The organism is Streptomyces klenkii (genome assembly GCF_003626645.1).
Lineage (GTDB): Bacteria > Actinomycetota > Actinomycetes > Streptomycetales > Streptomycetaceae > Streptomyces > Streptomyces klenkii.
Window position 1 is genome coordinate 517,101 of record NZ_RBAM01000005.1, and the last position, 57,671, is coordinate 574,771.

At 72.9% G+C, this 57,671-nt stretch carries 47 protein-coding genes (2 of these 47 cut by a window edge); 11 read left to right on the forward strand and 36 right to left on the reverse strand.

The genetic code is table 11. From position 1 onward, the window contains the following. On the forward strand, positions 1-25 hold the 3' end of the coding sequence (locus D7231_RS15330) for a sucrase ferredoxin (protein WP_120755961.1). It extends 947 nt beyond the left edge of the window; 25 of the gene's 972 nt are visible here — the last part of the coding sequence; its start codon lies beyond the left edge, outside the window; the stop codon is at positions 23-25. Here D7231_RS15330 and D7231_RS15335 read toward each other — a convergent pair. From D7231_RS15335 to D7231_RS15345, 3 genes are all read right to left on the reverse strand, one after another. Continuing rightward, the gene (locus D7231_RS15335) at positions 9-1,067 is read right to left on the reverse strand and encodes an ABC transporter substrate-binding protein (protein ID WP_120755962.1); all 1,059 of its coding nucleotides are present in this window, start codon (positions 1,065-1,067) and stop codon (positions 9-11) included. The two genes, D7231_RS15330 and D7231_RS15335, sit on opposite strands and share 17 nt — an antisense overlap. Positions 1,068-1,195: 128 nt before the next feature. Continuing rightward, on the reverse strand, positions 1,196-2,032 hold the full coding sequence (locus tag D7231_RS15340) for an ABC transporter permease (protein ID WP_120756058.1): 837 nt from the start codon (positions 2,030-2,032) through the stop codon (positions 1,196-1,198). A 37-nt stretch (positions 2,033-2,069) separates the two neighbouring features. Then, entirely contained in the window at positions 2,070-2,909 is an 840-nt protein-coding gene (locus tag D7231_RS15345) for an ABC transporter ATP-binding protein (protein WP_120755963.1), read from the reverse strand. Between the two features lie 242 nt (positions 2,910-3,151). On the opposite strand from D7231_RS15345, the gene D7231_RS15350 reads away from it, so the two are divergent. Then, positions 3,152-4,780 (forward strand): sensor histidine kinase, encoded by a 1,629-nt coding sequence (locus D7231_RS15350; protein WP_120755964.1) that lies wholly within the window; start codon positions 3,152-3,154, stop codon positions 4,778-4,780. Then, the gene (locus D7231_RS15355) at positions 4,777-5,454 is read left to right on the forward strand and encodes a response regulator (protein ID WP_120755965.1); all 678 of its coding nucleotides are present in this window, start codon (positions 4,777-4,779) and stop codon (positions 5,452-5,454) included. The genes D7231_RS15350 and D7231_RS15355 overlap by 4 nt, the downstream gene beginning before the upstream one ends. A gap of 23 nt (positions 5,455-5,477) precedes the next feature. Here D7231_RS15355 and D7231_RS15360 read toward each other — a convergent pair whose 3' ends face one another. The 4 genes from D7231_RS15360 to D7231_RS15375 form a co-directional block, all read right to left on the reverse strand. After that, the gene (locus tag D7231_RS15360) at positions 5,478-6,263 is read right to left on the reverse strand and encodes a response regulator transcription factor (RefSeq protein ID WP_120755966.1); all 786 of its coding nucleotides are present in this window, start codon (positions 6,261-6,263) and stop codon (positions 5,478-5,480) included. Further along, complete coding sequence (locus D7231_RS15365) at positions 6,260-7,417, reverse strand: sensor histidine kinase (protein ID WP_120755967.1); 1,158 nt, start codon at positions 7,415-7,417, stop codon at positions 6,260-6,262. The genes D7231_RS15360 and D7231_RS15365 overlap by 4 nt, the downstream gene beginning before the upstream one ends. A gap of 34 nt (positions 7,418-7,451) precedes the next feature. Continuing rightward, on the reverse strand, positions 7,452-7,940 hold the full coding sequence (locus D7231_RS15370; protein ID WP_120755968.1) for a DUF1453 family protein: 489 nt from the start codon (positions 7,938-7,940) through the stop codon (positions 7,452-7,454). Positions 7,941-8,146: 206 nt separating this feature from the next. Next, positions 8,147-10,267, reverse strand: a complete 2,121-nt coding sequence (locus D7231_RS15375; RefSeq protein WP_120755969.1) for a DNA gyrase/topoisomerase IV subunit B — start codon at positions 10,265-10,267, stop codon at positions 8,147-8,149. 443 nt (positions 10,268-10,710) lie between these two features. Between D7231_RS15375 and D7231_RS15380 the strand changes: the two genes are divergently transcribed. Beyond that, on the forward strand, positions 10,711-10,941 hold the full coding sequence (locus D7231_RS15380; protein WP_030368645.1) for a DUF7455 domain-containing protein: 231 nt from the start codon (positions 10,711-10,713) through the stop codon (positions 10,939-10,941). Here the strand turns inward: D7231_RS15380 and D7231_RS15385 are convergent. The 7 genes from D7231_RS15385 to D7231_RS15415 form a co-directional block, all read right to left on the reverse strand. Next, entirely contained in the window at positions 10,901-11,995 is a 1,095-nt protein-coding gene (locus tag D7231_RS15385; protein ID WP_120755970.1) for a S1 family peptidase, read from the reverse strand. The genes D7231_RS15380 and D7231_RS15385 overlap by 41 nt on opposite strands. 184 nt (positions 11,996-12,179) lie before the next feature. Further along, entirely contained in the window at positions 12,180-13,730 is a 1,551-nt protein-coding gene (locus tag D7231_RS15390) for an RNA polymerase sigma factor (RefSeq protein ID WP_277875591.1), read from the reverse strand. A gap of 433 nt (positions 13,731-14,163) precedes the next feature. Next, the gene (locus D7231_RS15395; RefSeq protein ID WP_120755972.1) at positions 14,164-15,102 is read right to left on the reverse strand and encodes a FadR/GntR family transcriptional regulator; all 939 of its coding nucleotides are present in this window, start codon (positions 15,100-15,102) and stop codon (positions 14,164-14,166) included. Positions 15,103-15,260: 158 nt separating this feature from the next. Continuing rightward, complete coding sequence (locus D7231_RS15400) at positions 15,261-17,069, reverse strand: ABC transporter ATP-binding protein (protein WP_120755973.1); 1,809 nt, start codon at positions 17,067-17,069, stop codon at positions 15,261-15,263. A gap of 262 nt (positions 17,070-17,331) precedes the next feature. Further along, a complete protein-coding gene (locus D7231_RS15405; RefSeq protein ID WP_120755974.1) occupies positions 17,332-18,093 on the reverse strand; it encodes an NUDIX hydrolase in 762 nt (253 codons plus the stop codon). An 89-nt stretch (positions 18,094-18,182) separates the two neighbouring features. Further along, positions 18,183-20,096, reverse strand: coding sequence for a glycogen debranching N-terminal domain-containing protein (locus D7231_RS15410; protein ID WP_120755975.1), 1,914 nt, complete (start codon positions 20,094-20,096; stop codon positions 18,183-18,185). 254 nt (positions 20,097-20,350) lie between these two features. Beyond that, positions 20,351-21,766: a DUF4192 domain-containing protein gene (locus tag D7231_RS15415; protein ID WP_120755976.1), complete on the reverse strand. Its 1,416-nt coding sequence runs from the start codon at positions 21,764-21,766 to the stop codon at positions 20,351-20,353. A 146-nt stretch (positions 21,767-21,912) separates the two neighbouring features. Between D7231_RS15415 and D7231_RS15420 the strand changes: the two genes are divergently transcribed. Both D7231_RS15420 and D7231_RS15425 read left to right on the forward strand, forming a co-directional pair. Further along, on the forward strand, positions 21,913-24,078 hold the full coding sequence (locus tag D7231_RS15420; protein ID WP_120755977.1) for a RecQ family ATP-dependent DNA helicase: 2,166 nt from the start codon (positions 21,913-21,915) through the stop codon (positions 24,076-24,078). A 218-nt stretch (positions 24,079-24,296) separates the two neighbouring features. After that, positions 24,297-24,878, forward strand: a complete 582-nt coding sequence (locus D7231_RS15425) for a hypothetical protein (RefSeq protein WP_120755978.1) — start codon at positions 24,297-24,299, stop codon at positions 24,876-24,878. A 124-nt stretch (positions 24,879-25,002) separates the two neighbouring features. On the opposite strand, the gene D7231_RS15430 is transcribed toward D7231_RS15425, so the two are convergent. The 7 genes from D7231_RS15430 to D7231_RS15460 all read right to left on the reverse strand — a co-directional run bounded on the left by D7231_RS15430 (position 25,003) and on the right by D7231_RS15460 (position 30,602). Further along, positions 25,003-25,596 (reverse strand): hypothetical protein, encoded by a 594-nt coding sequence (locus D7231_RS15430; RefSeq protein WP_120755979.1) that lies wholly within the window; start codon positions 25,594-25,596, stop codon positions 25,003-25,005. Between the two features lie 59 nt (positions 25,597-25,655). Next, the gene (locus tag D7231_RS15435; protein WP_120755980.1) at positions 25,656-26,357 is read right to left on the reverse strand and encodes a ribonuclease HII; all 702 of its coding nucleotides are present in this window, start codon (positions 26,355-26,357) and stop codon (positions 25,656-25,658) included. A 151-nt stretch (positions 26,358-26,508) separates the two neighbouring features. After that, complete coding sequence (locus tag D7231_RS15440; protein WP_120755981.1) at positions 26,509-27,408, reverse strand: ADP-ribosylglycohydrolase family protein; 900 nt, start codon at positions 27,406-27,408, stop codon at positions 26,509-26,511. A gap of 159 nt (positions 27,409-27,567) precedes the next feature. Continuing rightward, positions 27,568-28,227, reverse strand: coding sequence for a histidine phosphatase family protein (locus D7231_RS15445; protein ID WP_120755982.1), 660 nt, complete (start codon positions 28,225-28,227; stop codon positions 27,568-27,570). A gap of 253 nt (positions 28,228-28,480) precedes the next feature. Continuing rightward, positions 28,481-29,086 carry a YdbC family protein gene (locus D7231_RS15450; RefSeq protein WP_120755983.1) on the reverse strand — a complete coding sequence of 202 codons (606 nt, stop codon included), beginning with the start codon at positions 29,084-29,086 and terminating at the stop codon, positions 28,481-28,483. 34 nt (positions 29,087-29,120) lie between these two features. Continuing rightward, positions 29,121-29,960 carry an arylamine N-acetyltransferase family protein gene (locus D7231_RS15455; RefSeq protein WP_120755984.1) on the reverse strand — a complete coding sequence of 280 codons (840 nt, stop codon included), beginning with the start codon at positions 29,958-29,960 and terminating at the stop codon, positions 29,121-29,123. Positions 29,961-30,029: 69 nt separating this feature from the next. Then, positions 30,030-30,602, reverse strand: a complete 573-nt coding sequence (locus D7231_RS15460) for a TetR/AcrR family transcriptional regulator (protein ID WP_120755985.1) — start codon at positions 30,600-30,602, stop codon at positions 30,030-30,032. A 102-nt stretch (positions 30,603-30,704) separates the two neighbouring features. On the opposite strand from D7231_RS15460, the gene D7231_RS15465 reads away from it, so the two are divergent. Beyond that, positions 30,705-31,121, forward strand: a complete 417-nt coding sequence (locus D7231_RS15465; protein WP_120755986.1) for a nuclear transport factor 2 family protein — start codon at positions 30,705-30,707, stop codon at positions 31,119-31,121. 118 nt (positions 31,122-31,239) lie between these two features. Here the strand turns inward: D7231_RS15465 and D7231_RS15470 are convergent, their stop codons facing one another. Beyond that, positions 31,240-34,110, reverse strand: a complete 2,871-nt coding sequence (locus D7231_RS15470; RefSeq protein WP_120755987.1) for a vitamin B12-dependent ribonucleotide reductase — start codon at positions 34,108-34,110, stop codon at positions 31,240-31,242. Positions 34,111-34,223: 113 nt separating this feature from the next. Next, the gene (gene nrdR / locus D7231_RS15475) at positions 34,224-34,754 is read right to left on the reverse strand and encodes a transcriptional regulator NrdR (RefSeq protein WP_120755988.1); all 531 of its coding nucleotides are present in this window, start codon (positions 34,752-34,754) and stop codon (positions 34,224-34,226) included. A gap of 537 nt (positions 34,755-35,291) precedes the next feature. Between nrdR and lexA the strand changes: the two genes are divergently transcribed. After that, on the forward strand, positions 35,292-36,077 hold the full coding sequence (lexA, locus tag D7231_RS15480) for a transcriptional repressor LexA (protein ID WP_030368667.1): 786 nt from the start codon (positions 35,292-35,294) through the stop codon (positions 36,075-36,077). Positions 36,078-36,215: 138 nt separating this feature from the next. On the opposite strand, the gene D7231_RS15485 is transcribed toward lexA, so the two are convergent. The 5 genes from D7231_RS15485 to D7231_RS15505 form a co-directional block, all read right to left on the reverse strand. Beyond that, positions 36,216-38,195, reverse strand: a complete 1,980-nt coding sequence (locus D7231_RS15485) for an ATP-dependent DNA helicase (protein WP_120755989.1) — start codon at positions 38,193-38,195, stop codon at positions 36,216-36,218. Between the two features lie 43 nt (positions 38,196-38,238). Further along, the gene (locus D7231_RS15490) at positions 38,239-40,032 is read right to left on the reverse strand and encodes an IucA/IucC family protein (protein WP_120756059.1); all 1,794 of its coding nucleotides are present in this window, start codon (positions 40,030-40,032) and stop codon (positions 38,239-38,241) included. A gap of 307 nt (positions 40,033-40,339) precedes the next feature. Then, on the reverse strand, positions 40,340-41,197 hold the full coding sequence (locus D7231_RS15495; RefSeq protein WP_120755990.1) for a GNAT family N-acetyltransferase: 858 nt from the start codon (positions 41,195-41,197) through the stop codon (positions 40,340-40,342). A 108-nt stretch (positions 41,198-41,305) separates the two neighbouring features. Further along, positions 41,306-43,192 carry an IucA/IucC family protein gene (locus tag D7231_RS15500; protein ID WP_422396717.1) on the reverse strand — a complete coding sequence of 629 codons (1,887 nt, stop codon included), beginning with the start codon at positions 43,190-43,192 and terminating at the stop codon, positions 41,306-41,308. A gap of 216 nt (positions 43,193-43,408) precedes the next feature. Continuing rightward, the gene (locus tag D7231_RS15505) at positions 43,409-44,956 is read right to left on the reverse strand and encodes a diaminobutyrate--2-oxoglutarate transaminase family protein (protein ID WP_120755992.1); all 1,548 of its coding nucleotides are present in this window, start codon (positions 44,954-44,956) and stop codon (positions 43,409-43,411) included. Positions 44,957-45,220: 264 nt separating this feature from the next. On the opposite strand from D7231_RS15505, the gene D7231_RS15510 reads away from it, so the two are divergent. Further along, positions 45,221-46,408: a trypsin-like serine peptidase gene (locus D7231_RS15510; protein WP_120755993.1), complete on the forward strand. Its 1,188-nt coding sequence runs from the start codon at positions 45,221-45,223 to the stop codon at positions 46,406-46,408. Positions 46,409-46,509: 101 nt separating this feature from the next. Here the strand turns inward: D7231_RS15510 and hflX are convergent, their stop codons facing one another. The 6 genes from hflX to miaA all read right to left on the reverse strand — a co-directional run bounded on the left by hflX (position 46,510) and on the right by miaA (position 54,672). Further along, positions 46,510-47,997 (reverse strand): GTPase HflX, encoded by a 1,488-nt coding sequence (gene hflX, locus D7231_RS15515; protein WP_120755994.1) that lies wholly within the window; start codon positions 47,995-47,997, stop codon positions 46,510-46,512. Between the two features lie 137 nt (positions 47,998-48,134). Further along, positions 48,135-49,655 (reverse strand): M1 family metallopeptidase, encoded by a 1,521-nt coding sequence (locus D7231_RS15520; RefSeq protein WP_228774364.1) that lies wholly within the window; start codon positions 49,653-49,655, stop codon positions 48,135-48,137. 165 nt (positions 49,656-49,820) lie between these two features. Then, the gene (locus D7231_RS15525) at positions 49,821-51,947 is read right to left on the reverse strand and encodes a RelA/SpoT family protein (protein WP_120755995.1); all 2,127 of its coding nucleotides are present in this window, start codon (positions 51,945-51,947) and stop codon (positions 49,821-49,823) included. 181 nt (positions 51,948-52,128) lie between these two features. Next, positions 52,129-53,019 (reverse strand): diaminopimelate epimerase, encoded by an 891-nt coding sequence (gene dapF / locus D7231_RS15530; protein WP_241999724.1) that lies wholly within the window; start codon positions 53,017-53,019, stop codon positions 52,129-52,131. A gap of 122 nt (positions 53,020-53,141) precedes the next feature. After that, a complete protein-coding gene (locus tag D7231_RS15535) occupies positions 53,142-53,627 on the reverse strand; it encodes a hypothetical protein (RefSeq protein WP_120755997.1) in 486 nt (161 codons plus the stop codon). 106 nt (positions 53,628-53,733) lie between these two features. After that, entirely contained in the window at positions 53,734-54,672 is a 939-nt protein-coding gene (gene miaA / locus D7231_RS15540; protein WP_120755998.1) for a tRNA (adenosine(37)-N6)-dimethylallyltransferase MiaA, read from the reverse strand. Positions 54,673-54,877: 205 nt separating this feature from the next. Between miaA and D7231_RS15545 the strand changes: the two genes are divergently transcribed. Beyond that, entirely contained in the window at positions 54,878-55,117 is a 240-nt protein-coding gene (locus D7231_RS15545) for a hypothetical protein (protein ID WP_120755999.1), read from the forward strand. Between the two features lie 31 nt (positions 55,118-55,148). Then, positions 55,149-55,400, forward strand: a complete 252-nt coding sequence (locus tag D7231_RS15550) for an antitoxin (protein WP_120756000.1) — start codon at positions 55,149-55,151, stop codon at positions 55,398-55,400. Positions 55,401-55,635: 235 nt separating this feature from the next. Here D7231_RS15550 and D7231_RS15555 read toward each other — a convergent pair whose 3' ends face one another. After that, on the reverse strand, positions 55,636-56,346 hold the full coding sequence (locus tag D7231_RS15555; RefSeq protein ID WP_120756001.1) for a class III extradiol dioxygenase subunit B-like domain-containing protein: 711 nt from the start codon (positions 56,344-56,346) through the stop codon (positions 55,636-55,638). Between the two features lie 93 nt (positions 56,347-56,439). After that, positions 56,440-57,671, reverse strand: partial view of a tRNA (N6-isopentenyl adenosine(37)-C2)-methylthiotransferase MiaB gene (gene miaB / locus D7231_RS15560; RefSeq protein ID WP_194960201.1) — the 3' portion only. Its footprint extends 310 nt past the window's final position; 1,232 of the gene's 1,542 nt are visible here — the last part of the coding sequence; its start codon lies off the right edge, out of view — the gene reads right to left on this strand; its stop codon occupies positions 56,440-56,442.

A 57,671-nucleotide genomic window follows, 5' to 3' on the forward strand; every position in this document is an offset into this window, starting at 1 on the left:
GGGTGCCGTCAGCCGGCCTTCTTGACGAACTCCGTGGTGTAGGTCTTCTGGAGGTCCACCTTGGCGCCCTTGAGTTCGGGGTTGAAGGACTTCAGCACCTCGTGGACCGTCCTGGGCCCGTCCTCCGGCATCACGCCGTCCTTGGTGAACATCGGCAGGGTGTTCTTGATCGCCTGGGTGTAGAGCTCCCTGCCGCCCTTGGCGTAGTCGTCGGGCATCTTGGCCGCGATCTCCTCCGCGGTGTGCTGGGACATCCACGTGAGGGTCTTCACGAAGGCGTTGGCGAGCTTCTGCACCACGTCCTTGTGGTCGTTGACCCATCCGGTGTTCATGTAGAGGCTGGACGCCGGGTAGAGGCCGCCGAGCGCCGCCCGCGCCCCCTCGGGGGTGCGCATGTCGACGAGCACCTTGCCGGCGTCCTTGGCGAGGATCTGCGCGACCGTCGGGTCGGTGGTCATCCCGCCGTCGATGGAGCCCTGCTGGAGCGCGGAGATGAAGGTCTGCCCCGCGCCGACGGCCACCGGCGTGATGTCGCTGACCTTCACCCCGTTCTTCACCGCCAGGTACTTCGTCAGGAAGTCGGTGGAGGAGCCGAGCCCTGTGACGCCGAGCTTCTTCCCCTTGAAGTCCTTGGGCGAGGCCAGTTCGCCCGCGGCCTTCTTCGAGACGACCTCGACCTCCCCCGGCGTCTGGGCGAGCTGGACCACGGACTCCACCTGCTTGCCCTTCGCCTGGAGGTCGAGCGTGTGGTCGTAGAAGCCGACGACGCCCTGGACCTCGCCGGAGACGAGGGCGGTGGTGGCCTGCACGCCCGCGGGCTCGGTGAGCAGGTCGACGGTGACGCCCTCCTCCTGGAAGTAGCCGAGCCGCTGGGTGAGGACCGCCGGCAGGTAGATGACCTTGTCCAGGCCGCCGACCATGATCTTGACGATGTCGCCCTTCGCCGCCTCTAGCGCCGGGTTCGGCTTGTTCGTGGACGACTCGTCGGCACACCCGGCCAGGGTCAGGCACATCACGGCCGCGACGGCGCCCGCGCGGGCTCCGGCGGTCTTGCTGAACGTACGCATCGCTGTTCCTTACGGTCGGTGGTTCGCAGGGGACGAACAGGACGTGCGGGACGTGCGGGGGGTGTGGGAGCGCGGTGGGGGCGTGGTGGGGCGGGAGGCGTGATGGAGCGGGGGTGGCAGCGGGGCCGTCAGTCCCCTGCCCAGCTGCCCGCCCCGGAGCCGCCCGGCTTCCAGCGGAAGAGCCGCTTCTCGGCGAAGGTGAGCAGCCCCTCGGCGAGTAGCGCGACGACGGCGAGGATGACCATGGCGGCGTACACGCCCGCCGTGTTGAAGGTGCCTTGCGATATGGAGACCAGCAGCCCGATCCCCTTCGACGCACCGAGGTATTCGCCGACGATCGCGCCGATGAGCGCGAAGCCGAAGCTCACGTGCAGGCTGGTGAAGATCCAGGATGTCGCCGAGGGGATGACGACTTGCAGCGTCACCCGGCGGTTGCTCGCGCCCAGGATGCGGGCGTTGGCCACCAGGTTGCGGTCGACCTCGCGGGCGCCCTGGAAGGCGTTGAAGAACACGGGGAAGAAGACCAGGACGACCGCGGAGGCGACCTTGGAGGCGGGTCCCAGCCCGAAGATAATCAGGAAGATCGGTACGAGCGCGATCCTCGGCAGGGCGTTGAGGACTTTGATGTACGGACTGAAGACGTCGGCCAGGAAGCGCACCCGGCCGAGCCCGATCCCGAGCACCACGCCGCCCGCCACGCCGAACACCCAGCCGAGCAGGGCCTCGTAGAGCGTGTACCAGATCTGCTCGCCGAGCGAGCCCTGCGACGTTCCGTGGAGCGTCCACTGGACGATCTGGTCCCAGACCTTCGACGGCATCGAGAAGTAGAACGGATCGATGACGCCGTTGCGGGCCATCAGCTCCCACGCCGCCAGCACGACGACGAGCACCAGCACCCGCGCCGCGTACACGGTGAGCCTGCGCCGGCGGGCGGCCTTCGCTCGGGTCAGAGACCGGTGGTTCATGGTCAGGGCGGCGGGGGCGGCGGGGGATTCCACGGACTCAAGCGACACGGGACGCACCCCTCTCGCGCGTGATGCGGACCTCTTCGCCGAGGGAGGACCAGATCTCGCGGTAGATCTCCACGAACTCCGCCTCCAGCCGCACGGCTTCGACCTTGCGCGGCCGCGGCAGCCGTACGGGGAAGACCTGCTTGACGGTCGCCGGCCCGGCGGTCATCACGACGACCTTGTCGGCGAGGGCGATCGCCTCTTCCAGGTCGTGGGTGACGAAGACGACGGAGGCGGCCCGTCCGCCGTGGGAGCCGCCCCACAGCTCCAGCAGCTCGTCCGACATCAGGGCCCGTGTCTGTACGTCGAGCGCCGAGAAGGGCTCGTCCATCAGGAGGATCGCCGGGTCGCACACGAAGGTCTGGGCGAGCGCGACGCGCTTGCGCTGGCCGCCGGAGAGCTGGTGCGGATAGCGGTCGGCGAAGGACGCGAGCCCCACCCGGCCGAGCCAGTCGCGCGCCCGCTCCCGCGCCTCGGCCCTGGGCACGCCGCGGAAGCGCGGCCCGGCCATCACGTTGGACAGCACCGTCCGCCAGGGGAAGACCGCGTCCTGCTGGAAGACGAAGCCGACTTCCGGCCGGATTCCCGTCACCTGCTCGCCGCCGACCAGCACCTCGCCATCGGTGGGCTCCTCCAGGCCGCTGACCAGGGTGAGCGTGGTGGACTTCCCGCAGCCGGTCGGGCCGACGACCGCCACGAACTCGCCCTGCTCCACGGTCAGGTCGAGATCCCGTACGGCGGTGTGCGAGGCGCCCGACGGCGTACGGAACACCTTGCTCGCGCCGCGCAGCTCGATCGCCGGAGCGTGGCCCGGCGGGGTGCCACTGATCATGCTTGCCGCCTCCTCCTGTGCTGGTTTCCGGCCAAGGGGGTGGCCGGTGCTGGAGGCTAGATGTGGCACGTGGCGCACAGACAGCCTTGTGAGCGCTGTGCGGCTTGAGTGCACGAACCCTGTTCTGCTCGTTTTGCGCGCGGTAGAACAACAAAGAGCGACGAAGGCGCCACGGAAGATGACGCCGGCGGCGCGCACGAGGACCGCACACGAGGACGACGACCGGCAGGAGGGGGACCCGCATGCGCCCCCGCTGGCCCCGTCGCGTCTTCGCCCAGGTGCTCCTCGTCCAGCTGCTGATCATCACCGGAGTGGCCGGGCTCGCCGCCGGGTTCTTCCTGGCGCCCCTGGCCGCCCAGCTCGACGACCAGGCCGAGTACCGGGCCCTGGCCATCGCCCGGGCCACCGCCGCCCAGCCCGGCATCGCGCACAGCCTGCTGGCCGGGCCGCCCTCCCCCGACGGGCCCGTGCAGGCCGACGCCGAGCGCATCCGGCTGGCCACGGGCGCGAGTTACGTCGTGGTCGTCGACACCCGCGGCATCCGCTACTCCCACACCGTCCCGGAGCGGATCGGGGAGCGCGTCAGCACCGACCCGGGCAGCGTCCTCGGCGGCCGGGAGTGGAAGGGCATCGCGCGCGGCACCCTCGGCCGCTCCGCGCGCGGCAAGGTGCCCCTGCGCGACGGCGAGGGAGCCGTCGTCGGCGCCGTCTCCGTCGGCATCGCCTACGACGACGTGCACGCCCTGCTGCTGCGGTCCGTGCCGGACATCCTCATGTACGCCGGAGCGGCCCTCGGCGTGGGCGCGATCGCCGCAATCGCCGTCTCCCGCCGGCTGCGCAAGCGCACCCGCGGCATCGAACTCACCGAGATCTCCGCCCTCCTGGACGAGCGCGAGGCCATGCTGCACGGCATCCGCGAGGGCGTGGTCGCCCTCGACCGCAACGGCCGCGTCCGGCTCGTCAACGACGCGGCAGCGCGGCTGCTGGGCATCGGCCGGGACGCCATCGGCCACCCCCTGGACGGCGTGCTGCCGCCCGGCCGCACCACGGACGTGCTGGCCGGCCGGGTGACGGGCACCGACCTGCTGACCGTCCGCGACGGGCGGGTGCTGGTCGTCAACCGCAGGGACACCGCCGGCGGCGGCACCGTGGCGACGCTGCGCGACCGCACCGAGCTGGAGCAGCTCCGCCGCGAACTCGACGGCACCCGCGGCCTGACGGACGCCCTGCGCGCCCAGGACCACGAGCACGCCAACCGCCTGCACACCATCGCCGGGCTCCTGGAGCTCGGCCTGCACCACGAGGCCGCCGACTTCGTCGCCGAGGTCACGGGCGCGCACCGGGCGACGGCCGAAGAGGTCACCGAGCGGGTCCGCGACCCGCTGGTGAGCGCCCTGCTGGTCGGCAAGAGCGCGGTCGCGGCGGAGCGCGGCGTGGCCCTGCGGGTGAGCCCGGCGACCCGGCTGCCCGACCGGGTCGTGGACCCGCGCGACCTGGTCACCGTGCTCGGCAACCTCGTGGACAACGCCCTGGACGCGGCGGGATCCCGGCATGCGGCCGGGCCGCCGTTCGTGGAGGTGGAGCTGCGGGCCGTCGGGGAGACGCTCGTCGTCCGCGTGGCGGATAACGGCCCCGGGGTGCCGGCCGGGGTCCGCGAACTGGTCTTCACCGACGGCTGGTCCACCAAGGAGGCCGCCCCGCCCCGCCGCCGCGGGCTCGGCCTCTCGCTCGTACGGCGGCTGGCCGAGCGGTACGGGGGCTCCGTGCGGGTGGGTGAACGGGAGGGCGGCGGCGCGGTGTTCACCGTGGAGCTGCCCGAAGCGCTGCGCTCACCGCAGCCCAAGCAGCTCACTCGAAGGGGTGAACGATGATCGATGTCCTGGTCGTGGACGACGACTTCCGCGTCGCCGAGATCAATGCCGCGTACGTGGCGCGGGTCCCCGGCTTCCGCGTCGGCGCCAAGGCCCACAACGCGGCACAGGCCATGGCCGTGCTGGAGAAGGGCGGCATCGACCTGGTGCTGCTGGACCACTTCCTGCCGGACGAGACCGGCCTGTGGCTCGTCCGCCGCCTGCGGCAGCGCGGCGACCTCACCGACGTGATCATGGTGACGGCGTCGCGGGACATCGCGACCGTCCAGGCGGCCATGCGCTACGGGGCCCTGCAATACCTGGTCAAGCCGTTCACCTTCCCCGGGCTGCGGGTGAAGCTGGAGGCGTACGCCCAGTTGCGCCGCACCCTCGACGACGCGCAGGAGGCGGGGCAGGACCAGGTCGACCGGATCTTCGGCACGCTGCGCACGGCCGCCACCAGCACGCCGCTGCCGAAGGGGCATTCGGCCCCCACGGCGGAGCTGATACGGCAGGTGCTCTCCGACGCCGCCTCCCCGCTGTCCGCGCACGAGGTCGCCGCCCGCTCGGGACTGAGCCGCTCCACGGCGCAGCGCTACCTCAAGCGGCTGGAGGAGTCCGGGCGGCTGAGCCTGACCCTCAAGTACGGGGAGACGGGCCGCCCGGAGCACCGGTACGCGTGGATGGGACGCTAGCTCCGCCGCACGGCGGACCGTGGTCAGGTGGTGGACGAGCCGGGCGGCCGCGCGATGCCGTACTGGAAGGCGTAGCGCATGGCCTGGGCCCGGTCGCGCACGCCGGTCTTGGCGAAGAGGTTGTTGATGTGCGTCTTCACCGTCGCCGTGCTGACGTGCAGCCGCCGGGCGATCTCGGCGTTGGACAGGCCCTCGGCGACCAGCGACAGCACCTCCGCCTCCCGCGTGGTGAGCCCGTCGGGAAGCTCCCGGCGGACCGGGGACGCGGCGGCCGGGAACGGGGCCCCCGCCGCACCGGAGCCCGTACCAGGGGCCGCGCCGGAGGCCGTACCGGCGGACGCGGCGCTGCCGGCCGCGGCGGGGTCCGAGAGCCGCTCCAGGAGCCGCCGCTGCACGTTCGGCGACAGCCCGGCCTCCCCCGACATCACGTGCTGCACGGCCCGGACGATCTCCTCGCCGCCGGCGTCCTTGGTGAGATAGCCGCGCGCCCCCGCGCGGAGCGCCGGGAACAGCGAATCGTCGTCGGCGTAGGTGGTGAGGACGACGACGTGCGTGGCCGGGTGCTCGGCGCGGATGCGCCGCGTGGCCTCGACTCCGTCGCAGCGGGGCATCCGCAGGTCCATCAGCACCACGTCCGGAGCGTGCTCGGCGACGAGCCGCACCGCCTCCTCCCCGTCGGCCGCCGCACCGACGACCTCGATGCCGGGCAGCAGCCCCAGCAGCATCACGATGCCCTCGCGCACCACGGTCTGGTCGTCCGCGACAACGACCCTCGCGACCCCGCCGGCACCGCCCCCGCCACCCGTCATGCGGGCACCCGCAGATGCACCACGAACCCCTCCTCCCCGGACCCTGCCGGCCCGGCCTCCAGCGTGCCGCCCAGCAGTTCGGCCCGCTCCCTCATCCCCAGCAGACCGTACCCGGCACCGGCGGCCCCCAGCTCTCCCGACGCTCCGCGCGCCCCCCGGTCGCGGACCCACAGCTCGACCCACCCCTCCAGATAGGTGAACCGCATCTCCACCGGCGCACCCGGGGCGTGCTTGCGCACATTGGTCAGCGCCTCCTGCGCGACCCTGCGCACCGCCAGCCCGGCCTCGGCCGGCAGGCCGCGCGGCTCCCCCGTCACCTCCAGCCGCGCACCCTCCCCCGCCGCGGACTCCCGCAGGAACTCCTCCACGGGGGTCATCTCCCCGCGCAGCGCGGACAGGGCCTGCCGGGTCTCGGCCAGGCCCTCGCGGGCCATGCCCCGGGCCGCCACCACCCGCTCCAGCACCCGCTGCGGGTCCTCACCGCGCTCGATCAGCAGCCGGGCCGCCTCCAGGTGCACCATCTGCGCGGACAGGCTGTGCGCGAGCACGTCATGGATCTCCCGGGCGATCCGGGCCCGCTCGGCCAGCGCCGCCGACTCCGCCTCCGCGCGCCGCGCCGCCCGCTCCTGGGCCAGCAGCCGGAACCCGGCCCCCCGCGCCTCCTCGTCCAGCCGGAGCGCGTAGCCGATGAAGGGCAGTGCCACCACCGTGCCCATGAGCACCAGCGGCTGCTCGGTGCTGGCCAGGGCGTAGGCCCCCATGGCGACCGCCGAGACGCCCAGGGCGTGGAGGAGCGGCAGCCGCTCCACGGCGATCACGACGCTGCCGCCCCAGAGCACCGCGGCCGGTGTGTGCTGCCCCGCCAACTGGGCGGCCACGCCGACGCCCAGCAGCACCCCCACGAGCGCCAGGGACGGCCGCAGCCGCCGCGCCAGCGTGGTGAGGTAGTAGCCCCGCACCGCGGCGGCGCAGGCCAGGAAGCCCGCGGCGAGGGCCGCGTACCCCCAGCCGTGGAAGGAGCCGTTGCGCAGGGCTCCCCAGAGGACCAGGGCGGCCAGCACTCCCCTGACGCCCCACGTCATCACCTGCCGGCGCCTCGGCACCCCGACCCCGGAGAGGGCCTCGCGGGCGGGCCAGGCCGTCCAGTTCTCCATCGGCACGCGCGATCCTTCCACCCTCCGGCCGGTGTCAGCCGCCGGCCGTGACACGGTACGCCGGGCGTATGCCGTGGACGCGGTGGAGAACCACGGCGGTACGGGCCAGCAGCACGGCGGCGACGGTCACCATCGTCGCGGAACTGCCCTGATGGACGCCCGCCAGCGCGCCCAGGCCGTGCAGCCCCAGCCTCAGGGCGGCCCCACCGAGCCATATCGCGGCCGTCGCCTTGCTTCCCTGGGCCCAGGCCCCGCCGGACTCGTCCGCCCAGACGCGGCTGCTCCACGCCCAGGCGGCCCCGGTCGCGAGCCCGGCCAGGACCCCGCCCGCCAGCAGCCCGGCCGACACGGCCGGGTGCGCGGGATCGATGAGCCCGGGCTCGCGCACGGCCAGGAAGACCAGCACGGCCGGCAGGACCCACCAGCCCTTGGCGTCCCTGCTCACCCGCTGCGGCCGGACCTGCCGGACCAGCGTGAGCACGAGGACGGCGGCGATCACCAGACCATTGGCCGTACCGGACATGAGGAGCCTCCGCGGATCCCGGAAAAGCGCTGACGACGAACGCTTCCGAAACTACGGACCGGGCTCCGGGCACGGATCGGAGCACGGGTGGGTTCCGGGTGGAGATGCGCGACGGTGCTCTCTCCACCCAGGGGTGGAGAGAGCACCGGGAAGCGCCAGGAATCACCGAGCAGGCACCCGGGAGACAAAGGCCCGGGAAGGGTGGGTCAGGCGTCGATGCGCGAGCGGTCGAGGGTCGCCGCGGAGTTGGTGATGAACTCCTTGCGCGGCGCCACCTCGTTGCCCATCAGCAGGTCGAAGGCGCGCTCCGCGGCCTCCAGGTCGCTGATGTTGATCCGGCGCAGGGTGCGGTGGCGCGGGTCCATCGTGGTCTCCGCGAGCTGGTCGGCGTCCATCTCGCCGAGGCCCTTGTAGCGCTGGATGGAGTCCTTGTAGCGCACGTTCTTGCGCTCCAGCTCCAGCAGCGTCTGCCGCAGCTCGGCGTCCGAGTACGTGTAGATGTACTTGTCCTGGCCCTTCTTGGGCTGGATGAGCTCCACCCGGTGCAGCGGGGGCACCGCCGAGAAGACCCGGCCCTCTTCGACCATCGGGCGCATGTAGCGCTGGAAGAGGGTCAGCAGCAGGCAGCGGATGTGCGCGCCGTCGACATCGGCGTCGGCGAGGAAGATGACCTTGCCGTAGCGCGCCGCGTCGATGTCGAAGGTCCGGCCGGACCCGGCTCCTATCACCTGGATGATCGCGCCGCACTCGGCGTTCTTGAGCATGTCCGAGACCGACGACTTCTGGACGTTGAGGATCTTGCCGCGGATCGGCAGCAGCGCCTGGAACTCGGAGTTCCGCGCGAGCTTCGCCGTGCCGAGCGCCGAGTCGCCCTCGACGATGAACAGCTCGCTGCGCTCGACGTCGTCGCTGCGGCAGTCGGCGAGCTTGGCCGGCAGGGAGGAGGACTCCAGGGCCGTCTTCCGGCGCTGGGCCTCCTTGTGCTGCCGGGCCGCGATGCGGGTGCGGGCGGCGGCGACGACCTTCTCCAGCACGGCCCTGGCCTGCTGCTTGGCGTCGCGCTTGGTGGAGGTCAGGAATGCCTTGAGCTCCTTGGCGACCACGTTCGCCACGATCCGCGAGGCGGCCGAGGTGCCCAGCACCTCCTTGGTCTGCCCCTCGAACTGCGGCTCGGCGAGCCGCACCGTCACAACGGCCGTGAGGCCCTCCATGGCGTCGTCCTTGACGACGTCGTCCTCGGCGACCCGCAGGAGCTTGGAGGAGCGCAGCACCTCGTTGACGGTCTTGGTGATCGAGCGCTCGAAGCCCGTCACGTGCGTGCCGCCCTTGGGGGTGGCGATGATGTTGACGAACGACCTGACCGTGGCGTCGTACCCCGTGCCCCAGCGCAGGGCGATGTCCACGCCCAGCTCGCGGGTGACCTCGGTGGGGGTCATGTGGCCGCGGTCGTCCAGGACGGGCACGGTCTCCTTGAAGGTGCCCTGCCCGCTCAGCCGCAGCACGTCGCAGACGGCCTTGTCCTGCGCCAGGTACTCGCAGAACTCGCTGATGCCCCCGTCGTAGCGGAAGACCTCCTCGGTGCTGTCCGCGCCGTCGAGGCCGCGCTCGTCGCGGACGACGATCGTCAGGCCGGGCACCAGGAAGGCCGTCTGCCGGGCGCGCCCGTAGAGGGTCTCCAGGGAGAGCTTGGCGTCCTTGAGGAAGATCTGGCGGTCCGCCCAGTAGCGGACGCGGGTGCCGGTGCGCGCCTTGGGGATCTTCTTCCCCTTGAGCAGGCCGTTGGCCGGGTCGAAGGGGGACTCCGGGCCGGACTCGGTGAAGATGCCGGGGACGCCGCGGCGGAAGCTGATGGCGTGGGTCCGGCTGTTGCGGTCGACCTCGACGTCCAGGCGGGCGGAGAGCGCGTTAACCACCGACGCGCCGACGCCGTGCAGACCGCCGGACGCCGCGTAGGAGCCGCCGCCGAACTTGCCGCCCGCGTGGAGCTTGGTCATGACGACCTCGACGCCGGACAGCCCGGTCTTGGGCTCGACGTCCACGGGGATGCCGCGGCCGTTGTCGCGCACCTCCACGGAGCCGTCGTCGTGGAGGATGACCTCGATGTGGTCGCAGTAGCCGCCGAGGGCCTCGTCGACGGAATTGTCGATGATCTCCCAGAGGCAGTGCATCAGGCCGCGGCTGTCCGTCGAGCCGATATACATACCGGGCCGCTTGCGGACGGCTTCCAGGCCTTCGAGGACGAGCAGGTGCCGCGCGGTGTAGTTGGACCCGTCCCGGTCTGCCCCGGTGAGCAGCGCAGTGGACGGCACAGACGTTTCGGCGGTCACGCGGGTTCGCTCCTCGCTGAATTTCTTTTCGGCCCCGGTCGGGCGGACCGGCGGCCCGGTTGCCGTTCAGAGGGTACCGATGCCTGGTAGAGCCTTTGTGCAGCCACCCGTGGGAACGACCATGCTAGTCCAGGCATCGATCACACGTTCGATGACACGATGGAGTGACGTGCACATCACGTTCCCTTGGAGGCATGAACCATTTAGGCTCCGGGCACGTCCTCAAGAACACCGGCAAGCCGGCCGGTGAGGACGAAAGCCCCCAGCGATGTGAAACCGTAGGCCCACGCAATACGGCTCATTCGCCGCCAACCGTCAAGATCTGGCCGACTCGGAAGAGACTCGGAAGGAACTTTCGAGGAAAAGCCGCGAGCGGGAACGTTTTCGGCCTGGTTGGATGTTGACCCTGGTACGACAGCTCGTCGAGCTAGAGAAGAGGCGACGTGACTACTGTTCTGACCCCCGCGAGCCCGCTGACGGCCGCTGACCGCTGCGACCGGTGCGGCGCTCAGGCCTACCTGCGCGTCGTTCTCATGAGCGGCGGTGAACTGCTCTTCTGCGCCCACCATGGACGCAAGTTCGAGCCAGAACTCAAGAAGATCGCCGCGGAAATACAGGACGAGACGGAGCGGCTCACCGCCCCCCCGGCGTCTGCGCCCGACGAGGACCGCTGAGTCCGTAGCGGAACGCTGACACATCGCATCCGACGACGAGCGAGGTCCGGCCACTTCGTGCCGGGCAGCCGCGGGCGGCTCCCCCCACTCCGGGGGAAGCCGCCCGCTCTCGTACCCTGGGCCCGCTCCTGGGCCCCTTGCGGGCGTGCGGCGCGTGCTTCGGCGACTGCGCCGCGGGCGGCTGGCCGGGCGTCGTAGCGGGCTGAGCCGCCGGCTGCTGGGCCTGCGCCCCGGGCAGTGCCCCGTCAGGGCTGTGCGCCGCCACGAGGGCCGTGTAGGCCGAGATCCGGGTGTACACCCCCGGGTACAGGGGCTGGCCGCAGCCGGCCCCCCAGGACACCACGCCGACGACCTTGCCCTTGGCCACCAGCGGCCCGCCGCTGTCGCCCTGGCAGGCGTCCCGCCCGCCCAGCGGCACCCCGGCGCACAGCATGGACGCCCGGCGGTAGACGCCGTCCGCGCTGCCCGGATAGGCCCGCTCGCACGCCGTGTCCTGAAGGACCCGGACCCGCGCCCCGCGCAGGATGTCCGAGTAGGTGCCGTTGCCCACGACGTCGCCCCAGCCGAAGACGACGGCCTCTCCGCCCACCTGATAGGCCGGGTCGCCCTGCGGCGCCATCGGGATCACATAGTTCTCCGGCACCGCGTTCCGCAGGGTGAGCACGGCGATGTCCCCGGCGTTCGACCCCGGGTCGAAGCCCGGGTTGACCCAGGTCTCCCGCGGCTCCACCTCCGAACCGGCGACGCCCCGCAGGTCGTCCCGGCCGATGATGACGCGCAGGTCGTTCGCCTCGGCCACGTCGGCGCCCAGCACCTCGCGGCTCAGGCAGTGCGCTGCCGTGACGACCGTTCTGCGGCCCACGATGACGCCGCCGCAGAACTGTCCGGCCCTGGCAGCCCCGAACCGCTGCCGGCTGCCCAGGGCGACCACCCAGGGCGCCTCGGAGCTCCTGACGGCCTGCCCTCCGACGACCGCACGGTCCGCCACCGCCGGAGCGGGGACCGCGGCCAGCAGCGCGATCGTCCCGGCCAGCAGGCAGCTCAGCGAACGCATACAGTCTCCTGACTCTACGGGGTTCCTCGTACACCAAGAGTCAACCCGCAGTGCCCGCGGCGCATCCGGAACCTGGACGGCATGCCTCCGGATCCGTCGCACTGTCACCCGTACAGCCCGCAGGGCCCGGCACCTCGGGAAGAGGTGCCGGGCCCTGCGGAGACTGCTTGCTTCCGCTCCGGGTCTAGTCCAGGTAGTCGCGGAGGACCTGGGAACGGGACGGGTGGCGCAGCTTGGACATCGTCTTCGACTCGATCTGACGGATGCGCTCGCGCGTCACCCCGTAGACCTTGCCGATCTCGTCGAGGGTCTTCGGCTGGCCGTCGGTGAGGCCGAAGCGCATGGAGACCACGCCCGCCTCGCGCTCGCTGAGCGTGTCCAGGACGGAGTGCAGCTGCTCCTGGAGCAGGGTGAAGCTGACGGCGTCGGCCGGCACGACCGCCTCGGAGTCCTCGATGAGGTCACCGAACTCGCTGTCGCCGTCCTCACCCAGGGGGGTGTGGAGGGAGATCGGCTCGCGGCCGTACTTCTGGACCTCGATGACCTTCTCCGGGGTCATGTCGAGCTCCTTGGCCAGCTCCTCCGGGGTGGGCTCGCGGCCCAGGTCCTGGAGCATCTGGCGCTGGACGCGCGCGAGCTTGTTGATGACCTCGACCATGTGCACCGGGATACGGATGGTGCGGGCCTGGTCGGCCATCGCGCGCGTGATGGCCTGGCGGATCCACCAGGTCGCGTAGGTGGAGAACTTGTAGCCCTTGGTGTAGTCGAACTTCTCGACCGCACGGATCAGACCGAGGTTGCCCTCCTGGATCAGGTCCAGGAAGAGCATGCCGCGGCCGGTGTAGCGCTTGGCCAGCGAGACCACCAGGCGGAGGTTGGCCTCCAGGAGGTGGTTCTTGGCGCGGCGCCCGTCCTCGGCGATGATCTCCAGCTCGCGCTTGAGCTTCGGGGCGAGCTTGTCGGAGTTCGCCAGCTTGTCCTCGGCGAACAGGCCCGCCTCGATGCGCTTGGCGAGCTCCACCTCCTGCTCGGCGTTGAGGAGGGGGACCTTGCCGATCTGCTTCAGGTAGTCCTTGACCGGGTCGGCGGTGGCACCGGCGACGGCGACCTGCTGCGCGGGAGCGTCGTCCTCGTCGTCGTCGGAGAGGACGAAGCCCTTGTTCTCGCCGGTCTCGTCCTCCTCCTCGCCCTTGCCCGGGGTCGGGGTCTCCTCCACGAGGTCCTCGTCGAGGAGCTCGTCGGCGTCCTTCTTCGCGGCGGTCTTCTTGGCCGCCGTCTTCTTGACCGCGGTCTTCTTGGCCGCGGTCTTCTTCGCCGCCGCCTTCTTGGCGACGGCCTTCTTGGCGGGCGCCTCCGCGCTCTCGTCGTCGCCGTACGCCGCGGAGGCGGACGTGGCGGACGCCGAGGACGCGGTCTGCCTGGCCGTGACCGTCTTGGAGGCGACGGCCTTGGTGGCGGTGCGCTTCGCCGGGCTCTTCGCTGCGACGCTCTTACGGGTGCGCTTGGGCGCCTCGGCGGCACTGACCATCAGCGTCACACCCTCCTCGTCGAGGACCTGGTTGAGGCTGCGCAGAACGTTCTTCCACTGGGTTGGCGGAATCTGGTCAGCCTCGAAGGCCCGACGCACGTCGTCGCCGGCGATCTGCCCCTCGGCCTTTCCCTGCTCGATGAGCGCCATCAGAGACTCGGATTCGGCGATCTCCGGCGGGAGCGTACGGGATGTGCTGGCCGACACGAACAACCTCTCGGAACGATGGAAACGGCTTCCGGCCCCGGCTCGCCCTGATCGGGGAACCGGTTCCGACGACCGCCGGCATGGATGAACCGACGGCGCGCGGGTGATGGGATGCAGACGGACACAGCGCCCCGGACGAGGCCGGTATTCCCTCCGCGTCCACCACCTCTTTAGTCATCGCACTGCCTCAAGGAGCGTTACGCCCAATCCTCGTGGCCCGAGTCACACCCCAAAACAGAATGAATGCCCATTCAACTGGACATAACACTCCACTTCCTGGCGTCCCGGTCCGAGTTCCGGGAGGGGCGCAGGGGCAGGCGGACGGCTCACGCGTGCGGCCGCGCATCCGGCCGCACGCGCGGACCCTGTCCCGGCCCTGCGCGTGCGGCCCTTCTGTACGACCCCACTCGTACCGTCCCGCTCCTCTCCGCGGTCAGTGCTCGCGCGGCGCGGGCACCACGCGCTCGACGTCCGGGTGGGCGACGAGCAGCTGCCGCATGGCGGCCTCGGCCCCGGCCCCGTCGCCCGCGCCGACGGCGTCGACGATGCGGAGGTGGTGCCCCACGCCGGCCTCGGTGGGGCGGTCACAGCCGCCGGAGGGCGCGCCCGAGACGTGCAGGGCGGAGGAGACGATGCCTGCGAGGTGCTCCAGCATGCGGTTGCCCGCGACCTGGAGGAGCAGGGAGTGGAACTCGGCGTCGGCGCGGGTGAAGGTCAGCGAGTCGCCCTGAGCCAGGGCGTGGCCCATGATCTCGGCCATGTCGGCCAGGCGCTGCTGGACGTCCTCGCGGCCGTGCCCGGCGGCGAGGCGGGCGGCCAGCGGCTCGATGGTCCAGCGCAGCTCGCACAGCTCGCGGCGCTGGTCGTCCCGCTGCGGGCCGAAGGCCCGCCACTCGATGATGTCGGGGTCGAGGAGGTTCCAGTCGCTGACGGGGCGGACGCGGGTGCCGACGTTGGGGCGCGCGCTGACGAGGCCCTTGGCCTCCAGGACGCGCAGGGACTCGCGGACGACGGTCCTGGAGACCTCGAAGCGCTGTCCGATCTCCTCGGGGACGAGCGGGCGGTCCGCGCCCAGGTCACCCGAGACGATCATCTGGCCGAGCTGCTGCACGAGCTGGCCGTGCAGGCCCCGGCCCCGGCTGCCGGCCGCCCTGCGGCCGGCGCGGCTGAGCTCCGCCTCGCCGTCCCAGGCGGGCGGTGCCCCGCGGTCGGCCCCGGGGGCCTCCGCGTAGGAGTAACGGTCAAGCTCGCCCGGGCCTGCGAGGCCGGAGTCGGCGGGGCGAGCCGCGGTCATCATGGTGTGCGCAAGGGTACTCACGCCTCCTTTGTCGGCGACACCTCGAGATGCCTTGAGGTCTTTGGTGAAAAGCACACGAAAGGGTGATCGCCCATTACCTCACAATTGACGGCCAAACGGACAGAATCGGGCACTCTCCGAGACGATCCATATGCGGAGCGTGACGGTCACGGCCTGCGAACTCTGCACGTGGGAGGGGGCGCCGGGACCCCCGGCCGGCACGGCGGCGGCCTTCACCGCGGCCTCCCGCGGAACACGGCGAGGACGTAGGCCCCGAGGAGCGCCCCGAGCGACAACGCGAGCGCCCAGCCGACCGGCTGGGAGACCAGCCGCAGCGCCGTCGAGACGCCCCGGTCCATGCCGGAGGGCCATTGCACGACCGCGGCGGAGCGCAGGCGCTCCGGCAGCCCGACGAGCGAGCGGGCCGCGGGCTCGGCGAGCACGCTGCCGAGGACGGGCACGACGAGCGTCGGCACGGCCAGCACCGCGACCACCCCCAGCGCCGTCGACCGGAACAGCCCGGCGGCCAGCAGCCCCGCCCAGGCGCAGCCCAGGGTCAGCGCCGTCCAGCCCGCCAGCAGCACGGCCCAGTCGCGCGGGAGGGAGACGACGTCGTTGCCGAAGAGCAGCCCGAGGGCGCCGGCGTCGAGGAAGAGCGAGGCGAGGGCGAGCAGCACCGCCGCCACGGCGGTGACGGTGAGCTTGGCGAAGAGCAGGCCGAGGCGGCGCGGAACGGTGCCCTGGTCCGGGGCGAGGGCGGGGTAGCGGAACTCCTGGCCGAAGGCGAGCGCGCCGATGAGGCCGGCCCCGAAGACGGCGGGGGGCAGCGGCAGCAGGGCCGGCCAGCCGGTGACCACGCGCGGCTCGGGGGTGTTCCCGGACCTGGCGAGGAGGACGGCGACGAGCAGGGAGGCGGCGAGGGATAGGGCCGTCACGATCCAGCCGGTCCGCACGCCGGTGGCGCGGCGCAGCTCGTACCTCAGCGGCCAGGCCGGGTCGGGCGCCGGGAGCCGGGGCTGGAGGCGCGGGAGCTGAACGGGGCCGGCGTCCGGCGCGTCCGCGCGTCCGCCCTCGGGCGCCTCTGCCGGGGACGGCGCGGAGGGGGCGGACGGGGCGGACCTGCGGCCGTCGGCCCGCAGCAGCGGGGGTACGGGGCCGGTGTCGCCGATCTCCTCGGTCAGCCGGTGGAGGAGGATGCCGTGCCGGTAGGCGGTCTCGCCGACAACGGCGCAGGTGCTGCCGTAGACGGACAGCTTGCTGCCACCTTCCTGCACGACCTCCACGGCCTGCGCGCCCTCGGCGGCTTCCGCCTCGTCGGCCTCGGTGCTGAGGGCATGGGCGAGGCGGCTCGCCAGCGGCGAATGGACGGCGACGCGCGGCCGCAGGCGGGTGCGGGAGAACTCGGCGGCCTCCTGGTCGGCGATCAGGCGGCCCTCGTCGATGGTGACGACCCGGTCGGCGATGCGGGCCGCCTCCCTGGGGTCGTTCGAGGTGACGAGGACGGCGCCGCCGTGGTCCGCATACGCCCGCAGCATGCCGTGCAGCCAGGCCGTCTCGCGGGGCGAGAGTTCGTGGGCGGGCTCGTCCAGGACGAGGGTGTGGGGGTCGCCGAGGAGGGCGGCGGCGAGGCCGAGGCGGCGGTCCATGCCCAGCGAGAAGTCGCCGAGGCGCTGGCCGGCCAGGCCGGTCAGGCCGACGACCTCCAGGACGTCGTCGGCACGCTCGGCGGGGACGCCCGCGGCGGCGCTGAGCATGCGCAGGTGGCCCCGGGCGGTACGGGCCGGGTGGCCGGGGACGTCTCCGAGGACGACGCCGATCTCGCGGGTGGGGTGCGGGACGCGGTCCAGGGGGCGGCCGTGGAAGAGCGCGACGCCGCGCCCGGGGTCGAGGCGCAGCAGGAGGCGCAAGGCGCTGGTCTTGCCCGCACCGGGGGTGCCGAGCAGGACGGTGACCCGGCCGGAGCGGGCCTCGAAGGTGAGGTCGTCGACGGCGGGGAACCGGTTTCGCTGGGGGGCGCTGGTGAGTCCGATGGCCTGGATCATGGCTTCTCTCGCGGGGCGTGAGACGGCTCGGCGGCACCCCTCGGCCCGCTCGGTGACCGAGGCGGCCGAGGGCGCAGGGGATCGCTGGGACGTACGGCAGCACCGTAACCCGGTATGTCCGAATTGCTACGCAATGTAGGCAGTTGTAAGCGTGTCCCCTCATAGGCATGCACTCCCGCGCATGTGCATGCCCGGCCACCGGGCACCGCTACGGCCTGCGGCTCTCCCGGCGGGGCGGCCGGGCGGAGCGGGCCGGTGAGGGCTAGGCCTCGGGGCGCAGCATGGGCGGGTTGAGGAGCGTGGCCCCGCCGGCCCGGAAGAGCTGGGCCGGACGGCCGCCCTGACGCGTCGTCGTCCCGCCGGTGGGCACCAGGAAGCCGGGGGTGCCCGTCACCTTCCGGTGGAAGTTGCGGGGGTCGAGGGCGACGCCCCACACCGCCTCGTAGACCCGGCGCAGCTCGCCGACGGTGAACTCCTGGGGGCAGAAGGCCGTGGCCAGCGAGGAGTATTCGATCTTGGACCGGGCGCGCTCGACGCCGTCGGCGAGGATCTGCGCGTGGTCGAAGGCCAGGGGCGTCACCTGCTCGCCGTCGCGGCCGTAGCCGGCCTCCTGGTCCAGCAGCTCCTCCACCGGCGCCCAGCGCACGCTGTGCGCGTCTCCCCCGGGGCGCGGAGCGGGCAGGTCCGGCGCGAGCGCCAGATGCGCGACGCTCACCACCCGCATGCGCGGGTCGCGCTTCGGATCGCCGTACGTGGCGAGCTGCTCCAGGTGGGCGGCGTTGGGCAGTACGGGGCCCGCGGGGTCGTGGGCGTTGAGCCCGGTCTCCTCGGCCAGCTCCCGCGCCGCCGCGGTCGTCAGGTCCTCGTCGCCCCGCACGAACCCGCCCGGCAGCGCCCAGCGGCCCTGGTACGGCGCCTCACCGCGACGCACGGCCAGCGCGCACAGCGCGTGCCTGCGCACGGTGAGCACGACCAGGTCGACGGTGACAGCAAAGGGCGGAAAGGCCGACGGGTCGTAGGGCATGACGCGATCATAGTCGTCTTCCTGACGATAAACAGGGTCTTGCGAAGGGCCGGGGAACACCCCCTCCGCGAGCCTCGGCAACACCCCGCTCACACCCCCAGCTGCAAGCCGTCGGCGGCTTCCTCGACCATGCCGAGGCCGAGCCTGCTGATCCGCATCGCGAAGGGCTGCTCGGCGATGCGCAGCCCGGTGAACCTGAGCGCCCCGAGCGGCGCGGTGTGCAGCGGCCGCACCGCGACGCAGCCCGCCGGGGCGTCGGGCCGCAGCCCGGCGAGCGCGGTCAGCAAGTGCACCGAGCCCGCGGCGGCGACGGCCGCGGGACGGCAGGCGGCCGGGTGCGGCAGCGGGGCGCTCCCGGCCGTGCGCTGCTCCCCCGCGTACATCTCCGGCAGCCGGTGCCCGAAGGCGGCCGCCGCGTCCAGGGTGCCGCGCAGCAGCGCGCCGGCCTCCTTCTCGTATCCGGCGGAGGCCAGGCCCGCCACGGCCACGGCCGTCTCGTGGACCCGGACCGCGCCGCTGCGGTGACCGAAGGGATTGTGCCCCGGCTCCTTCGCCCCGAGGCTGCGCAGGCCCCAGCCGGAGTCGAGCGCCGGCCCGCCGAGCAGCCGGGCGAGCTGTTCGGTCTGCACCTTGTCGAGCAGGCCCGGCGCCGGCATCCCCCCACCCAGCAGGCCCGTGTCGAGGAGGTGCGCGGCGGAGCCGCCCAGGTGCGGTATCCGGCGCCCTTCGGGCGTGCGGGCGGCTGCGGGGCGCCCGCCGCCCGGGTCCTCCACCCAGAAGTCCTCACGGAACCGCCCGCGCAGGCCGGCCGCCCAGCTCCGCCAGCGCTCGGCCCCGGGACGGTCGTAGGCGTCCAGGAGGTCGGCCCCGAGCAGGGCCGCGCGGTGGGCGTGCGCCTGCGTCTCGCACCGGTACGGTCCGCCGGGCACCGGGTCCGCGAGGTAGCCGTCCTCGCCCGCCGCGGCCCGCAGCCATGCGAGGCAGCGCTCGGCGGCGGGCAGCAGCGCCTCCGTCTCCCGCTCCGGAAGCCCCCACCGGCGGGCCTCCGCCAGGACGACGGGGAAGAGCAGCGTGGCCTCGATGCCGGTGCAGCCGGGCGGCAGGTGCGCCCCGGCGTGGCGCAGGGCGCCGGGGATCCGCCCGCTGTCAGGGCCCGGTCCTGCCAGCTGCGTACGGGCCAGGGTGCGCAGCGTCCCGGCGGCCAGCCGGACGCCGAGGGGCAGCGTCATCCGCGCTGCCCAGAGGGCCTCGGCGGGGGCGAGGCCGCAGCGCCAGGGGACACCTGCCGCCAGATGGACGTCACCGGGGCTGCCGGGGTCACGCACGAGCAGCGCCCGGAGATCGTCGAGGGCGGCGGCGAGCAGGGCGCCCGCCCGCGGGTCGTCTCCCTCCGCCTGCGGGTCGCCCCAGGGCACGCTCGCCGGGCGCCCCGGGGGGACGGCCGCCTCGGGCTGCCGGACCCTGCCGGGCTGCTCGGGCAGGACGCGCAGTTCGATGCTGCGCGTGCCTCCCGGCGGCAGCTCGATCTCCCAGCACAGCAGCCCCGCTGACGCCAGGGCATCCCCCGGCGGCGGATCGGCCGTGACCGCCGCCTGCGCCTCCGCCGTGGACCACCGCAAGCCGGAGGCGTGCACCCCGGCGGGGACCTCGGGCCCTGCCGCCCCCGCCGCGACCGCGCTCAGCTCCGCGAGGTCGGTGCCCAAGGAGACCTCGACGGGCAGCCGCAGAGCACGGGCCGCGGTGCTGCGCAGGGCGATCCGCTCGACGCCCTCGGCCGAGCGCAGCCGCTCGACCGTGACGGCGGGGTCGGGCCCCGAATCCGCGGCCGTCCTCACGGCGCCGACGAAGCGGGCGCGGTCGGCACCGAGCATCCGCCCCTGCACGGGCAGCGGCTCGGCGCCGCCGACCCTCAGCCGGCAGCGGGCCAGGAGCCGGCGCCCTCCGCGGTAGAAGCCGTCGAGCCCCTGCCCGCTCATCTGCCCGTGCTCCCCGGAGATCGCCATGGCCGGCAGGGCGACACAGATCACGGCCGTGTGGACGGGCTGCGGAGCGGGCGGGCGCCCCGGGGCGGGGCGCTGGGGCGGCGCATGACGGGGCCGGGGCGGCTGGCCATGGGGGACGATGCCTTGCACTTGACTGCGCTCCCCTGTGGGTGTCACGGACCGGGACGGCGGACGACGATTGCGGGCCACACGGATGAACGGCGCCGGGCCCGCCGAGGTCACGGTGTGAAGGGCCGCCTGTGTGGGCCATGGGTTCACTGCGGCCGCTCCTCACGGCTGCGGTCCCCCTTGCGGGGGCTCCTGCGCCGCGTGCGGGGCTTACCGGCGGGCCCGGCCGGGCCTCCGGGGCCGGTGCTGCCCGCGGGGCCGCCGGGCCGCGTCCGCCGGCGGGCGCTCCGTGTGCTGCCGGCGCCTTGCGCCGCCGAGCCCGTCGAGGCCGACGCGGCCTCCAGGCGCTCCACCTCGGCCCGGACCGCATCCTGAAGCGCCCGGTCAGCCTGTTCCTGCCGCAGGCACTGGCGGAGCGGCTCGGGGTCCAGTCCTTCGTTGCACGCGCGGTAGAGCAGCTGGGCGAAGACGTACTCGGGGTCGGCGGTGAGCGCCCGGCTCAGCGCGACCCGGGCCTCCGGCTGGTCGTCGGCGGCCCAGGCCACCCAGCCGGCGAGCGTGACGGGAGCCGCCGCGTACTCCGCGTACGGATACACGCAGCGGCGGGCCAGGGCGCGCCACAGCCTCAGCACGGCGGCGGCCCGCGGGCCCTCCATCCACTCCGCGGCCCGGTCGCGCGCGACGCGGTCCTGTAGACCCACGATGACCGTGGCGGCCTCCTCGTCGGTGAGGAGGGAGTCGTCGCGCGCGTCGGCCGCGGGCTTGGCGGGGAGCGGCGGCGTCCCGTCGAACCGGTCGGCCAGGGTCCGCGCGAGGGCGAGCGCCTCCTGCCGCACGGGCTCGCAGCCGGCGCCGCCGAGGATGCGGGGCACCATCGCGAAGGCCGCGGCGTCGAGGGCCTTGCGCTGCTCCTCCGCCCTTTCCCCGGTAACGGGTTCGTACCGCTCCTCCATCTCCCGCAGGGTGCCGCGCACCTCGATGCCGGCGTAGGTGGCGGCGGCCGCCATGACCGACGTGCCGGGCAGGGAGAGAGGGGTGCCGTCGGGCGGGCAGCAGCGGGGGTCGGGGCAGCAGTACGACCAGAACCGGCCGTCGGAGATGCACAGGGCCTCGTGCACGGGCATGTCGAGGCGGCCGCAGGCGCGGCGCAGGCTCTGGGCGAGCGGGCGAAGCCGCTCCATCACCTGCTGCCCGGTCCGCCCGTCGGCGGTGTCGGGGTCCTGGCAGAAGAAGATGACCACGCCGTCGGGGCGGCCGCCGCGCCTGCTGCTGCCGGTCAGGAGGGTCTCGGCGAGCTGGTCGCAGACCTCCGGCCACCCCTCGCCGCTGCGCGGGATGCCGAGCCGGAGCCGGCCCCCGAAGCGGCCCCGGTCGCCGTGCAGCGCGACGAGGACCACGCTGTCCGTCGGGTGGAAGCCGAGGAGGTACGGGAGGGCGTCGGCCAGCTCGGCCGGGGAGCGGAGGGTGACCTGCTGCTCGGGGTCCGCACCCGGTGCGCCGGGCTCGCCGGCGGACGGGGAGGAGGGGACGGAAGGACGGGAGGATTCGTTGTGCTGCGTCATGGCCCGAGAGTCCCGCGGGCCCGCCGGAGCCCGCCAGGCCTGTGGATAACTCCGGAATATGGTCCTACTAATCCTGTGGACAGGGGTTTCCCACAGCCGGCCGGGCCCGTTCGCGCATTGTCAGTGCACTCGTGTTGCATGGGGGCATGACGAACGAAGACCTCCGCGCCTCGGCCGACGCCGTCCTGGCCCGCCTCGTCGGCGACACCACGGGCACGGCGAGACTGCGCGAGGACCAGTGGCTGGCGATCGAGGCGCTGGTCGCCCACCACCGCCGCGCCCTGGTCGTGCAGCGGACGGGCTGGGGCAAGTCGGCGGTGTACTTCGTCGCGACCGCCCTGCTGCGGGCCCGCGGCAGCGGCCCCACGGTGATCGTCTCGCCGCTCCTGGCGCTGATGCGCAACCAGGTGGACGCCGCGGCGCGGGCGGGCATCCGCGCCCGCACGATCAACTCCGCCAACGTCGAGGAGTGGGACACCGTCCAGGCCGAGGTGGCGGCGGGCGAGGTCGACGTGCTGCTCGTGTCGCCGGAGCGGCTGAACAACCCCGACTTCCGCGATCAGGTCCTGCCCAAGCTCGCCGCCGCGACCGGCCTCCTCGTCGTCGACGAGGCCCACTGCATCTCCGACTGGGGCCACGACTTCCGGCCCGACTACCGCCGGCTGCGCACCATGCTGGCCGACCTGCCGCCCGGCGTGCCCGTCCTGGCCACGACCGCCACCGCCAACGCCCGCGTCACCGCCGACGTCGCCGAGCAGCTGGGCACGGGCGAGGAGTCGACCCGGGCGCTGGTGCTGCGCGGCCCGCTGGACCGCGAGAGCCTGAGCCTCGGGGTGCTTCAGCTGCCCGACGCCGCGCACCGGCTGGCCTGGCTCGCCGACCACCTCGGCGAGCTCCCCGGCTCGGGCATCATCTACACCCTCACCGTCGCGGCCGCCGAGGAGGTCACCGCGTTCCTGCGCCGGTGCGGCCACACCGTCACCGCGTACACGGGCAAGACGGAGAACGCGGACCGGCAGCAGGCCGAGGAGGACCTGCTCGCCAACCGCGTCAAGGCGCTCGTCGCCACCTCGGCGCTGGGCATGGGCTTCGACAAGCCCGACCTGGGCTTCGTGGTCCACCTGGGCTCCCCCTCCTCCCCCATCGCCTACTACCAGCAGGTCGGCCGCGCCGGCCGCGGCGTCGAGCACGCCGAGGTGCTCCTGCTCCCGGGCAAGGAGGACGAGGCGATCTGGAAGTACTTCGCGTCCCTCGCCTTCCCCCCGGAGGACCAGGTCCGCCGCACGCTGGAGGTGCTCGCCGCCTCGGACCGGCCCGTCTCCCTGCCGGCCCTCGAACCCCGGGTCGAGCTGCGGCGCTCCCGCCTGGAGACCATGCTCAAGGTCCTCGACGTCGACGGCGCCGTGCACCGGGTGCGGGGCGGCTGGACGGCGACGGGGCGCCCGTGGACGTACGACGCCGAGCGCTACGCCTGGGTCGAGCGGCAGCGCGGCGCGGAGCAGCAGGCGATGCGCGACTACGCCACCACGACGCAGTGCCGGATGGAGTTCCTGCGCCGCCAGCTGGACGACGAGCAGGCGACGCCGTGCGGGCGCTGTGACAACTGCGCGGGCCCGCGCTTCTCCGTGGACGTCTCGGCCGGGGCGCTCGACGCCTCGCGGGGCGAGCTGGGCCGCCCGGGCGTGGAGGTCGAGCCGCGCCGGATGTGGCCGACGGGGATGCCCGCGGTCGGTGTCGACCTCAAGGGCCGCATCCCGGCGGGCGAGCAGGCCGCGACCGGTCGCGCCCTCGGGCGGCTGTCCGACATCGGCTGGGGCAACCGGCTGCGTCCCCTCCTCGCCCCGCAGACGCCGGACGGGCCTGTGCCGGATGACGCGGCGGCCGCGGTGGTGACCGTGCTTGCCGACTGGGCCCGCGGTCCCGGCGGTTGGGCCTCCGGCGCCGCGGACGCTCCCGCACGCCCCGTGGGTGTGGTCGCGCTCGCCTCGCGGACGCGGCCGCAGCTGATCCGCTCGCTCGCCGAGCGCATCGCCTCGGTCGGCCGGATGCCCCTGCTCGGCACGGTCGAGTACGGCGGCGCGGACAGCGACACCCGGGTTCCGCGCACCAACAGCGCCCAGCGGCTGCGGGCGCTGGACGGTGCGCTGACCGTTCCGCCGGAGCTCGCGTCGGCGCTGGCCTCCGCCGGCGGGCCCGTCCTGCTGGTCGACGATTTCACCGACACCGGGTGGACGCTGGCCGTGGCCGCCCGGCTGCTGCGGCGGGCCGGGGCGCCGGAGGTGTTCCCGCTGGTGCTGGCGGTACAGGGCTAGCCGCACCCGGCCTGGAGGGCCGGCGGGGGCGGCCGGGGCGCCAAGAGCCGCGCGCCGCCGGCCATTGGCGCCAATTGATCGTTGCCGCAGGCCCCCGGCGCGGCGAGAATTGGACCGATCCCACTCTCGTCCGTCCACGGCCCGCCGGGACGGCCGTCGTGGCACGCACTCCTGCCCGCCGCCGCCCGGCCCGTGGCATTGCAGCCGAAGGGAGGGTCATGGCCTTCGACTTCGCACCGCCCCCTCCCGCCGAGCCCGGACACCGGCTCAGCCGGATGCTCGAGCCCTCCGAGTGGGCCGCGGCCGGAATTCCCCTGCTGCGCAACCCGCGCGAGGTGATCACCGGTCTGCACGCCCGCCATCTGCCGGCGCCGTCGACAGCCGTCGTCGCCGTCCTCGACCACGACGAACGGCTCACGGCGAGCGCCTCGTTCGTCCGCCGCCCCACCCCGCCCGACGGCTGGGAGCTGCGCAACGCCCTCCTCGCGCAATTGCGCAGGGTGACCCCGCACGACCTGCGGCGGCGCACCCCGGTCCGGACGGCCGTACTGCTCTACTGCCGCCCGGGCGAGGCCCATTGGACCGAGGAGGACGGGGCGTGGATGTGGGGCCTGCGTGACGCCTGCACGCTGCACGGGCTGCGCTGCGGGGCGTACATCACGCTGACCGCCGGCGGCTGGCAGATCCTCGGCGAAGGCCGCAGCGGACGCCGGCCGCGCTCGCCGGAACACCCACCCGCGCCCATAGCGTCGGGCGGCGGCGGTGCGCCCGAAGCGCACCGCCACACAGCAGCCCGCTGACGGCCGCGGAGGCCCGGGCGTCACGCACCGGGGCACCACACGCCCGCATGCAGAAACGGACCCCTGCGGCCACCCCGCCGGGGAGTGGCCGCAAGGATCCGTCCTCAGAAGCCCGCGGAGATCCTCAGACGCCCGCGGAGATCAGGGCGTTGACGCGCTGCGGATCGCCACAGACGATCATCAGCGCACCGGCGCGGGCCGTTGCCACGGGCAGTGCGCGGGCGATCGCATCGTCCGCGCCGCCGTTGACGGCGACGACCACGACGGGCCGGGAGCCGGCCCGGTCCGCGTCGGCGGCCGCGTAGAAGACGTCGTCACGGGCATCGTGCTGCGCCCAGTAGGACGCCTCACCGAAGGACAGCTCGTGCGCGGCCCAGGGGTGCGGGTCGCCGGTCGTGAGCACCAGGATCTCGCCGGGTGCGCGGCCGGTGTCGAGCAGCAGGTCGACGGCCTCGTCCGCGGCGTCCAGGGCACCCTGCACGGAGGCGGGGATCAGCTGGACCTGCGGACCGGCGGCGGCTGCGGCCGGCTGCGCCGCGGCGGGCCGCGACGGAGCCGGGGCCGGCACCGGGCCGCGCTGGGCGGCGGGGCCGGGCCGCGGGGCCGGACGGGGGCCAGGAACAGGGCGGGGGGTCGGCGTCGTACGGCCGGGGGCCGGCACGGCGCTGGGACCCGGGACACTCTCGTGAATCTGAGGCTCCTCGGGGATGAGAGGCATGAGTTGTTGTTTATCAAACGCCGGTGCGAGTCGCGTCGGCGGGTGGCGGTCAGGGCCGCTCAGAATTCGAAACCGAGCTGGCCACCGGCCTCCAGTGAAGCTGTGTCGGGGACGCTGCGAACCCGCTTGAGGTGCTGCCACCTGGGCAGCGCGTCCAGATAGGACCAGGACAGCCGGTGGTGCGGGGTGGGGCCCAGCGCCTCGAGGGCGGCGCGGTGCACCGGCGAGGGGTATCCGGCGTTGTCACAGAAGCCGAAGTCTTCGTAGCCGGCGCCCAGTTCCGCCATCATCGCGTCGCGCCGGACCTTGGCGAGCACGGACGCCGCCGCGACGACCACGCAGGACTGGTCGCCCTTGATGACCGTGCGGACCCGCCAGGGATCGCCGAGGTAGTCGTGCTTGCCGTCGAGGATCACCACCTCGGGCCGGACGGGCAGTGCCTCCAGGGCACGGTTCGCCGCCAGCCGCAGCGCCGCCGTCATGCCCAGCTCGTCGATCTCCTGTGGGGAGGAGTGGCCGAGCGCGTGGGCGGTGACCCAGCTCTCCAGCTGCCCGGCGAGGACCGTCCGCCGCTTGGGCGTCAGCAGCTTGGAGTCGGTGAGGCCCTCGGGAGGGCGGCGCAGCCCTGTGACGGCCGCGCACACGGTGACCGGGCCGGCCCAGGCGCCCCGGCCGACCTCGTCGAGCCCGGCGACGACCTTGGCTCCGGTCGTTGCGCGCAAGGAGCGCTCGACGGTGTGGGTAGGCGGTTCGTACGGCATGGCGCCAGCAAGCGTACGCCCCTGCGGGTGGCCCGAGTAGCCCCGCCCCCTCCCCTTTCTTCCGGCCGGTTCCATTCCGGTTTCCCGCGGGTACCCCGGCGCCTCTCCCGCGGGCGCTCCAGCACCCCGGAGGACCGGCCGCCCGGGGCGCCTACCTGCGGCCCGCGCCCGCCGGAAGCCAGCCCGGGAGCTGCTCGGTGCGCCGCAGCCAGTCGGCGGGCGGCGTGCCCCGCTCCCCCGCTGCGACCACTCCGCCGACGATGGCGCAGTTGGTGTCCACGTCACCGCCGACCTGCGCGGTGGTCCAGAAGGCGGACTCGTACGACGTGAGGTTGCGCGCGGCGGACCACAGGGCGAACGGCACGGTGTCGTGCGCGCTGGTGCGGCGGCCGCAGCCGAGGACGGCGGCGACGGTGGTCGGGTCGCCGTAGTCGAGCATGTCCCGCGCGCGGCGCAGCCCCGCCTGGACGGCGCTGCGCGGCACGAGGGCGATGACGCCGTCCAGGAGCGCCGCGGGGGCGACGGGCCCGCTCAGCCCCGCGGCGATGGCCGCCGCGGCGGCCACGGCCATGGTCCCGGCGACCGCCTCGCGGTGCTGGTGGGTGGTGTACGCGGAGATCTCGGCCTGGTGCGTGGCCTGTTCCGGGTCGTCCGCGTACCAGGCTCCGAGCGGGGCGATGCGCATGGCCGCGCCGTTGCCCCAGGAGCCCTGTCCGTTGAAGAGGGCCGAGGCCAGCTCCCGCCAGTCACCGCCCTCCCTGACCAGGCGCAGCATGCGGCCCACGGCCGGGCCGTATCCCCGGTCGAAGTCGTGGTGCTCCGCGAAGGAGCGGGCGAGCGCGTCCTGGTCGACGCGCCCGTGACCGGCGAGGACGGCCAGCACGGAGCAGGCCATCTCGGTGTCGTCGGTCCACTGCCAGGGGGAGGGGGGCAGCTCGCGGCGCTTGAGGGACGGGTAGTTGCCGGGGACGAAGAACTGGGAGCCGAGGGCATCGCCGAGGGCCAGCCCGCGCAGGCTCGCCAGTGCGCGGTGGAATCGGTCAGCGGTCATCGCAGCGAACTCTAATTCCTTTCCGGCGGCCACGGTGATGTCTGAGCGGCTTCGGTGATGTCTCAGCGGCTTCGCTGGTGCTTAAGAGGCTCGCTGATGCCTAAGCGGCTCGCTGGTGCTTAAGCAGCATCGCCGGCGTCCGAGCGGCTCCGGCGACGTCTAGCCGGTGAAGCCGTACGGTTCGGGGGTGCACCATCGCTCGAAGGGCCGGTCGAGGTGGTAGCGGCCGTCCGGCCCGAGGATCAGTGCGCGGCTCTCGGCGTTGCCCGGGTTCGACAGGGACTCGAATTCGGCGACCGTCCAGTGGAACCAGCGCATGCAGAAGAGCCGCATGGTCAGGCCGTGGGTGACCAGCAGGACGTTCGGCGGGTGGCCGGGGTCCTCGAAGCTGCGCCACAGGCTCTCCAGGAAGGCGCCGACGCGGTCGTAGACGTCGGCCCCGGACTCGCCCTGGGCGAAGCGGTAGAAGAAGTGGCCGTAGGTGTCCCGGTACGCCTTCTGCTTGCGCACCTCGACCGGGTCCTGCCAGTTCCCCCAGTCCTGCTCGCGCAGCCGCGGCTCCTCGCGGACGCGCACGCGGCCCGGGTCGAGCCCCAGGGCGTGGAAGGTCTGGTGGGCGCGCCGGTAGGGCGAGACGTACGCCGAGACCCGCTCGTCCCCGAAGAGCTCGCGGAGCGGCCCTCCGGCCTCCCTGGCCTGCTTGCGGCCCCGCTCCGTCAGGCTCAGGGCGTGGTCGGGCTCCCGTTCGTAGACGGTGTCGTCGACGTTGCCCACCGACTCGCCGTGCCGGATGAGAACGATGCGTCGGGGCCTTGCCATGCCGCCACCCTAGATCGCGCGTCGGCTGCCCGCCCGGCCGGCCTGTGATCAGTGCCCGGAGTGCCCGGCCGGCGGCCCCGCGGGCCGGCAGCCACTCCCCCGCGCGGATCTTCGTACGGGCGGACGCCGACCGCTCACCGGCGCGTACTCCGTCCAGGGCACGGGAGCTACCGAGGCCGCCCTGGCGGCAGCCCGCGCGGGATCTCCCCGCTGTCCGTCTATCCGCCTGACGCCCGGAAGCCTCTGCGGCGCCTCATACGGTCCAGGACGGCTCCAAGGAGACGATGTCGCCGCCGATCGACGCCACATCGGCTTCGAGCTGCGTCCGCAGGGCGAGCCGCTCGACCCGCTCCGCGCGGTACTTCCCGTGCTCGGCCTCGGAGTTCCACATGGAGAGGACGAGGAACTCCTGCCCAGGGGCTTCCCCGAAGACGCCGCGCAGCATTCCGGGGGACCCGGCCATGGCCGGGTTCCACACCTTCTCCTGCATCAGGGTGAAGTGGTCCACGCGGTCCTCCCGGACCCGGCAGTGGGCGATCCGCACCACGTCCGCATCGGCGAACTGCGGGCTGAATCCCACCTTCACGTCAAACCGGTGCTCGAACAGCCGCACTTGGACGTTCTTGAACGTCCCGGCCTGGGCAGCCGCCAGTCTGTCGTGGGACCGCGCCATGAAGGAGTCGTAGAACGCCCGGCTCTCCCAGAAGCCGAACAGATGCACCACTTGCGGGCGCCCTCTGCTCCAGCCCCCGCCCTGCCCCCGGAAACCGGGCTCGCCGAGCAGGCCCGCCCATTTGCGTTGCCCGCGTTCGAAGCCGCGGCGGTCGACCACGGTGCAGCGAGTCCACTTGACCAGCACCGCGCCATCGTACGGCCCGGGCAGCGGCCCGCAGTCACGTACCGGAGGACTGCACCCGTCCGAGGAGCGCCGCGTCCGCCTCGCCGAGCTCGATCCGGAACTCTCGCGCCAGCAACCGCACCAACTCCGCCGCGCGCACCTCCCGTTGCTCCTCCGGACCGTCCGGCCTGGCGGTGACGAGCATGGAGCCCACCAGACTCCGCCGTATGCCGGGCTCCGTCTGCTGTACCACCACGCGCGAGACGAAGGGTGAGTGCGGATGCGTGGAGATGTAGTGGTTCATGACGGCGTAGTCGACCGGAACGCGCTCCTCCGGGCCGAAGGCGTACAGGTCGAACCAGCCCTCCGGATGGAGCGAACGGAGCACCTGCACGCCCTCCCGCTCCCGCTCGATGCCGAACGTCCAGCCACCCTGCTGCTCCTGCACCCGCGCCCCGTCAGGGAACGGCAGGGGCTCCAGCAGCCCCTCCCCACCGAACCCGACGTCGCACAGCCACTGCTCGCCGCCCGCCTCGGCCTTCAGTGCCATATGGGTGACCGGGCGCAGCTTTTCGCTGCCCATTCTGATGCGCGCGCCGATACCCGTGAAGGAGAATCCGATGCGCTCCAGAACCGCCGCGAAGAGCAGGTTCTGCTCGTAGCAATAGCCTCCGCGGCGCTGCGCCACCATCTTGTCCTGAAGCGACTTGACGTCCAGGAGGATCGGCCGGCCCAGCAGGATTTCCAGGTTCTCGAAGGGGAAGGCGGCCACATGGCCGCGGTGCACCGCCCTGAGCGTCTCGACGTCGGGCCGCACCGGCCCTTCCATGCCGATGCGCGCCAGATACGCGCCCAGGTCCAGGTCCGCGCCACCCCATGTGAAATCGCCCGTCATTACTGCTGCCCTCTCCCCTTCGGCCGGTCACCCGACAGTATTCCCTCCCGCCGCGGGGCCGCCCGCCGGCTATCGCTGGGCAACACCGGCCGCCTTCAGCACTGCCGAGGCGGCTTCCCGTGCGCTGCGTGCGGGGGCCGGGGTGCCGGTGATCGCCGCCGTGGTGATCGCACCATCGGCCAGGACGGCCAGTTGTTCCGCTACGGGCCCGGGTTCCGCGGCTCCTGCGTCACGTACGAGTCCGTGCAGATAGCGCAGCACTTCGGCTTTGTGGTCCCTTACGGCTCCGGCCACGGCCGGGGAGGCCGTGCCGAGTTCGCCGTAGGCATTGATGAACGCGCAGCCCCGGAAGTCCGGTTCGGCGAACCATTCCTCCAGCCAGTCGAATACGGCGAGGGGGCGCTCCGCCGCTGACGGGCGCTCGGCGACGTACGCGGCGAGCGCGCCCCGCCAGCGCCCGTCACGGCGCCGCAGATAGGCCTCCACCAGCACGTCCTTCGACGGGAAGCGCTGGTAGAGGCGCTTGAGCGAGACCCCGGACGCCGTACGGATGCGGTCCATCCCGACCGCCTGGACGCCGTGCTCGTAGAAGAGGGACTCCGCGGCGTCGAGCAGGCGTCCGTCGGCTTCGGTGGTGTCCATGGCCCCTCCCGGGCTGGCGCGGAGAACGATCGTTCTCTAGGCTACACACGAAACGAGAGAACGATCGTTCTCCATCATTTCCCACGTGCGGAAGGGCATGCCATGACTCAGCGCCCACCCCTGCCCCCCTTCGACGAATCCTCCGCCCGCGCCAAGGTGCAGGCCGCCGAGGACACCTGGAACAGCCGCGATCCCGAACGGGTCGCCCTCGCCTACACCGAGGACTGCGTCTGGCGGAACCGGCACGAATCCATCACCGGCCGCGACGCGATACGGGCCTTCCTGCGGCGCAAATGGGAGAAGGAGCTGGACTACCGGCTGCGCAAGGAGCTCTGGTCGTGGTCCGGCAACCGGATCTCGGTGTGCTTCCGGTACGAGTGGCACGACGCCGGCGGCCAGTGGTGGCGCAGCTACGGGAACGAGCAGTGGGAATTCGCCCCGGACGGCCTGATGCGACGGCGCGAGGCCAGCATCAATGACGTGCCGATCACCGAGGCGGAAAGGGAGTTGACTCCCTGAGCGTGAAACCCGGGCGTGAAAACCCGGATGTGAAAACCCAGGCGTAGAAACCCGGGCACGCAAAAGGGCGGCGCCCCGGAGGAGTACATCCTCCGGGGCGCCGCCCTCGTCACATCGATCAGCTGCAACCGCTGGTCGAGCCGCAGCCCTCGCACAGGTAGCAGCTGCCCGCGCGGCGCATCTTCGTGCCGCAGGAGAAGCACAGCGGTGCGTCAGCGTTCAGCCCCAGCTGCATCTCCACCAGCTCGGTGGAGTTGTGGGCCTGCTTGGGGGCCGGAACCGCGGCGGGCCGGGCCGAGACCTCGGGCTTCGAGGGCTGGACGTGACGCGGCGCGGACTGGGCGAGGCCCTCCACGTCGACATCCTCGTCGGTCGGCTCGTACGAGCCGGTGTCCAGGTGACGCTGGCGCTCCTCGGCGGAGTGGATGCCGAGGGCCGAGCGGGTCTCGAAGGGCAGGAAGTCCAGCGCCAGGCGGCGGAAGATGTAGTCGACGATCGACTGCGCCATCCGCACGTCCGGGTCGTCCGTCATGCCGGCCGGCTCGAAGCGCATGTTGGTGAACTTCGAGACGTACGTCTCCAGCGGCACGCCGTACTGGAGGCCGACCGAGACGGCGATGGAGAAGGCGTCCATCATGCCCGCGAGGGTCGAGCCCTGCTTGGACATCTTCAGGAAGACCTCGCCGAGACCGTCGTCCGGGTAGGAGTTGGCGGTCATGTAGCCCTCGGCGCCGCCCACCGTGAAGGAGGTGGTGATGCCCGGGCGGCCCTTGGGGAGGCGCTTGCGGACGGGGCGGTACTCGACGACCTTCTCCGCGGCGGGGGCGGCGGCCTCGGGGGCCTTGGCCTCCTCCTTCTTCTTGGCGGAGAGCGGCTGGCCGACCTTGCAGTTGTCGCGGTAGATCGCGAGGGCCTTCAGGCCGAGCTTCCAGCCCTCGTAGTAGACCTCCTCGACCTCCTCGACGGTGGCCGACTCCGGCAGGTTGACCGTCTTGGAGATGGCGCCGGAGAGGAACGGCTGGGCGGCGGCCATCATGCGCACGTGGCCCATGGCGGAGATCGCGCGCTCGCCCATGGCGCAGTCGAAGACCTCGTAGTGCTCGGGCTTCAGGCCCGGGGCGTCGATCACATTGCCGTGCTCGGCGATGTGGGCGACGACCGCCTCGATCTGCTCCGGCTGGTAGCCCAGGCGCTTGAGCGCCTTCGGCACCGTGTTGTTGACGATCTGCATCGAGCCGCCGCCGACGAGCTTCTTGAACTTGACCAGGGCCAGGTCCGGCTCGACGCCCGTGGTGTCGCAGTCCATCATCAGGCCGATGGTGCCGGTGGGCGCCAGCACGGAGGCCTGGGCGTTGCGGAAGCCGTCCTTCTCGCCGAGGCGGAGCACGTCCTGCCAGGCCTCGGTCGCGGCGGCCCAGACCGGGGTGTCCAGGTCGTCCATGCGCTTGGCCGTGGCGTTGGCGTCGGAGTGCTGCTTCATGACGCGCTTGTGGGCGTCGGCGTTGCGGGCGTAGCCGTCGTACGGGCCGACGACCGCGGCCAGCTCGGCGGAGCGCTTGTACGAGGTGCCGGTCATCAGGGAGGTGATGGCACCGGCGAGGGCGCGGCCGCCGTCGCTGTCGTACGCGTGGCCGGTGGCCATCAGCAGGGCGCCGAGGTTGGCGTAGCCGATGCCCAGCTGGCGGAAGGCGCGGGTGGTCTCGCCGATCTTCTCGGTCGGGAAGTCGGCGAAGCAGATGGAGATGTCCATCGCCGTGATGACCAGCTCGACGACCTTGGCGAAGCGCTCGGCGTCGAACGACTGGTTGCCCGCGTCGTCGGCGCGGAGGAACTTCATGAGGTTGAGGGAGGCGAGGTTGCACGAGGAGTTGTCCAGGTGCATGTACTCGCTGCACGGGTTGGACGCGGTGATCCGGCCCGACTCCGGCGAGGTGTGCCAGTGGTTGATCGTGTCGTCGTACTGGATGCCCGGGTCGGCGCAGGCCCACGCGGCCTCGGCCATCTTGCGGAAGAGGCCCTTGGCGTCGATCTCCTCGATGACCTCACCGGTCATCCGGGCGCGCAGCCCGAACTTCGAGCCGGTCTCGACGGCCTTCATGAACTCGTCGTTGACGCGGACGGAGTTGTTGGCGTTCTGGTACTGGACGGAGGTGATGTCATCGCCGCCCAGGTCCATGTCGAAGCCGGCGTCGCGCAGGGCGCGGACCTTCTCCTCCTCCTTCACCTTGGTCTCGATGAAGGCCTCGACGTCGGGGTGGTCGACGTCGAGGACGACCATCTTGGCCGCACGGCGCGTGGCACCGCCGGACTTGATCGTTCCTGCGGAGGCGTCGGCGCCGCGCATGAAGGAGACCGGGCCGGAGGCGTTGCCGCCGGAGGAGAGCAGCTCCTTGGAGGAGCGGATGCGGGAGAGGTTCAGGCCGGCGCCCGAGCCGCCCTTGAAGATCATCCCCTCTTCCTTGTACCAGTCGAGGATCGACTCCATGGAGTCGTCGACGGAGAGGATGAAGCAGGCGGAGACCTGCTGCGGCTGCTTGGTGCCGACGTTGAACCAGACCGGGGAGTTGAAGCTGAAGACCTGGTGCAGCAGGGCGTAGGTCAGCTCGTGCTCGAAGATCTCGGCGTCCGCCGGGGAGGCGAAGTAGCCGTGCTGCTCGCCCGCCTTGCGGTAGGTCAGCACGACGCGGTCGATGAGCTGGCGGAGGCTGGACTCGCGCTCGGGCGAACCCGTGGCGCCGCGGAAGTACTTGCTCGTGACGATGTTGACCGCGTTCACCGACCAGAAGTCGGGGAACTCCACGCCGCGCTGCTCGAAGTTGATCGAGCCGTCGCGCCAGTTGGTCATGACGACGTCACGGCGCTCCCACACGACCTCGTCGTACGGGTGGACACCGGGGGTGGTGTGGATGCGTTCGATGCGCAGACCCTTGCCGCCCTTGTTCCCCTTGGAACGGGAACCTCGTGCCGGGCCGCTCGTCGTCTCGGTCATGCCGCCTCCCTCTACGGGCAAAACGCCCTAATGCGCCTATTTCTTCCGTGGCGCGCTATGTCTGTTCTTCGCCCGGGCGCGCGGCGCACCGGGCAGGTCTGTGGTGGCCGCGGCTACTCGGCGGCCGTGGCGGGCGCGGGAACCTGGAGGCCCCCGTCGCCTTCGCCGGCACCTTCGCCATCGCCGGCGGTCGCGGCGGAGCGGTGCTCGCGGAGCTCCGCGACGGCGGCCTCGAAGTCCTCGAGCGAGTCGAACGCCTGGTACACGGACGCGAACCGCAGATACGCGACGAGGTCGAGATCCCGGAGGGGGCCGAGTATGGCGAGACCCACGTCATGGGTGGAGAGCTCGGCGCTGCCGGTGGCGCGCACCGCCTCCTCGACCCGCTGGCCGAGCTGGGCCAGGGCGTCCTCGGTGACCGGGCGGCCCTGGCACGCCTTGCGCACGCCGGAGATGACCTTGGTGCGGCTGAAGGGCTCGGTGACCCCGCTCCGCTTGATCACCATCAGCGACGCGGTCTCCACGGTCGTGAAACGACGGGAGCAGTCGGGGCACTGGCGCCGGCGCCGGATCGAGCAGCCGTCATCGGTGGTCCGGCTGTCGACGACGCGGCTGTCGGGGTGCCTGCAGAAGGGGCAGTGCATGGCTCTCCACCCTCCTCACCCTCGTAGGACTGTGCACGATCTTCAGCCTCGGCGGACCCTCGATCGGGGCCCTTGCGAAGCAGCCCCCAGCATAGGCGATGACGGCACCCGCAAATGACCGGCAACGCCTCTCGACCACAACCTGTGGGCGGCCGCCGCCAATCAAACCACTAGATCTGGTGCCGTGCGGTGAACCGCGCCGGACGCGTGTCGCGGCCGCGAAGACCGCTCACGAGCCTACGCGAGCCGCCCCGGCCGCAGGGGCACGGGGGCTTTGATGACACACTGGAGCCGTCCCGCGGAGGGCTCCGGTCCGGTCCGGCCGGGCCTGCGCGGAACCCGTGGGGTCCCGGCACCCGCCCGGTGCGCTACGCACCGAAGGGTACCGTAATAGTCCGAATTGATCTTCAGCCGTACACCCTCAAGCTTGATCACGTCAGGCAAACTTCGATATTTCACTCGAACGTGTGTTTGGCGCAACCTTTCGAAAGCAACTACCGTTGTCCAGCTAGGGAGAACATCTCGAGAGGGGCCGACGTGACCACCACCGCAGACAGCGCCACAATCACCGCCCAGGACCGCTCCCAGAACCGACTCGACCAGGCACACCCGATGAATGACGCAGCCATGAGCTCCGAGGGGCAGAAGCCCGCTCGGGCCCTCCCGGGGCGACCTCCGGGCATCCGGGCCGACAGCTCGGGCCTCACCGACCGCCAGCGGCGGGTCATCGAAGTGATCCGGGATTCCGTCCAGCGCCGGGGCTACCCACCCTCCATGCGGGAGATCGGCCAGGCGGTCGGGCTGTCGAGCACGTCCTCGGTGGCGCACCAGCTCATGGCGCTGGAGCGCAAGGGCTTCCTGCGCCGGGATCCGCACCGCCCCCGCGCCTACGAGGTGCGCGGCTCGGACCAGCCCAGCTCGCAGCCCACGGACACCACCGGCAAGCCCGCCGCGTCCTACGTGCCGCTGGTCGGCCGGATCGCCGCGGGCGGTCCGATCCTGGCCGAGGAGTCCGTCGAGGACGTCTTCCCGCTCCCCCGCCAACTGGTGGGTGACGGCGAGCTGTTCGTCCTGAAGGTAGTCGGCGACTCCATGATCGAGGCCGCCATCTGCGACGGCGACTGGGTGACGGTCCGCCGCCAGCCCGTCGCGGAGAACGGCGACATCGTGGCCGCGATGCTCGACGGAGAGGCCACGGTCAAGCGCTTCAAGCGCGAGGACGGCCATGTGTGGCTGCTGCCGCACAACGCCGCCTACCAGCCCATCCCGGGCGATGAGGCCACCATCCTCGGCAAGGTCGTGGCGGTGCTGCGCCGCGTCTGAAGGTGCGGGCCGCAAGGCCGGGCCCCGGAACCACCTGCGCCGGTTCCGGGGCTCTTTTACGTCCGGCAGCCCTTCTTACGTCCAGGGGCCCTGTCCAGGAGTCCTGCCCAGGGGCCCTCTGTACGTCGAGCTCTACGTCTAGCGGCCTTCCGCCTTCGCCGCCTCGTCGATCGCGGCCAGCGAGCGCCGCACCTGGTTACGGTCCGTGGTGTACCAGAAGTCCGGCAGTGACGAGCGCAGGAAGCCGCCGTAGCGGGCCGTCGCCAGCCGGGGGTCGAGCACGGCGACCACGCCGCGGTCCCCCGAGGCCCGGACGAGCCGGCCGGCGCCCTGGGCCATCAGCAGCGCGGCATGCGTCGCCGCCACGGCCATGAAGCCGTTGCCGCCCGCCTCCTCCACGGCCTTCTGCCGGGCGCTCATCAGAGGATCGTCCGGGCGCGGGAACGGCACCCGGTCCATGATCACCAACTGGCAGCTCGGCCCCGGCACATCGACGCCCTGCCACAGCGACAGCGTGCCGAACAGACACGTGCGGGCGTCGGCGGCGAAGTTCCGGATCAGCTCGCCCAGCGTCTCCTCGCCCTGGAGGAGGATCGGCACGTCGAGCCTGCCGCGCAGCGCCTCGGCCGCGGCCTGGGCGGCGCGCATCGAGGAGAACAGGCCCAGGGTCCGGCCGCCGGCGGCCTCCACCAGCTCGGCCAGCTCGTCGAGCATGTCCGTACGGCTGCCCTCCCGGCCGGGCTGGGACAGATGCCGGGCCACGTAGAGGATGCCCTGCTTGGGATAGTCGAACGGCGAGCCGACGTCGACGCCCTTCCACTCCGGGCTGTCCGCGCCGCCGGTGCCTTCGGGGGCCAGGCCGAGGGACGCGGCGACGCCGTTGAAGTCCCCGCCGAGCTTGAGCGTGGCCGAGGTGAGCACCACGGACCGCTCGCTGAAGAGCTTCTCGCGCAGCAGCCCGGAGACCGAGAGCGGAGCCACCCGCAGCGACGCCCCGAAGCGGTCGTGGCGCTCGTACCAGACGACGTCGTACTCGGAGCCCTCCACGATGCGCTCGGCGACCCCGTGGATGTTCTCCACGGCGGCCAGGGCCTGCTTGCGGACGGCGTCCTCGTCCTGGACGGACTTGTCGCGGGTGTTGCCGATCGAGGAGATGACCGTGCGGGCGGCGTCGCGCAGTGCCATCAGCGCGTACTCGAGATCGTCGGGGATCTCCTCCAGGCGGCCCGGGAGCGCGAGCTCCATCAGGCGCTCGAAGCTCTCCGCGGCGGTCTGGAGGGAATCCGCGGCCTTCTCGTCGACCAGCTTGGCGGCGCGCCGCACGGCGCGGTTGACCTGGCCGGGGGTGAGCTCGCCCGTGGCGACGCCGGTGACCCGGGAGACCAGCTCATGGGCCTCGTCGACGATCAGGACCTCGTGGCCCGGCAGCACCGGGGCGCCTTCGATGGCGTCGATGGCCAGCAGGGCGTGGTTGGTGACCACCACGTCGGCGAGCTTGGCCCGCTCCCGGGCCGCCTCGGCGAAGCACTCCGCGCCGTACGCGCACTTCGAGGCGCCGAGGCACTCGCGGGACGTGACCGACACCTGGGACCAGGCGCGGTCGGAGACACCGGGGGTGAGGTCGTCGCGATCACCGGTCTCCGTCTCGTCGGACCAGTCGCGCAGGCGGAGCAGGTCCTTGCCGAGCTTGCTGGAGGGCGCCGCCGCCTCGAAGGGGTCGAAGAGCCCCTCCTCTTCGTCCTGGGGCACCCCCTCGTGCAGCCGGTGCAGGCACAGGTAATTGGACCGGCCCTTGAGCATGGCGAACTGGGGCCGGCGGCGCAGCAGCGGCTGGAGGGCGTCCACCGTCCGCGGAAGATCGCGCTCCACGAGCTGGCGCTGGAGCGCCAGCGTCGCGGTGGCCACCACCACGCGCTCGCCGTGGGCCAGGGCCGGCACCAGATAGCCGAGGGACTTGCCGGTGCCGGTGCCGGCCTGGACGAGCAGGTGGGAATTGCCGTCGACGGCTTCGGCGACGGATTCGGCCATGGTGACCTGGCCGGGCCGCTCGGTGCCGCCGACGGCGGTGACGGCGGCGTGCAGCAGGTCGGCGAGGGAGGGCGAGGAGGAGGCAGTCATAGCTCTTCCAGCCTAAAGGGCGGCACTGACATCGGCGGCGGCGTCACGGAATGTGCAGCGGATTGGGCACGGTGCCGTGGACGGCCGCGTGCGGGCGCTCCGGGCGGTCGCGGTAGCCGTCGAGGTGCAGCCGGTTGCGGTTGAGGCAGAGGCGCTCGATCCGCGGGGTGAGCAGGTCGAAGGCCTCGTAGCGGTCCTTCATCCGCGGGAAGCGCTCGTGGTGCCGGACGATCTCCTCCCGGACGAGCGACCAGAAGGCCGCTTCGGGCACGCCGAGTTGCTCCTCGCACAGCGGCGCGAGGTAGCGGAAGACGCCGACGAAGAGGCCGGAGTGGATGAACTGGGTGAGGAATCCGGGCGGTTCGGTGAGCAGCACGTCCCGTACATCGCCGGGCATGGAGGCGTGCTCGGGCAGCGGCACGGCGCTGATGTTGATGTCGTCGACGAAGTCCTTGACGGCGAGCCGGGTGGGGACGTCGTTGTCGTCGAAGACGACGATGGCGTTCTCGCCGTGCGGGGAGAAGACGGTGCCGTAGCGGTAGAGGAACCGCAGCAGCGGCGGGAGCAGCGCGGCGAAGAGCCTGCGCAGCCAGTCGGCCGGGGCCAGGCCGGAGCGGTGGACGAGCTCGGCGGTGAAAGAGCGGCCGGCGGGGTCGGTGTGCAGCAGGGCCGCGAGGGTGCGGGCGCGCTCACCGGGGGCGAGGGCGGGGCCGAGGGGTTCGCGCCAGATGCAGCCGAGGAGCTCCTTGTACTGGTACGGGACGCCGGGCAGCCGGTCGTAGAGGGGGTGCTCGACGGTCACGGAGGCGGTCTCGCCGAGGAGGATCACCCGGGTCTCGTCCCGGAGGAAGTCGTCCTCGTCCCGGAGGGCCTGGAGCCAGGCGGTGACGGCGGGGGCGGCGAGGGTGCGCTCGGTGGGCAGGCCGCGCCAGACGAGGGTGTTGAGAACCGACAGCGGGAGCTTCACGGTGCGGGCGTCCGGCCTGCTGGTGTTGAGGAAGGTGCGGACGGACTGCTGCGGGAGCCGGAGGTCGTTGTCAGTGGGCAGCAGGATGATGGATCCGTCGGCGAGGCAGGGCGCGAAGAGGGGGGCCACGGTCTCGTCCCACTGCCAGGGGTGGACGGGGAGCCAGAGGTAGTCGGCGGGGTCGCGTCCGTGGTCGGCGACGGTGCGGGCGAAGGCGGCCCGGGTGCCGGGGGCGAGCTCTTCGGCGTAGAGGCGATCGGGGGTGGCCAGTGCGGGGACGGCCCGGTAGTGCGCGAGGCCGCGGTGGACGGCGATCCAGGGCAGGCGGCGCGGGATGCGGGCCTCCGGTGCCCACAGGGCGGCGTCGGAGGCGGAGAAGCCGAGCCGGCCCTTGTTGGCGATGAGCCAGGGGTGGCCGGTCTGGTGGCCTTCGAGCGCGGCGTAGTCGAGGTCGGCGAGGTCCGCCGCGCTGAGGGCGCTCGCCCGCAGGCGGGTGTCGGCGGCGAGGGTGGCGAGGAGTTCCCTGGCCAGGTGGCCGGTGGTGTCGCCGGACAGGCCGAGCACGGTGTCGTGGGCGAGGGCGAGGAAGCGGAGGGGGTCCTGGAAGGGGGTGACGGATTCGGGGTCGACGTGCCAGTGACCGTAGGCGCTCCGGCGGGCGCGGAAGCGGCAGGTCACGTCGTCCGTTAAGGGCAGGCGGTAGGCAGCGGCGGGCTCCGGGGTGGCCGCCCCGGAGCCGTCAGGCCGGAGCGGCGTGCCGGACGGCTCAAGCGCCGTGTCGTCCGACTCAAGCGGCGTGTCGTCCGGCACAGGCAGCGTGTCGTCCGGCTCGGGGGTGAGCACGCCCTCGTAGCTGAGCTCGCCCAGCATCTTGGCGAGCAGGCGGGCGCCCGCGAGCGCCCAGTCCGAGCCGTCGGGGCCGACGGGGTGGGAGGGGCGTGTGGGGCGGTCGGTGGAGTCTGCGGGGCGGGAGTGGCCGGGGTTGTCCGCGCTGCCGGCGCGGGCGGAGCTGTCCGGTGCGGAGAGGCTGCCGGGGTGTTCGGGCCGGGGTGAGCCGGATCGGGGCGAAGGAGACATGGGGCTCCTCGAATAGGCCGGTGGGGTCGGATGGGCTGAGGGTGGGCTGGGGGTGGGATAGGGGTGGGATAGGGAGGTAATCGGGGAGGCGAAACGGGGGTCAGAGGAGCGTGCGCAGGGCGCGGTCGCGGACCACGAGTGCCGCCCGCTTGTCCGGAAGGTCGACTTCCGCCATCAGCCGGAAGCCCGCGCTCAGGAAGGCGGAGACGCACGGGGTGTTGCGCAGGTCGGGTTCGGCGACGACGCGGCCGCAGGAGGGCCGGTGCTCCAGGACGAGGTCGGCGACGGTCCGCAGCAGGCGGGTGCCGAGGCCGCGGCCCCGGTCGGCGACCTTGCCGATCAGGAGGTGGATGCCGGTGTCGTGCGGCCGGGCCGGGTAGTGGCGCGCGAGGGGGTCGAGGTCGGCGCGGTAGACCTCCCAGTAGCTCATCGGCACGCCTTCGAGCACTCCGAGGCAGGGAATGCTGCGCCCGTCGCCGCCGGTCTGGGCGCGCAGGTGGGCTTCGGTGACGCTCTCGGGCCCGCCCAGCTTCCAGAAGGCGGCGACGGCCGGGTCGTTCATCCACCGGGTGATGAGCCGCAGGTCGCGCTCCACCCGGACCGGCACGAGCTGGAAGGTGCCGGCGCCGGTGTCGGCGGGGCCCCAGTCGGGGAGCGAGTCGAGGAGGTCGGAGCCCGGGCCGATGGCCGCGGCTGGCCCGCGGCCCGCGGTGATCGCGGCGGGCTCCGGCGGGCCGTGGTCGAGGAGTTCGGCGAACTCTTCGGACAGCTTCAGTTCGAGGGTGGTCTCGTTGTCGGTCGGGGGGCCGGCGCTGTCGCCGGCGCTCGTGCAGGCTCTGTCGCCGAGCCTGCCGCCGGTGCCCGCTCCGGCGAGGCTGTCGGAGCTCGGGCCGGGGGCCGGGACGGCGCCGAGCTCGGGGCCGGCGCCCGGGCTCGTGCTGGGGTCGGTGGGCGGCACGGAGACGCACTCCTCTCGGAGGATCCCCTCGGTGTCAGGGATCCCGTGGGCCCTGCGGGGCCCGTGTCCTCAAGGGCCCCGTTCGCCCGGGGCCGGGGCTCGCGCCGGTCATCGGGCCGGCGTGACCAGGGGGTTGGCGATGGTGACGTAGACGGACTGGGTGTCGACCGGGCCGACGAGCTCGTCGAGCCCTCGCAGCCTGGTCAGCATGTTGGCCTTGCAGCGCAGGGTGGGCGCTTCGAGGAGGCGGGCGGGCAGGGACGAGCGGGTGGCGACCGGGCCGGCGGCGGCTTCCCTGAGGAAGCGGCGCAGGGCTGCCAGCAGGAGCTGTTCGTCGGCCAGGCGCTGCGCGCCGAACGCCCCGACCAGGCCGAGGATGTTGTTGATGCCGAGGTAGTAGGTGAACCTCTCGTCGGTGACCTCGTCGGAGACGAAGGTGTCGCTCCCGGCGCCGATCCCGGGCAGCCGCCGGTCGAGGGCGTCCCGGTGGGAGGCGCGGAAGTAGTAGCCCTGGTTGTCGCGGTAGCGGCCGCCGACGGGCCAGCCGTCCCGGTCGAGGAGGACGAGGGTGTTCTGCTGGTGGGCCTCCAGGGCGATGCCTGCCTCCCCGTCCAGCCAGAGCACGGGGCGGACGACCGCGTCCAGATAGCGCAGGAACCACTCCGCGGAGACGGCGCCCGCGGGGCGGCCGGTCAGGTGGGCGAGGCGGGCCACGATGTGCGCGAGGCGGGAGCGCATGGGGAGGGCTTCGGCGAGCTCCCCGGGGTGTTCGTGCGCGGTGGCGGGCCAGGGGCGGGGTGAGACGAGCCCCGCGAGGCAGACGGCGTCGTCGCCGGGGCCGAAGGGGTTGTGCCGGATGACGGTGTCGAGGCCGCTCAGCGGCGTGCCGTCGGGGGCGTCGGCCGCGAGCCAGGCGGGGTCGCGGACGACGTCGAAGCCGAGGCCGCCGGGGCAGGCGGCGCGCCACTGCTCGGCGAGGCCGCTGCGCAGCAGGCGGTGCACTTCGACGCCGCGGTGCAGTTCCTTACGGAGGTTCTCGCGGCGGGAGTTGGTGATGCGCAGGCCGAGGGAGAGCTTGAGCATCGCGGGCGAGCCGGGCCGGTGCACGGTCCGCACGGAGGAGGTGGCGTACCAGGGCGTGCCGAGGGGGCCGAGGTCGTGGAGCAGGCCGGTGTCCAGGAGCGCCTCGACGTCGGGGCGGCTGCGGACGTCGTGGGCCTGCCAGGGGTGCAGCGGCAGCGCCACCGTGTCCTGGGGCAGGCGCAGCTCCGGGCCGGCGAGCCGGGCGGCGAGGGTGGCGGCGTCGACGGGCCGGCCCCGTTCGGTCCACGCCGAGTCCGTGGCGAGGAGGGAGCGGTGGACGGCCAGCCAGTGGAGCGGGAAGGCGCCGCGCAGCTCCGGGGAGTAGGCGCGGGCCTCGGTGTCGCTGAGGCCTTCGCGGCTCTTGGGCGTGGGGTGGAGGGGGTGGCCGAGGAGCAGGGACTGCTCGGCGTAGAGGAAGAGCTCTCCTCCGCCGGGGTCGGCGGGGCGGGCGCGCCGGTCGGTGAGAAAGACGGTGGTGCGGCGTGCGGAGTCCGCCACGCGGGAGACGAGGTCGGTGGTTTCTCCCGTGGCGGGGCAGCCGGCGCGGGCGGCGCGGTGGGCGGCCTCCCGGCCGAGGAGTGCGGCCAGGGTGACGGCGTCGACGGCGGGGGCGTCTTCGGGGCCGTCCACGAGGGCGGGGCGGCCGAGGCGGTGCCAGCCGGTGGCCGACCAGTAGGTCACGGGGACGCGCAGGGCCGTTCCGCTCGCGGTGAGCGGCAGGTGCAGCGTGGGCCCGCTCGGGCGCGGGACGCCGGTCTCGCGGATCCAGCAGCGCAGCAGGTTCTCCGCGGCGGCGGCGTCCGCGGCGATGCCCGGGTCGGGGTGCTCCAGCGGGTCGGCGGCGCCCGGGGGGCCGGGGTCGGGGATCTCGCCGCGGGGGGCGCCACCCTGGCGGGGGACGGCGGAGACCACCGCGGGCGCGTGGGGGGAGGGTGCACGCCCTTGAGCGGCCTCATGCGCCTGGGCCGGATGCACCTGGGCCGGCTCATGCCGCTGGGGGGACGGTGTGCGCTCCCGGGGCGCGGCCGGGGCGGAGCCCGGGGCGGACGGTTCGCGTTCTTGGCCGGCGGTGGAGGCACCGGTCCCGGTGGATGCGTTCATACGGTGTACGGCGTGCATGTCACGGCGTCAGGCCGGGGATGCGGCGCCTGCCTCCTTCGGCGTGCTCGGGGCGGGGATACCGGCGGTACCAGGGATGCGCGAACCGGGCCGGCAGGCCGCGGCGACGGCGTCGGAGAGCCGGTCGAGGACCGCCTCGGCCTGCTCGTCGGTGATGGTCAGCGGTGGCAGGAGGCGGACGACGCAGGAGTGGCGGCCGCCCAGCTCGACGATGAGGCCGCGGCGGAGGCACTCCTGCTGGACGGCCACGGCCCGCGCGGGTGAGGCGGGCAGCGGGCCTTCGACGCCGGGCCCGTACCCCGTACCGGGCTGTGGGGCGGCCGGCGAGCTGATCCGCGTACCGCAATCCGGTCCGTGGCCTCCCTCCGGTCCGGTCGCGTCTCCGGCTCCCCTTCCGCCCTCGGCAAAGGCCCCGGCTCCCTGCTCCGGATCGACGAACTCGATGCCGATCATCAGCCCGGCCCCGCGCACCTCACCGATGCATTCGTACTCCCCCGCCAGCCGCCTCAGCCGGTCCAGCATGCGCCCGCCGAGCGTGGCGGCCCGCGCGGCCAGGCCGTTCTCCCTGACGTACCGGAGCGTCGCCGCTCCGGCGGCCATCGCGAGCTGATTGCCGCGGAACGTGCCCGCGTGGTCGCCCGGCTGCCAGACGTCGAGGTCGTCGAGGTAGACGATGACGGCGAGCGGGAGGCTGCCGCCGATCGCCTTGGACAGGACCATCACGTCGGGCTCGATGCCGCTGTGCCCGACGGCCCAGAACGCCCCCGTGCGGCCCACTCCGGTCTGCACCTCGTCGGCGATGAGGGGGATGGAGCGCGCCTCGGTCAGCTCGCGCATCCGGCGCAGCCAGCCGTCCGGCGCGGGGAGCACGCCGCCCTCGCCCTGCACGGGTTCGACGATCATCCCGGCCGGCCGGCGTACGCCGCTCTTGGGGTCGTCCAGGAGGCTCTCGGTCCAGCGGGCGGCGAGCCGCGCGCCGTGCTCCCCGCCGATGCCGTACGGGCAGCGGTAGTCCTGCGGATAGGGCAGCCGGGTCACGCGGACACCCGATGCCCCGCCGGAGGCGGCGAGCGCCCCTTCCGTCATGCCGTGGTAGGCGCCGGTGAAGGCCAGCAGGCCGTCACGGCCCGTCGCGGTGCGGACGAGCTTGAAGGCGGCCTCGACGGCGTCGGTGCCGGCCGGGCTGCAGAACTGGATCCGGCCCGACGCGGCCAGCCCCCGGGGCAGCGTGGCGAACAGCTCGTCCGTGAAGGCGTCCTTGACCGGAGTGGCCAGGTCGAGCACGTGGAGGGGGGCGCCGGAGTCAAGGACGGAGCGGATGGCCTCCAGCACGACCGGGTGATTGTGGCCCAGCGCCAGCGAGCCCGCCCCCGAGAGGCAATCCAGATAGCGGCGGCCGTCGGCACCCTCGATCGTCAGCCCGCGGGCGCGCACCGGCACGATGGGCAGCGACCGGGCGTACGTACGCGCGGCGGATTCGCGGGACGACTGCCGCCGCAGAATGCCTTCGTACGCTGCGGCCGGCGACGCCGCCGGCGGTAGCTGGGTCAGGGCCACGGGCTCCGGCTCCTCCTGCTGCTGAACTTCGGGTGAACGCTGGTCGGCACTCCCCCGTACGTACCAACGACGCCGCGCGCCACGGATCACGGCCCACCGTCAAGATCCTTGCGGCGCGGAACCGAGGACCCGCCCGAACCCGTCTCCCACCTCACCGGCATAGTGGGGCCCTGCCTCCCCCGCTGGGGCGGTGCATGACAACTCCACACCGTGGTTCGCGCATTGCGGACACGTCCGACAGATCGATCAGGGGGAACCCACTCCATGCCATCCATCCGCAGGCCGGCGCTGGCCGCGGCCGCTCTGACGGCCGCGCTGGCGCTGACCGCCACCGCGTGCGGCCCGTCCGACGACGAGGCGGCGGGGAACAAGCCCGGTGCGGCCGCCTCGCAGAAGGGCGACGAGGGCCTCGAGCTGCCCAAAAACCTTCCCAGTTCCCTGAAGGACCTGGAGAAGTGGAAGAACGGCGCCTGGAAGAACTGGGACAAGGAGCAGTGGCTGCGCGAAGCCCGCGACTTCGTCAACCCGATCATCAAGGACCACTGGAAGCCGGACACGATGAAGGGCGCCCGGCCGAGCGACAAGACGCTCGCCACGCAGGGCGCTCCGGGCACGGCGCCGGGCGCCTCCGGTGACCAGGGCGTGACCGACCCCGAGCCGCGGCCGGTGCAGGCGAAGTCGGTCAACGTGCCGTACCACAACAACGCGGCCCCGGTCGGCAAGGTGTTCTTCGACAGCCCCGAGGGCCACATGGTCTGCTCGGCGACGGTCGTCAAGGACCCGGCGCATCCGGGCAAGTCCAACATGGTGTGGACCGCGGGCCACTGCGTGCACGCCGGCCAGAAGGGCGGCTGGTACCGCAACATCGCCTTCGTGCCGTCGTACAACGACAAGGGCCTTCCGGGCGCCCAGGTCAACAGCGCTCCGGTGCAGGACGTCGCCCCGTACGGCGTGTGGTGGGCGGACTGGGCGCAGACCTCCGCCCAGTGGATCAAGCAGGGTGCCGAGACCGGTGGCGCGGGCGCCCCGTACGACTTCTCCGTGCTGCACGTGAAGCCCGAGGCGGGCTCCGGCAAGTCGCTGGAGGAGACGGTCGGCAACGCCCTCACGGTCGACTTCAACGCCCCGCAGGTGAAGTCCATCCCGTCCATGGGTGCCTGGGGCTACCCGGCGGCCGCGCCCTTCGACGGCCAGAAGATGTACGACTGCGTCGACCGGCCGAGCCGGCTGACGATCGAGCCGTCGCAGCCGACGATGTACCGCATCGGCTGCACGATGACCGGTGGTTCGTCCGGTGGCGGCTGGTTCGCCAAGGGCGCCGACGGCAAGGTGGTGCTGGTTTCCAACACCTCGATCGGCCCGGCCAACAGCACCTGGCTGGCCGGACCGCACCTGGGCCCGGAGGCGCAGGGCGTCTACAACGCCATCAGCCAGAAGTTCGCCAAGCGGTGACGTCGCAGTAGCGGCGCCGTAGCGGCCGAAGGCCCCGCTCCCCGGAATCCCGGGGAGCGGGGCCTTCGCACTGCACAAGTACTTGCGCGCTGCCCTGGGCCTCAGGCCGCGGGCACGTACCGCTGGAGCTCCGCGGCGAGCTCCTCGTGCACCCGCGCCTTCAGCAGCGTGCCCTCCGGGGTGTGCTCCTCGGAGATCACCTCGCCGTCGGCGTGCGCCCGTGCGACGAGCGAGCCGTGGGTGTACGGCACGAGCGCCTCGATCTCCACGGCGGGGCGCGGCAGCTCGCGGTCGATCAGGGCCAGGAGCTCGTCGATGCCCTCGCCGCTGCGGGCCGACACCGCGATCGAGTGCTTCTCGATCCGCAGCAGCCGCTGGAGGACCAGCGGGTCCGCGGCATCCGCCTTGTTGATCACGACGATCTCGGGCACGTTTGTGGCGCCGACGTCGCGGATCACCTCGCGCACGGCGGCCAGCTGCTCCTCCGGCGCCGGGTGGGCGCCGTCCACCACGTGCAGGATGAGGTCGGAGTCGCCGACCTCCTCCATGGTGGAGCGGAAGGCCTCGACGAGGTGGTGCGGCAGGTGCCGGACGAAGCCGACGGTGTCGGCGAGGGTGTAGACGCGGCCGGAGGGCGTCTCGGCCCGGCGCACGGTCGGGTCCAGGGTGGCGAACAGGGCGTTCTCCACCAGGACGCCGGCGCCGGTGAGCCGGTTGAGCAGGGAGGACTTGCCGGCGTTGGTGTAGCCCGCAATGGCGACCGACGGGACCTTGTTCCGCCGGCGCTCCTGGCGCTTGATGTCGCGGCCGGTCTTCATCTCCGCGATCTCCCGGCGCATCTTCGCCATCTTCTCGCGGATCCGCCGGCGGTCGGTCTCGATCTTGGTCTCACCGGGGCCGCGGGTGGCCATGCCGCCTCCGGAGGAGCCGGAGCCGCCACCGCCCATCTGCCGGGACAGCGACTGGCCCCAGCCGCGCAGCCGCGGCAGCATGTACTGCATCTGGGCGAGCGAGACCTGCGCCTTGCCCTCCCGGGACTTGGCGTGCTGGGCGAAGATGTCGAGGATCAGGGCCGTGCGGTCGACGACCTTGACCTTGACGACGTCCTCCAGCTGGATGAGCTGGCCGGGGCTGAGCTCACCGTCGCAGACGACGGTGTCGGCACCGGACTCCAGGACGATGTCCCGCAGCTCCTGGGCCTTGCCGGAGCCGATGTACGTGGCCGGGTCCGGCTTGTCGCGGCGCTGGGTGACGCCGTCGAGCACCAGGGCGCCCGCGGTCTCGGCGAGGGCGGCGAGCTCCGCGAGGGAGTTGTCCGCGTCCTGCACCGTGCCGGACGTCCAGACGCCGACCAGCACCACGCGCTCCAGGCGCAGCTGCCGGTACTCGACCTCGGTGACGTCCTCCAGCTCGGTGGAGAGGCCGGCGACGCGCCGCAGGGCGGCCCGCTCGGAGCGGTCGTACTGCTCGCCGTCGCGCTCCCCGTCGATCTCGTGGCTCCAGGCGACGTCCTCTTCCATCAGGGCGTCGGCCCGAAGGCTCTCCGGGAGGCTCTGCCGGTCCTGGGGAAGGGAAGAAGAGGAGGTCATTTGATCCTTTGCATCGTTGGGAGGTGGCGGCCCCCTGTGCAGCGGCCGCACCGTCGACAACGCGCGAGCGGCCCCGGGGATTCCCGCGGCCGGCGGCCCCGCCGACCCGTCGATGGTCCCACGGCGCCGCCGGAGCGTCACGCGGGTTTCGGCGCGGTCTTCGGCCCTGCCTTGGGTGTCGCCTTCGGCGCCGCCTTCGCCGCCGTCTTCCAGTCGGGGTGGCCGGGCATGGGCGGGGTCTTCGTGCCGTACAGCCAGTCCTGGAGGAATTCCCTCAGGTCCTGGCCGGAGACCTGGGAGGCGAGGGCGGTGAAGTCGGCCGTGGTGGCGCTCTCGTCCCGGTGGACATTGATCCACTCGCGCTGGAGGCGGTCGAAGGCCGCCGTCCCGATCTTCTGCCGCAGCGCGTAGAGCACGAGCGCGCCCCCGTCGTAGACACCGGGCCGGAAGATGCTGATCCGCCGGCCGGGCTCGGGCGGCTTCGGCTGGGCGGGCGGCCCGCCGTCAGTGCGCCAGGCGGCGGACTGCTCGTAGGCGGTGCGCATCCGGGCGTCGAGCGTGCGGCCGCCCTTCTGCTCGGCGTACAGGGCCTCGTACCAGGTGGCGTGTCCCTCGTTGAGCCAGAGGTCGGACCAGCTGGCGGGGCTGACGCTGTCGCCGAACCACTGGTGGGCGAGCTCGTGGACCATGATCGACTCCAGGTACCAGGCGGGGATGTCGTCCCGGATGAACAGGCCGCGCTCGAAGAGGGACAGGGTCTGCGTCTCCAGCTCGAAGCCGGTCGACGCGTCGGCGATCAGCAAGCCGTAGTTCTCGAAGGGATAGGCGCCGACCTTCTTTTCCATCCAGGCGATCTGTTCGGGCGTCTTGGACGCCCACTTCTCCACGCGCTGCCGGTCGGCCGCCGGCACGACGTCCCGTACGAGCAGGCCGTGGGGCCCCGTGCGGCGGACGACGGCGGAGCGGCCGATGGAGACCTGGGCGAGCTCGGTGGCCATGGGGTGCTCGCTGCGGTACGTCCAGGCGGTGTTCGCACCCCGGGCCGTGCGTCCTTCCGGCCGGCCGTTGGCGACGACCGTCAGGTCGCTGGGTGCGGTGACGTGGAAGGTGAACCGGGCCTTGTCGGAGGGGTGGTCGTTGCAGGGGAAGACCCGGTGCCCCGCGTCGGCCTGGTTGGCCATGACCAGCCCGTCCTTCGTACGGATCCAGCCGCCGTCCTTGGGGTCGCGCGGCTCGCTGCTGTGCCGGACGACGACGGTGAAGAGGCCTTCGGCCGGCAGGGCGACGGACGGGGTGACGACGAGGTCCTCCTTGGCGGAGGCGAACTGGGCGGGCAGGCCGTTGACGGTCACCGAGCGGACCGTGCCGCCGGAGAAGTCGAGGTTGAAGTGGTCCAGTCCGGTGGTGGCCCGGGCCGCGATGGTGGTGACGGCGTCGAGCGGCTTGCTGTTGCCGTGGTAGTCAAACTTGATGTCGTAAGCGGCCACGTCGTAGCCGGGGTTGCCGAGGTCCGGGAAGAGCCGGTCGCCGACGCCCTGGGGGTTCGCGGCGGGCGGGGCGGCGGCGCCGACGAGGAGGGCCGTGGCGGCGGCGAGGGCGGCGCGGCGGCGCACGGACCGCCAGGGGATCAGGGCGGGTTTCCCGGGTGAGTGCGGCATGCGTCCATCGCTATCAGCGCGGGGGCCCCGGGGAGCGGCGGCACGCGCCGCCCCACCCGTACGAGCGTGCCCGGAAGGCTGTACGAGCAGCTCCCCGCCCGGGGGAGGAAACCCGTCGCTCCTGCCCGGGCGGCCTTCGCTACGGGCATCAGATGCCCCGCCCGGCTAGAGGTGCGCCGTGGCCACCGGCCGCCCGGCCCGTGCCACGTCGTAGACCCCCGGCACGCGCCGCATGGCGCGCATCAGCTCCGGCAGCCGGTCGGCGTCCGGCAGCTGGAGGGTGTAGGTGTGGCGCACGCGCTGCTCGTGGGGCGGCTCGACGGCCGCCGAGATGACCGCCGCGCCCTCGGCCGCGATGGCCTCCGTGAGGTCGGCCAGGAGGTGCGGCCTGCTGAAGGATTCGGCGCGCAGGGTGACGCGGTAGTCGCAGGAGCCGCCCTCCTCGGGGCTGCTCCACCGGACGCCGACGGGCGCCCGGCCGGAGGTGACCATGCGGTGCACCGCCGGGCACTGCGCCCGGTGCACCGTGACGGCGCCGCCCCGTACGGCGAAGCCGGTGACTTCGTCGGGCGGCACGGGCGTACAGCAGCCCGCCAGGCGGACGCTCGCGGCCGCCAGGTCCGCCCCGTCAGCCGTAACGGCGACGGGCCACCGCGCGGCTGGAGCGGTGGCCCGGGGCGGAGGGCAGGGGCGGCCCGCGGCGAGCGGCACGGGCGGGGCGGCCTCGACTACGGGATGGGTCGCCAGCCAGCGCTCGATGGCGATGCGCGCGGCGGGCGTACGGGCGTGCTCCAGCCAGTCCGGGGAGGGGCCTGAGGCGCTGTCGCGGGACATCAGCAGTTGCAGGGTGTCGCCGTCGCGCAGCACGGTGCTGAGGGTGGCCAGGCGGCCGTTGACGCGGGCGCCGATGCAGCTGTGCCCGCCGTCCCCGTGCTGGGCGTAGGCCGCGTCGACGCAGCTCGACCCGGCGGGCAGGCCGATGGTGCCGCCGTCGGCGCGGAAGACGGTGATCTCACGGTCCAGGGCGAGCTCGTCGCGGAGCGAGGTCCAGAAGGTGTCGGGGTCGGGCGTGGCCTGCTGCCATTGCAGGAGCCGGGAGAGCCATCCGGGCCGGGTGGGGTCGACGCGCTCGCCGTCCGTGGCGTCGGGCGTCTCCGGAGCCGCGTACGGATTGCCCAGGGCGACGACGCCGGCCTCGGCGACCCTGTGCATCTGATGGGTGCGGATGAGGACTTGCGCGGCCTCCCCGCCGGGGCACGCCACCGCCGTGTGGAGCGACTGGTAGAGGTTGAACTTCGGGGTGGCGATGAAGTCCTTGAACTCCGAGATGAAGGGCGTGAAGCAGGTGTGCAGCTCGCCGAGGACGCCGTAGCAGTCGGCGTCCTCGGCGACCAGGACGAGCAGCCTGCCGAGGTCCGAGCCCGTCATCTCGGCGCGCTTGAGGCGCACCCGGTGAACGGAGACGAAGTGGCGCTGCTTGACGAGGACGTCGGCCGCGATGTCCGCCTCGCGCAGGACGGCCCGCACGCGCTCCGCCGTGGCCTCCAGGGTCGCGAGGCCGTCCGCGCGCCCGCGGACGAACTCGCGGGTGCGGGCGTACTCCTCGGGGTGGAGGATCGCGAAGACGAGGTCCTCCAGCTCCGTCTTGAGCGCCTGGACGCCCAGCCGTTCGGCGAGCGGGATCAGGACGTCCCGGGTGACCTTGGCGATGCGGACCTGTTTGTCGGGGCGCATCACGCCGAGCGTGCGCATGTTGTGCAGCCGGTCGGCGAGCTTGATGGACATGACGCGGACGTCGTTGCCGGTGGCCACGAGCATCTTGCGGAAGGTCTCCGGCTCGGCGGCGGCGCCGTAGTCGACCTTCTCCAGCTTGGTGACGCCGTCGACGAGGAAGCGGACCTCTTCGCCGAACTGCCCGCGGACCTGATCCAGGGTCACCTCGGTGTCCTCGACGGTGTCGTGGAGGAGGGAGGCGGTCAGGGTGGTTGTCTCGGCGCCCAGCTCGGCCAGGATGAGCGTGACGGCGAGCGGGTGGGTGATGTACGGCTCGCCGCTCTTGCGGGTCTGGCCGCGGTGGGAGGACTCCGCGAGCAGATAGGCGCGCCGCAGGATGTCGAGGTCCGCGCCCGGGTGGTGGGCGCGGTGCACCTTGGCGACGTGGTCGATGGCGTCCGGCAGCCTGCCGCGCGAGCCCGATCCGCCGAGGGCCGCCCGCCCCAGCCGTCTCAGGTCGAGGCGGGCGCGGCCGCGCCAGCGACCGGGAACGCCTGCGGGCGTGGCGTCTGTGCTCATGGGGGCACCTCCGGCAGCGTCGACCGGCGGTCGGCTGCGCGCCTCCGTACCGGTGCTTGATGCTACCGAGCCCATCACGCGCTGCTCACCCGCTCTCGCCCAGAGTGAAACGGATCACCCATTCGAGCGAGCCACGCCGCAGGGAGTCCTGCGGACGGGCCGGAAAGGAGGTAGTGGCGCCTCAGGCGAGCGCTGCGGCCAGCCAGGACGGGTCGAAGACGCCCTCCGCGACGATCACGGCGGGGCCGGTCATCTCGACCGTGCCGTCGGGCGCCTCGCTGATCACCAGGCGCCCGCCGGGGACGTCCACGGTGTAGGCGACGGGGAGGCCGGTGACGGCGGGGTCGAGGCCGTCCCGGCGGGCGGTCGCTACCATCACGGCGCAGGCGCCCGTGCCGCAGGAGCGGGTCTCGCCGGAGCCGCGCTCGTGGACGCGCATGGCGACGTGCCGCGGGCCGCGGTCGGCCACGAACTCGACGTTGGTGCCGTGGGGGTAGGCCTCGGCCGGGGCGACGCCGGGGGCGGCGTACAGGTTTCCGGCGTCGTCGAGGTGGTCGACGAAGGTGACGGCGTGCGGGTTGCCCATGTTCACGTTGCGGGCGGGGCGGGTGCGGCCGCCGACGGTGACGGTCACCTCGCCCTCGGGGAGCGTGGCCCGCCCCATGCCGACGGTGATCTCGCCGGGCGTGCCGTCGGGCCCGTCCTTGGCGATGTGGGCCTGCCGGATGCCCGCGCGGGTCGCGACGGCCAGGCTGCCGACCTCGACGAGGCCCGCGTGGCGGAGGTAGCGGGCGAAGACGCGGACGCCGTTGCCGCACATCTCGGCGATGCTGCCGTCGCTGTTACGGTAGTCCATGAACCACTCGGCTTCGCCGGCCATGGCGCGCGCCTCGGGGTGGGCCGCGGACCGGACGATCCGGAGCACCCCGTCGGCGCCGATGCCCGCGCGGCGGTCGCACAGGCGGGCGACGGCGGCCGGGGACAGCTCGATGCGGCCGTCGTAGTCCGGGATGATCACGAAGTCGTTCTCGGTGCCGTGGCCCTTGAGGAAGGCGATCTGTGTGGTGCTCACGGTTCGATGGTACGGGGGCGGGCCCGCTGTCTCCCCGGCGAGGCCCTCGGCTCCCCCGGCCTCCCCGGCTTCCCCGGCTTCCCTGCCGGAGCCCCCGGGCGTGCTCACTGGTGCGGCCCGTCTCAGCGCAGGCGCGCCACGCGCCATACGGCGAGGACGACGACGAGGGCGACGACGAGCGCGTACGTGGCGGCGTACCGCCAGTCCGGGCGGCCGCCGGAGCCGGGCGCGGGCATGCCGGGCCAGGTGTAGCCGACCCGGCGGGCGGCCATCACCCCCCAGCCGGCGGCGCAGCAGCTGATGAGCAGGCCGAGCATGGCGACGACCGGTCCTCCGTCGCCGAACTCGAAGGCGAGCGGGAAGGCGAACATCAGCGAGCCGACGGCGGCGAGACCGACGATGGGGGCGAGCTGCCAGATGCGGAGCCGGCGCTGCGGGCGCAGTTCCCGGAACGAGGCGGGCGCGGTGCTGCCGGCGTCTGCCTCGGCCGTCCCGTCGGTGTCCTCGGGGCCGTCCGGTGTCAGCGCTTCCGGCTCGCTCCCGGGCACCGCCGGGAGGTGATCCCTCCGCGGCGGCTGTTGCGGTCTGTCACGAGGGCCGGCCTCCATCGCCACGCGCCCTCCCAACCGGACTTCACGGCTCGATCGAAGCTTGATGATGGCACGCCCGCGCTGGCCGGAATGGCGTGCGTAGCGTCCCGATGCCATCACGTGATCAGGCTGTGACCGCCCGTTCGAGCAACGCCAGCGCGAGCCCGGGCAGTTCCGCCCTGCGGTCGGCCGCTCCGCTCAGCCAGTGGACGCGGCTGTCCTTGCGGAACCACGAGTCCTGGCGGCGCGCGAAGCGCTTGGTGGCCCGTACGGTCTCGGCGCGCGCCTCGTCCTCGGTGCACTCCCCGGCGAGGAAGGCGAGCACCTGCTGGTAGCCCAGGGCACGGGAGGCGGTCAGGCCCCCGCGCAGGCCCTGCCGCTCCAGGTCGCGCACCTCGTCGACGAGCCCGGCCTCCCACATGCGGTCCACGCGCAGGGTGATGCGCTCGTCCAGCTCGGGGCGCTCGACGTCGACGCCGATCTGGAGGGCGTCGTAGACGGGCTCCTCGCCCGGCAGGTTCGCGGTGAAGGGCCGGCCGGTGATCTCGATGACTTCCAGAGCGCGCACGATGCGGCGGCCGTTGCCGGGGAGGATGGCGCGGGCGGCGGCCGGGTCGGCGGCGGCGAGGCGGGCGTGCAGGGCGCCGGGGCCGTGCTCCTCGAGCTCCTCCTCCAGGCGGGCACGGACGGCCGGGTCGGTGCCGGGGAACTCCAGGGCGTCGATGGTGCCCTTGATGTAGAGCCCGGAGCCGCCGACGAGGACGGGGGTGCGGCCCTCGGCCAGGAGCCGGTCGATCTCCGCGCGGGCCAGCCGCTGGTACTCGGCGACGCTCGCGGTCTCGGTCACGTCCCAGATGTCGAGGAGGCGGTGCGGCACGCCCTGCTGTTCCTCCGGGGTCAGCTTGGCGGTGCCGATGTCCATGCCCCGGTACAGCTGCATGGAGTCGGCGTTGACGACCTCCCCGCCCAGGTGCTGGGCGAGGGCGACGCCGAGGTCGGACTTGCCGGCCGCCGTGGGGCCCACGACGGCGATGACCCGCGGGGCGGGAACTGCGTTTTTCACCGGGTTTTTCACTGCATCAGTCTCGCAAACCCCGGCCGCACCCCACGAACGAGCGACGTGACGCGGCGCTGCCGGGTTCGTTGCCTGTTGCGAGGTCCCGGCCGCCGGTTTCACGGGCCGGAGGCGGCTGGTCCACGGATCGGCGCCTCGGCACGCACCGGGCGGCGCGGGGTTTCGCTCACACCAGTAAGGTAATGGAGTAGATATGGGCGTGTTTTCAAGGTTTCGCCGCAAGTCGTCCGAGGCGTCAACCGAAGAGGCGACAGCGACCACTCTGACGGCGGAATCGGCCGACGCCGCCGCGGAGGAGGCCGAGGCCGTCGCGTCGGAGGAGTCCGGCGAGGCCAGTGCCGAGGCTCAGGCCGCGGAGGGGGTCGAGATCCCCAAGCAGCAGTCGGCGGAGAAGGCCGTGGACAGCGAGGCCGGTGAGGGCGCCCGTAAGTAGCTCTTGAACCAGAAAGACGAGGGAAGGCGCCATGGGCCTGCTGGACACTCTCAAGGCCAAGCTCGCTCCTGCGAAGGACAAGATCGGCGGCCTCGCGCAGCAGCACGGGGACAAGATCGAGCAGGGGCTGGAGAAGGCCGCCAAGGTGGTCGACGAGAAGACCAAGGGCAAGTACAGCAGCCAGATCCGGACGGGCACCGGCAAGGCCAAGGACGCCATCGAGCGGCTCGCCGAGAAGGAGCACGGCAAGGAAGGCGGCTCCTCCGGCGGCCAGGCCTCCTGAGGGGCGCCGGGCGGTCCCGGCCCATTGACCTCGTCGGCGACGGGGCGCGGAGCACCGGCTCCGCGCCCCGTCGCTGTGTCCGGGCTCGGCTCGCGGTCCCGGCAGGGTACGAGAACCTTTGAGGGGCTGTACGGGCCTCTCGCGGCCGTTCGGCCGCGCAAGGAAGGCCGGTGTCTGTTCCGGCGGCTAGCCCGTCAGGGGCGGCCTGAGGCCCTTCAGGAGAGCCGCGCCGGGTCTACGACCACGTCGCCACGAAGTAGCCCACCCCGTAGGGCGCCTCGTCGTACAGCAGCTGTCCCTTGAGTCCCGCGCCCTCGCCAGCCCCGGCGAGCACCTGCCACGGGGCGCGGCCCGCGGCCTTGAGCTCCTGGGCGAGTGCGGTGTCGAGCGCGGCCAGGGCCGCGGTGTCGGCGGCGCCCAGCGCCCGTGCCGCCTCCGCGTCGAAGTCCGCGGCGCGCTCGTCCAGGTAGCCCGGCGCCTTGAGCGTGCGGCAGGCGCTGCCGTCGCCCATCACCAGCAGGGCGGTCCGCCCGCCGGCTCCGGCCAGCTCGCGGCCGGTCGCGAGGCAGCGCTCGGACTCCAGCGGCTCCCCGACGCCCAGGCCCTCGACGGGTGCGACCGCCCAGCGCGTACGGTCCAGCAGCCAGGCGGCGACCGCCAGGGACTGCGGGAGCTCCCGGTCGTCCGCGGGCGCGCCCTGCCCCAGGCGGACGTCGAGGTCCACGCCGAGGCCTCGGAACGAGCCGCGCGCGCCCTGCGGGTGCGGTCCCCGGCCGGCCAGGGGCGCGGGGCCGAGGACGACGAGGCGGTCGGGCCGGGCGGCGGCGAGGACGCCCACCGCGTCGAGGCACGCGGCCCGCAGGCCGTCCAGCTCGGGTGCGGCCCCGGCGGCGACCTCAGGGACGAGCAGCGGCGGGCAGGGGCATACGGCAGCGGCGACGAGCATGGCGGGAACGATACGCCCGCCGTGCCGCCGCGCGCAGTCACGGCCCGGGTGGTGGCCCCGGGCCGCGGTGCTGCTGTTCTGCGATCGAGTGGGTCAGCCGCAGGTGTCGCCGCACCCGGTGGCGGCCGGGGCCGGGCTGGGCGCCGGAGCGCCGATGGTCGGGATGCCCAGCATCACGCCGGCCGGCTTGGCGGCGGCAGCGGCGTTGCGCTTCTCCCACGCATCGCCCGCGCGCGTACGGCGCACGGCCTTGGCGGTGCCCTCGGCGAGCAGGTGGTGCGGGGCGGCGTAGGTGATCTCGACGGTCACCACGTCGCCCGGGCGGACGTCCTCGTCCGGCTTGGTGAAGTGCACCAGGCGGTTGTCGGGGGCACGGCCCGAGAGGCGCTGCGTGGTGCCGTCCTTGCGGCCCTCGCCCTCGGCGACCATGACGTCCAGGACGCGGCCGACCTGCTTCTTGTTCTCCTCCCAGGAGATCTCCTCCTGGAGGGCGACCAGGCGCTCGTAGCGCGCCTGCACGACCTCCTTGGGGATCTGCCCGTCCATGGTCGCCGCCGGGGTGCCGGGGCGCTTGGAGTACTGGAAGGTGAAGGCGTTCGCGAAGCGGGCCTCGCGCACCACGTGCATCGTCTGCTCGAAGTCCTCCTCGGTCTCGCCGGGGAAGCCCACGATGATGTCGGTGGAGATGGCGGCGTCCGGCATGGCGGCGCGCACCTTCTCGATGATGCCCAGGAAGCGCTCCTGGCGGTACGAGCGGCGCATCGCCTTAAGGACGGTGTCCGAGCCGGACTGGAGCGGCATGTGGAGCTGGTGCATCACGTTCGGCGTCTCGGCCATGGCGGCGATCACGTCGTCGGTGAAGTCGCGCGGGTGCGGCGAGGTGAAGCGGACCCGCTCCAGGCCCTCGATCTTCCCGCAGGCGCGCAGCAGCTTGGAGAACGCCTCGCGGTCGCCGATGTCGGAGCCGTAGGCGTTGACGTTCTGGCCGAGCAGGGTGATCTCGCTGACGCCCTCGGCGACGAGCGCCTCGATCTCGGCGAGGATGTCGCCCGTGCGGCGGTCCTTCTCCTTGCCGCGCAGCGCCGGGACGATGCAGAACGTACAGGTGTTGTTGCAGCCGACGGAGATGGACACCCACGCCGCGTAGGCGCTCTCGCGCCGCGTCGGCAGCGTCGAGGGGAAGGCCTCCAGGGACTCCGCGATCTCGACCTGGGCCTCTTCCTGGACGCGGGCGCGCTCCAGCAGCACCGGCAGTTTGCCGATGTTGTGCGTGCCGAAGACGACGTCGACCCAGGGGGCCCGCTTGACGATCGTGTCGCGGTCCT

Coding starts and splice junctions, on each gene's coding strand:
- D7231_RS15440 (WP_120755981.1), bottom strand. CDS start 27,408: ATGACCGCTGACCGATTCCACCGCGCACTGGCGAGCCTGCGCGGGCTG.
- D7231_RS15550 (WP_120756000.1), top strand. CDS start 55,149: ATGGGCCTGCTGGACACTCTCAAGGCCAAGCTCGCTCCTGCGAAGGAC.
- D7231_RS15405 (WP_120755974.1), bottom strand. CDS start 18,093: ATGCCCTACGACCCGTCGGCCTTTCCGCCCTTTGCTGTCACCGTCGAC.
- D7231_RS15510 (WP_120755993.1), top strand. CDS start 45,221: ATGCCATCCATCCGCAGGCCGGCGCTGGCCGCGGCCGCTCTGACGGCC.
- D7231_RS15485 (WP_120755989.1), bottom strand. CDS start 38,195: ATGACTGCCTCCTCCTCGCCCTCCCTCGCCGACCTGCTGCACGCCGCC.
- D7231_RS15525 (WP_120755995.1), bottom strand. CDS start 51,947: ATGAGCACAGACGCCACGCCCGCAGGCGTTCCCGGTCGCTGGCGCGGC.
- D7231_RS15420 (WP_120755977.1), top strand. CDS start 21,913: ATGACGAACGAAGACCTCCGCGCCTCGGCCGACGCCGTCCTGGCCCGC.
- D7231_RS15410 (WP_120755975.1), bottom strand. CDS start 20,096: ATGGCGATCTCCGGGGAGCACGGGCAGATGAGCGGGCAGGGGCTCGAC.
- D7231_RS15535 (WP_120755997.1), bottom strand. CDS start 53,627: ATGGAGGCCGGCCCTCGTGACAGACCGCAACAGCCGCCGCGGAGGGAT.
- D7231_RS15400 (WP_120755973.1), bottom strand. CDS start 17,069: ATGATCCAGGCCATCGGACTCACCAGCGCCCCCCAGCGAAACCGGTTC.
- D7231_RS15465 (WP_120755986.1), top strand. CDS start 30,705: ATGACTCAGCGCCCACCCCTGCCCCCCTTCGACGAATCCTCCGCCCGC.
- D7231_RS15360 (WP_120755966.1), bottom strand. CDS start 6,263: ATGACGGGTGGCGGGGGCGGTGCCGGCGGGGTCGCGAGGGTCGTTGTC.
- D7231_RS15455 (WP_120755984.1), bottom strand. CDS start 29,960: ATGACGGGCGATTTCACATGGGGTGGCGCGGACCTGGACCTGGGCGCG.
- D7231_RS15520 (WP_228774364.1), bottom strand. CDS start 49,655: ATGCCGCACTCACCCGGGAAACCCGCCCTGATCCCCTGGCGGTCCGTG.
- D7231_RS15365 (WP_120755967.1), bottom strand. CDS start 7,417: ATGGAGAACTGGACGGCCTGGCCCGCCCGCGAGGCCCTCTCCGGGGTC.
- D7231_RS15345 (WP_120755963.1), bottom strand. CDS start 2,909: ATGATCAGTGGCACCCCGCCGGGCCACGCTCCGGCGATCGAGCTGCGC.
- D7231_RS15415 (WP_120755976.1), bottom strand. CDS start 21,766: ATGACGCAGCACAACGAATCCTCCCGTCCTTCCGTCCCCTCCTCCCCG.
- D7231_RS15490 (WP_120756059.1), bottom strand. CDS start 40,032: ATGCTGGGCGAGCTCAGCTACGAGGGCGTGCTCACCCCCGAGCCGGAC.
- D7231_RS15385 (WP_120755970.1), bottom strand. CDS start 11,995: ATGCGTTCGCTGAGCTGCCTGCTGGCCGGGACGATCGCGCTGCTGGCC.
- D7231_RS15470 (WP_120755987.1), bottom strand. CDS start 34,110: ATGACCGAGACGACGAGCGGCCCGGCACGAGGTTCCCGTTCCAAGGGG.
- D7231_RS15340 (WP_120756058.1), bottom strand. CDS start 2,032: ATGAACCACCGGTCTCTGACCCGAGCGAAGGCCGCCCGCCGGCGCAGG.
- D7231_RS15335 (WP_120755962.1), bottom strand. CDS start 1,067: ATGCGTACGTTCAGCAAGACCGCCGGAGCCCGCGCGGGCGCCGTCGCG.
- D7231_RS15545 (WP_120755999.1), top strand. CDS start 54,878: ATGGGCGTGTTTTCAAGGTTTCGCCGCAAGTCGTCCGAGGCGTCAACC.
- hflX (WP_120755994.1), bottom strand. CDS start 47,997: ATGACCTCCTCTTCTTCCCTTCCCCAGGACCGGCAGAGCCTCCCGGAG.
- D7231_RS15370 (WP_120755968.1), bottom strand. CDS start 7,940: ATGTCCGGTACGGCCAATGGTCTGGTGATCGCCGCCGTCCTCGTGCTC.
- nrdR (WP_120755988.1), bottom strand. CDS start 34,754: ATGCACTGCCCCTTCTGCAGGCACCCCGACAGCCGCGTCGTCGACAGC.
- D7231_RS15355 (WP_120755965.1), top strand. CDS start 4,777: ATGATCGATGTCCTGGTCGTGGACGACGACTTCCGCGTCGCCGAGATC.
- D7231_RS15425 (WP_120755978.1), top strand. CDS start 24,297: ATGGCCTTCGACTTCGCACCGCCCCCTCCCGCCGAGCCCGGACACCGG.
- D7231_RS15435 (WP_120755980.1), bottom strand. CDS start 26,357: ATGCCGTACGAACCGCCTACCCACACCGTCGAGCGCTCCTTGCGCGCA.
- D7231_RS15430 (WP_120755979.1), bottom strand. CDS start 25,596: ATGCCTCTCATCCCCGAGGAGCCTCAGATTCACGAGAGTGTCCCGGGT.
- D7231_RS15445 (WP_120755982.1), bottom strand. CDS start 28,227: ATGGCAAGGCCCCGACGCATCGTTCTCATCCGGCACGGCGAGTCGGTG.
- D7231_RS15350 (WP_120755964.1), top strand. CDS start 3,152: ATGCGCCCCCGCTGGCCCCGTCGCGTCTTCGCCCAGGTGCTCCTCGTC.
- D7231_RS15555 (WP_120756001.1), bottom strand. CDS start 56,346: ATGCTCGTCGCCGCTGCCGTATGCCCCTGCCCGCCGCTGCTCGTCCCT.
- D7231_RS15460 (WP_120755985.1), bottom strand. CDS start 30,602: ATGGACACCACCGAAGCCGACGGACGCCTGCTCGACGCCGCGGAGTCC.